This window comes from Paralcaligenes sp. KSB-10, assembly GCF_021266465.1.
Lineage (GTDB): Bacteria > Pseudomonadota > Gammaproteobacteria > Burkholderiales > Burkholderiaceae_B.
This window is the reverse complement of record NZ_CP089848.1, coordinates 519045-573980: the sequence shown is the minus strand read 5'-3', so window position 1 is coordinate 573980 and position 54936 is coordinate 519045. Positions and strand designations below refer to the sequence as shown.

Here is a 54936-nt window from a genome sequence, read left to right as displayed (position 1 = left end):
GTAGGAGGCGCAGTTCTGACCGGCGGCAGCACGCTGGGCACATTAGGTGGGGCGGCAATCGGCGGTGTGGTCGGCCACGAGGCCGGTAAGTAACAGATGCGCGTCGCTGGCCAGAGGCCAGTCACGCGCTTCGTACGGCGTGGCTCCGTCCTTGTTCCTCTGCTCGAAAAATGTTGCGAAGGAAAAGACTGATATGCTCTATACGATCGCAGTGATTCTTATTGTTTTGTGGCTGCTTGGGATCGTTACCTCGTACACGATTGGTGGTTTCATCCACATTCTTATCGTTGTCGCCATTGTTCTGGTCCTGGTGCGCCTGATTAGCGGCACAAGGTCATAAACTGTAATGCATTAGGCCACTTCCTTCCAAGTGGCCTAATCATGAACACTTTGCGCAAGATGCATCCAAGGCGATCGCCTGCATATCAACGCTCCATAGCTACAGTCTGTGTGAGTGAATGCTTCAGTGTAGTGAAAAGGGAGTTCGATAGCCTGCTGCCGGATCTGCATGCGGCAGCAGGCGACTACCTTCCCACCTGGTTTCCGACAATCCCGCCCACGGCAGCTCCACCAATTGTGCCTAATGGACTGCCGCCGGTCAGTACCGCACCCGCAACGCCACCCACTCCCGCGCCCACAACAGTGTCTGTGCCGCGCCTGGACATGCCGCCGCACCCAGCCATGCTCATGACGACAAGCACAGCCGCCACACCCACGATATATTTGCGAAAGTTACTCATGATGATACCTCTTGTTCGCCGCAAAGGACGATCTGGCGCGGTTGGCTCAAAGAGCCATTGATATAGATATATCGCATACCGCTGAATACTTTTCATGCTAAAGAAAGAATGGGCGATCGTCTGTTCGACAACGCACATTCAAAAGAGCCAGCTCGAGCGTGCGAGCAGCATTGTCATTGGGCTTAACAGCCATTGTTCTGTAGCGTACAGACGGGTATCTCATTTGGAGGGATGATGTCTTCGATTTAGATCGGAGAATGATATGCGTATTTTTATCTATACTTGCCTTGCTGTTCTTACGGCCGCGCTCTCGGGATGTGTATGGGGACCCGGTGGCGGCTACCGTGGAGACCGAAATGACGGCCATCGCGGCAATGGGGTGACTCAGGAACACAGGCCTGACGGCCATATGAACGATTCCCGACACTCTCATGACCAAGGGTGGCAGCAACATTGATTTTTACAATGTGCGACACACCAAAGAGGCTTACTATGTTTACCACCGTCCTTCCCGTTCATAAGGGATTCGAGATTCAGACATACATCTACGTCAGCAGAGATCAACACGGCATGCCGGCGTGGAAGGGCCAGGGATATGATGTCTCGGTAAGAATTTTCCGAGCGGGCAGCGAGCCCGACATGCTCAATAGCCGGATATTCCCGCTTCCCAGAAGTCTTTCATATGATGCACTGGGGGAGGCAAGGCGCGCTGGCGAGAAGCACGGAAGAGCCGTCATTGACGGCAGTATTCTCGGCCAGTCTGTATCCGACATGTAGTCACAGGGAAGAACTCGGCGGCGTCGAGCTTGGCGACGCCGCCTTTGGCTTTCTTTCGAAGCCAGCCGAAAAGATAAGGCAGCGGGGCATTGGAATCGGCTGGGTTATAAGCGCACGCTGATTAATCCGGCGATTGTCGCGGCCGACAACGCGAAAATCAATGTCCCGAGAGCTCGCTTGCGGCTGGTTTGCACCCACAGGATTACACCCGAAATCGACAGAAAAATCAGAGATCCCGCCAAGGTATCAACCAGCAAGATCCACGGGATGCTCATTCCCACGCCTTTATGCAGGTTCATGAGCGTGCCCAGAAAACTATTGTCGGTGCGACGCACGCTTACCGAACGGTTACCCGCCCAGGCATCTACAAGAGTCAGGGAATGCGGGCCGCCAAACCTGAAACTCCAGTGTTCCGGCTGCATGTGCATGGATGGCTGCGCGGAGCCGGCGGTTGCCGGTTCCGCCCATGCGACCCGACGGGCGGGTTCGACGCGTATCGAGGGTGGGCTGTCCAGATTCAATGCTCCCTGCAGCCAGAGGCCCATCTCTTTGGCATTGGGCGGAGCCGGGTCGGGGACGGCAATTTGCATGGTCGTGCGTTGCTGGGCTACCGCCGGCAGTTTCAGCACTGCCCGATGGTTGAGCCAGATGCCGCTGGTGCCGAACAGCAGCCCAAGAAGGGCTCCCCACAGCCCAATCCAGCCATGGGTCTTGCGTATCCAGCGTATAAATCCGGCGCGTCGGTTATGCTGTCGCGCACGTGACGCATGCGTGGTATTGCTGGTTTGAGTAGTATTCATCGTAATCCATTGGAAATAGGCATGCAGGTGCCAACCTTCAAGGCTGGCCCCATTGCCGCAATAAGTTGTGATAACAGCCGATCAGCGTGCGGCGCGCGGCGGCGTCCGCTCCCGTTTGGTTCAGGCGTTGGATGGCGTTGTCCATGTCGAAGAGCAGCGAACGCCGCCCGTCATCGGGCACGAGGCTCTGTACCCAGAAAAAACAGGCCACGCGCACACCGCGGGTAACCGGGGTAACCAGGTGAAGGCTGCTTGCTGGATAAATAACCATGTCGCCGGCCGCCAGCTTGACCGCATGTACGCCATATGTGTCTTCCATCTGCAGCTCGCCACCGTCGTAGTCTGAGGGGTTGCTGAGAAACAGGGTGGCGGAAACATCCGTGCGCAGTTTTTGCCCAGTGTGCGGATGGATACGAAAACTGCCGTCCACATGCGCTCCGAAATTCATGCCCTCGCCGTAACGGTTGAACATGGGGGGGTAGACCACATTGGGTAGCGCAGCGCTGATAAACAGCGGATGCCGCTCCAGTGCGCCCACAATGATTTTCTGGCAGGCTTGCGCCACGTCGGAGCGCTCGTCGATCTGCTGGTTGAATTTTACCGGCGCGCCTTGATAGCCGGCCGTTACGCGCCCATCGACCCAGGCGCTGCCGGCCTGGTCCAGATGATTGCGGACAGTTTTGACGTTTTCCGGATCAAGTACGTTTGGAACCGAGATCAGCATGATTATTGTTGTGTAGTTTCAAAGTGATTTACATGCGATAAGCCAGCGACAGCATGACAGTGCGGCCGGCAGCTTGTTCAATGATGTTTGATCAACGGTGAAAGCGTCGTTGGCAGTCACTCCGTGAACGGTTACGGTTTGCAAAGTTGCAATGCCGGCCGGCTGCTGATTGGAGGGCGGCTGCTGTGCGATGGCAGTGGGTGACGCAAATAGAGCAAATAGGGCCGTGCCGACAGGGGTGTAGCGATTCATGAGGGAAGTCTTCTCCGGGTAACTTCAGGTCGTGCTGTGTGGTTCAAGCACTTTTTATTAAATACAAATGATAATGGTTATTATTATAACTAATTCCTACGAAAAACTGTCGCGGCGAAACAATTTTTATAATTGCTGGCTCCGCGACAAACGCAGGCCTCTTTGGCTTGTCGGGCAGTTTGGCGCTGAGCTCCAACCCGTCCTGGATCCAATAAGATACTATCCAGTGTGGCTAAATGGAGAAGGCTCATGAAATGGCCTGGCCTACGTACTCTTTGCGCACCGATGGCCGTAGTCCTGCTGCTGTCTGGCTGCGCGCAATTGCCTTCTCTGAAAGGGCGGAGCCAGTCTGTGGCCGTTCAGAATACAGCCGATACATCCCTGGGCACTTTGCTTGAGCCGCTTGTGCTGGCGCATCCCGGAAAATCCGGAGTGATACCCTTGGCAAACGGCCCCCAAGCGTTGGCCACTCGAATTTTCCTGGCGAATGTGGCGCAGCGTTCTCTTGATGTCCAATACTACATCTGGCATAACGATATAGCGGGGACCTTGCTGTTTGAAGCACTGAGTCGCGCAGCCCGAAGAGGCGTCAGGGTTCGGCTGCTGCTTGATGACAATAACCGTGATATTGACGGCATCCTCAGGGCCCTGGACGCGCAGCCCAATATCGAGGTGCGCCTGTTCAATCCTTTTATGCATCGCAGTTGGCGGGTTCTGGACTATCTGGCCGATTTTCCCAGATTGAACCGCCGCATGCACAACAAATCGTTTACCAGCGACAATCAAGTCACTATCGTCGGTGGGCGCAATATAGGCGACGAGTACTTTGGCGCAGGTCAGGATTTCTTGTTTGTTGATCTGGATGTGCTGGCGGTTGGCCCGGTGGTGCAGGCGGTCTCGAAGGATTTTGATCGCTATTGGGCGAGCGGCTCATCCTATCCCGCCGACCGCATATTACCCAAGGTGGATCCGACTTCTATTTCAGATCTGTCGGCCGCCGCCACTGCAGCCCAACAAGAGCCGGTCGGGCATGCCTACGAACAGACGCTCGCCGCGCTGCCGTTTCAGAAACAGTTGCGCGAGGGCCATCTGCCCTTTGTGTGGGCTACCACTCATATGATTAGTGACGACCCGGCCAAAGGGCTGGGTCTCGCAACAGATAATGAATTGCTGCCCAAGAGGCTCGAGCGTATTTTTGGATCCCCTGAATACGAGTTGCAGATCGTGTCGCCGTACTTTGTGCCGACCTCGACAGGGGTTCGCTACCTTGCCGCCTTGGCAAAGAGTGGCGTAAAAATCACCATTCTTACCAATTCGCTGGAAGCCACCGACGTGGCCATCGTCCATGCGGGCTACGCGAAGCGGCGAAAACCGCTACTGCGCGCAGACATTGCCTTGTTCGAAATGAAGCGCCTGGAGCCGGGAAGGAGTTCCAGGAAACGAAACCTGACTGGGAGCTCGGGCTCCAGCCTGCATGCCAAGACAATTTCGATCGATCATTCGCGTATATTCATAGGATCGTTCAACTTCGATCCTCGCTCCGCACGCCTCAACACCGAAATGGGTTTTGTAATCGATAGCCCCCAAATGGCACGGGCAATTCCTCAAGCGATCGGTGGCAATGTTCTGAGCCGAGCCTACGAAATCCGCCTGAATCCGGCTGGTGAACTGCGATGGCTGGAACATAAGGACGGTAAGGTGATTGTGTACGATACCGATCCAGGCACAGGATTCTGGCTGCGGTTCGGCGTGTCCGTATTGTCGGAGCTGCCAATTGACTGGTTGCTGTAATCTTCTCTATGTATGACAGCGTACAGAAAAGGCTTTGCAATTCGACTACGCTGAGCCTGCTGTCTGAACTTGATGTTGCATGTACCGATTTTGCAGCGCGGCAAGGTTCGGCTTTCAACCATCAATCATCCTATGAGGCTATCGATGATAAGGCACCAATTGCAACAAAAAATGCTCGCCTGGGAGTCGCGCCAGGTACTGTTGGAGCCACCAGGCGCAGCTAAAGACTTTATAGAAAACTCTAACACTCAATACCAGGCGGCAGCGCGGCCAAAGCGGAGCAAGCCCACCAGGATTCCAGCCAGGATGGACTAAGGCCGGACACTCTGGGCTGGAGACTATCACGCAGATCGTCGCAGCTCTGCCGCCGGACGCTTGATCTGGGCGCGATACTTCGATACCGTTCTACGCGCGACGAGGACTCCCTCGTGAGCCAATTTGCGAGCGAGCACTACATCAGACAGCGGCTCTTTAGGATTTTCTTCCTCGATCATTTCCTGAATCAGCGCACGCACGGCCATAGCCGAGCATGACCCTCCTGATCGAGTTGCCAGTTTGCGCGAAAAAAAATGCTTGAATTCGAAGATTCCCGTTGGAGATGCCAGGTATTTATGGTTAGTTGCACGCGATATGGTGGATTCGTGCAAGCCGAGCTCATCGGCGATTTCGCTTAGCATCATGGGGCGTAGCGCCACTGCGCCATAGTCGAAAAACGTCTGTTGCCTAGCTACGATGGCTTGCGCCACGCGCTGTATGGTGGCATTGCGCTGCTCCAGGCTGCGCACCAGCCAGCGCGCTTCCTGCAAGGCGTTGGCCATCGGAGAACGGTCGCCACCATGGGATTCGCGAAATAATTTGGCATAGGTGTTGTTCAGGCGCACTTGCGGCGCCACATCCTGATTTGTCGTCGTCATCCATAATTTCCCCACCTTGCGCACAATTGCATCCGCAATGACATAACATGAGGGTTCGACCGGAGTAAAACAGGCGGCGGGGCGAGGGTTGAGGCGGCGGATCAACGCACACGCCTGCCTGGCCTGTTGTTCTGTGCAAGCCATAAGCCTGGCCAGCCCGCTGTAATCGCAACGCCCCAGTTGTTCGAGCGCATCGGCGGCAATGCGCAGGGCCAGTCCGCGGCCCACGGTATCATCGTGCAGGGCGTTCAGTTGCAAGCTCAGGCATTCAGACAGATCGCGCGCGCCCAGGCCTGGCGTGTCCAACTGCTGTACCAGCTTCAAGGCGGTGATCCATTCGCTATCGCTGACCGGTGGGCTGAACTGTTTGGCGCCGGCCAGATCGGAAAACGAAGTTCGCAAATAGCCGTCCGGATCAAGCGCTTCAATGATAAATTCGATCAGACATCGTTCTCGCGCGCTCAGTTCATAGCCGCACAGGCCGGCGCGCAACGAGTCCTGCAGGTTGATTGGGCTCTGCGCCCATAAGCCCACATCATTGTCTGCGTGACTGTGTGTGCCTGGATAGTCGCCCGAATAGCCGGATGCCGAATCGGCTACGTTGTATTCGAGGTGTTCAACGCCAGGGCCGTCCGCATCCGGTTCATGAGCGGCGGGCGGGCCTGAACTTGCGGGTTCTTGACTATGCGCTTCCGATGCTTCCTTGGTAACATCCATGGCCAAATCAGCCGCGCGCAAACCGCTGGCGTGCGCACCTTCCGCAGGGTCTTCCAAAAAGGGGTTGTTGGCAATTGCCTCGGCAACTTGCCGATTGAAATCCAGCGTAGACATTTGCAGCAGCTTGACTGACTGCTGCAGGCGCGGAGTGAGGCTGGTTTGCTGTCGCGCCTGTATATCATAAGTGAGCTGTACCAATTTGCACCTCGTTTGGAAACATGGGCTCCAGGGCCTATATCATGATTCAAGCAATAACTGTGCCAAGTATGGAAACGAGATGGCAGCCCTGTCCGCTGCATGCCAATATCACATCGCCACATCGAGAGAGTGTGATGCCCGAAACTATAAATTACCGATTTGGTGTAATAAGTACCGGCCCATCGACAGTTGGAACAAGGCAGGTGCGCTGGGCACACTCTATGCTATTTACCTTGGAATAGGTTTACCGGGAAAAAGCCATGGAAAATTCCGTAGAGGCGCGTACCACGATTTTGGTGCTGACAAGTAATCACTGTGCTCAATTACTGGACACTCTTGGGCTGATTTGCAAGTTGCCTGAACGCTGGCCGATCATTGTTGTTGACAACGGTTCGAACGACGGCACAGCGGCTGCAGTTACCGCGCGCTTTCCCGAAGTGTTGTTGATCTGCGCTGGACATAATCTGGGTGCGGCGGCGCGAAATATCGGCGTGGCCTACGTCCATACCCCTTACGTTGCTTTTTGCGATGATGATACGCACTGGGAGCCGGGCGCCTTGAATCGGGCGGTTCATCTGCTCGACACAGCGTCCGATGTGGCTGTACTGAGCGCTTGTGTAAAAGTGGGTGCCAAGCGCGAAACGGATCCGCTTTGCGTGTCCATGGGGCATAGCCCTTTAGCCAGAGAGCATTTGCCCGGCCCGCAACTACTGGGTTTTATGGCGGGTGCCTGCGTTATGCGCACGCGGGCCTTTTATGACGTGGGAGGCTACTGGCCGCCGTTTTTCCTGGGAGGGGAGGAGGTCCTGATGGCTTTGGACTTGGCTGAACGCGGCTGGCGCATGGTTTATGCGGACGATGTAGTGATTCGGCACTTCCCAGCCTCCAAGCTGGATTCTCGACAAATGCAACATCGTCTTATCCGCAATGCGATTTGGGTGGCATGGATGAGACGTCCTTTGCGCACGGCCTGGCGTGAAACATATTTTCAACTTGCGCAGGCCGGGCAATCTGACATGTTCTGGTGGATGGTGCTGCACGTACTATGGGGTTTGCCCCGCGCGTTGCGACAACGCAAAGTCATTTCTCCCGCTATAGAGGCGATGAGGGAATTGCTTGACCACGCACCAAGGCCCCCGATCATGAGCTCGGCGCGGTAATCCATATAGTCATATAGCCCATACTGAAGTCGGAACCGTAACCGATCTTGATCCTACTTTTAACTAATCAAGCAGGTCGCGCATTTCGTCGGCATGCTCCTCTTCTTTGGCCAGGATCCCTACCAGCATGAGCTTGGTCGTAGGATCGGTATCGCCTATTTTTTCAATGATCTGACGATACGACTCAACAGCAACACGCTCAGCAATAAGGTTGGCCCGAATCATGGCTTTAATATCGCTGGAGCTGTCATATTCAGCATGGCTGCGCTGGGTCAACGTGGCCGGATTTAAATCGGGCTGGCCGTTTAACTGAACAATGCGCTCGGCAATTTGATCAGCATGGCCTTGCTCATCTTGTGCATGTTCAAGGAATTCATTCTTGATCGGCGTATTCATCAATCCTGTTGCAGTGTAATAATGGCGCTTGTATCGCAATACACAGACAAGTTCGGTTGCCAAGGCGCTGTTAAGGAGGGCCAGAATTTTCTCACGATTACCTTGATAGCCTGCTGTAACGGCTCCATCATCCATATTCTTTGCCGCTTCCCGAATCGCGGAGGTGTCCAGCGGCGAGCGATAGGCCTCTCGAGGTTTGGATTTGTCTGATTTCATGGTTTTCCTTGTTCAAAAAATATTGCAGATGGCAATATTTCAAAGACCTTCATCGCCAATTTGCTATTGGGGCGCCCGTTCTGCGGCAAGTCAAAGGACGCAGGACGTGATTAGTTCCAACATCCTTTTTGTCATAAAACTAATGCGCCCGGGCCCGCAATCTCCATCCAGCGTCATGTCTTCATTGTATTCAAGGCTGTTTTTGATCTGCTCGCGTGTCAGCATAGGTTTACTCCTGGGTTTGTGACATCAATATGCAAGCAGCAATTGCCGTGCCTGCGTGAGCGATCCGCAGTCTTTTACCAGCACGGAGTGTGAGACGATTCCGATAACAGGCGCTTGCTCGTGAAGCATGGAGCTCAACGTCAAGATAGTGTCAATGTAATGAAATTCACGACATTAAAAGTGTAATAATAAGCTTCTTCATCCCTACCATTAGCATTCTGTTGCATTTTCTCTATTCGGGTCGGTGCAGCCTAATGTAAAACGAGATACGGTATTTTTAAAAAATATCGAAAGAACAAGCGGGAAATCGAAACGCAGAATATGAACTGATGTGCATTCGCACTGGAAGCCGTCTATGCAGCGGATTCCGGGCTGCCTGAAACCACTAATATCAAATCCATATGCCGCATCTATTAATCACCGACGATGAGCCTACCATCCGCGAATTGCTTGCCGAAATAGCAGAAGGCGAGGGTTACACTGTAGCGGTGGCGGCCAATATACGTCAGGCTCGCATTCAAATTGAACGTCAAAAGCCCGACATGATCCTGCTCGACATGATGTTGCCCGATGGCGACGGCATCGAGTTTTGGAAAGGCCTTGAACTGGTCGATACACAGGTTGTTTTTATTACCGGGCACTCAAGCATTGACAGTGCAATCAATGCCCTGCGCTGTGGGGCCGTTGATTATCTGCGCAAGCCTGTCAGCCTGCACCGAGTACGTGCTTTGCTGAGCGAGTTGAAGTCTTTGCTGCATGAGCCTCTCATTCCGGGTTCAAACGATTGCTTTATCAAAATGATAGGGAAGTCGCGCGCCATGCAACTGCTGTGCGCCCGTATTGAGAAAGTGGCGCCCACTCGGGCCACAGTGCTGCTCGTGGGAGAAAGCGGTACCGGCAAAGAGCTTGCCGCCGAAGCCATTCATTTGGCCAGCCCCCGGCACAACAAACCCTTCATGCCAGTCAATTGCGGCGCCATTTCGCCCAACTTGATCGAAAGCGAATTGTTCGGCCACGAAAAGGGTAGTTTCACCGGTGCCGATCGCCAGCATAAAGGGTATTTCGAGCGGGCTCAGGGCGGCACTTTACTGCTGGACGAAATCACCGAAATGTCAATGGAACTGCAGGTGCGGTTGCTTCGAGTTCTGGAAACGGGCTGTTTTATGCGCGTGGGTACGAATACCGAAATCCCTGTCGATGTACGAGTGATTGCCGCCACCAATTTCAATCCGGAGCAGGCAGTGAGCAACGGCACACTGCGCGAAGATTTGTACTATCGACTGTGCGTATTTCCTTTGGAACTCCCACCTTTGCGCGAGCGCGAAGGTGACGTTGTGCTGCTTGCCGAGCACTTTCTACAAGAGCTCAATGAAGAAGGCCACACCCGCAAGTCTTTTGCGCCCGATGCCATGAAAGCCATACAAGAATATTCATGGCCGGGCAATATACGGGAATTGCGAAATTATGTATACCGCAGCTATATTCTCGCCGACGAGGTGATTAAAGGTAATTTCACTTCTTTCGATCTGCAGTCACATTCGGCGGGGCGGGGCAGCGACATTTCGCTGCCGGTCGGGGTGCCGCTGGCCGACGCCAACCGGCAGCTCATCCTGGCGACCTTGAAGCAGTGCGGAGGGGTGAAGAAGGTGGCCGCTGAAAGGCTGGGCATAAGTCTTAAAACCTTATACAACCGGCTTGAAGAGTACGGCGCCGCGGCCGACAAAGATACATCGTCTTCCCTGCCTTCCAATTAACCTGACAGCAAACTATTATAAAACCGGGTCGCCCGCATGTGTCGTTACTTGCGTCGCAGACGACTGGTCAAGCTGACAACGAGAGAAGGCTAATAACTGCTGATTGAGCTTTGCGCCACGCTCTATGCCATGACGAGCGGCTGCAAAAAGACGGCCGGTGGTCTCGTCATGGGCGACTCGCTCGCTTAGCATTTCGAGACTTAAACCAATAGTCATGAAAATGTTGTTGAGTTCGTGTGCGATGATCTCAGCAGTTTTCTCGGTCTCTTCCATTTTGGCATTCGCCTTGCAGGTGTCGATTGTCCGAGGATGCGGATCGTCGGCCTGGAAACCACTCTATTCCAATGCATGACTGCTTGTCAAACAAAGTCGAGCCCACGGCTTGGTGCTGCGGTCAAGGGATTCAGAGATCCACGCCCTGGGCGCGGTACTTGCTGACTGATCCATATTCGATCGCTGCGGATCCCCATGACTATCGACGATCCTCCATTCAAATTAAAGATTCTCACTGTAAATGCACATAAGGGATTTACGGTTTTCAACAGCCGCTTCATTTTGCACGAACTGCGTGATGCGATCCGGGCAGCGGGGGCCGATATCGTCTTTTTGCAAGAAGTGCTGGGAGCCCATCAGGACCATGCGAGCCGTCTTGCGCGCTGGCCTGCCACCAGCCAATACGAATTCCTGGCCGATTCTATCTGGCCCGATTTTGCCTATGGCCGCAATGCCGTTTACCCGTATGACCATTATGGCAATGCCTTATTGTCCAAATACCCGATCACGCATTATGACAATCTAAATATTTCAGTAGGCAAGCACGAGAAGCGTGGCTTGCTGCATTGCGTGGTGAGACCGGTGACCCTTGACACGGACATACATGCTATTTGCGTCCATCTTGGATGGCGAGAGCAGCAGCGCAGCCTGCAATTATCTGATCTTTGCCGCCGCATCGATGATCATGTCCCCGCTGACGCGCCACTACTTGTAGCGGGCGATTTCAACGACTGGCGCTTGCGCGGACATCATTTGCTGATGCGTCGAAGCGGCTTGAAAGAAATTTTCAATGAAAGGCGAGGGCGGGTTGCCCGTAGCTTCCCGGCGTGCTTCCCATTTTTACGTCTCGATCGGATTTATGTGCGAAGCATCACACAATTCGAACCTGCCAGGCAGGTCGCGGACCCATGGAAACAATTGTCCAACCACGCGCCTCTGGCTGCGGAGATCGAGTTATGACGCTCAAACGGTCAATGGAAAATTTCCATGGAACCAGACTGTCGGCCGGCATGAAAATTGCTGGCATTGATACTCAAGAACAATAATTTGATTTGCCAGAGGCACCCATGGATGCAGATCGATCCGAAACAGTCTTGCGCGATGTGCTGACCACTAATGCAGAGAGTAGCCAGGGCATCGCTCCAGGCCCGGCCATTGCACTGGCCCATGCCACGCCGCCATCGGAACATCGCAAAGTGAATGTCAGTAGCGTTGCGTTGTCCATACTCACAGCCATCGCATTTGTTTTTGCGTTGCAATGGGCTCGCGGATTTTTCATCCCACTTGTTTTCGGCATTTTGATCTCCTACACGCTCAATCCCATGGTCGTTTGGCTGGAGCGCATTAAAGTGCCACGCGCTGTAGGCGTGGGTCTCATTATGCTCGGTCTTCTGGCCACGACAGCCGTAGTGGCGACCACGGTATACAGAGAGGCTCAAGCCATCATGGATGAAACGCCGATGGCGATCTATAAGCTCAACGCTGCACTCATAAGAACCAACGACGGCAAACTAGGAGCCTTGGATAGGCTTCGCAGCATGACCGATGCGCTTAAAAAGGCGGCTAGTTCGGCGACTGACACAGAGGCAAATAACGAAACCAAAGGCAGTAGGGCCAAAGGCAAGAATCAGGTAGCCGACGCAGCCGCGGCAAAGCCACCCGGATTCAACGTCAGTGGTTGGCTTTGGGCCGGGTCATTGAGCGCTGTCGGTTTGGTAGGGCAGTTGCTCATGGTCCTTTTTCTGGTTTTTTTCGCCTTGCTCTCGGGAGACACATTTAAGCGAAAACTGGTGAAACTTACCGGGCCCACGCTGACGAACAAGAAAATTACCGTTCATATTCTGGACGACATCAATACATCGATCCAGCGATATATGTTTATGCTTTTTGTGATGAACATATCTCTGGCCCTCATCACATGGCTGGTGCTGCACTGGATTGGACTTGGCAACCCGGGAGCGTGGGCAGTCGCGGCCGGCCTGCTTCATGTCATTCCCTATTTTGGACCATTGATCACCGCGGTTGCGATAGGCGTTGCCGCATTTTTGCAGTTTGAGTCGTTTTCGATGATGTTCCTGGTATTCGGTGCATTGCTGGTGATTTCAGCTGTGGTTGGGATGCTGATTACAACCTGGATGACGGGCCGGATTGCGAAAATGAATGCAACTGCCGTTTTCATTGGGCTGCTGTTTGGCGGATGGCTTTGGGGGCTGTGGGGCATGTTGCTTTGTGTTCCTCTTATTGTTGTTATAAAAGTCATTTCAGGACACATCGAGGGCATGCAGGCGATAGCGGAATTGTTGGGCGAATGACTTGTTTCTTTAGTTGGGCATGTTTCTTGCTGACTGGCAAATACAGCACTCCAACATCACAGAGGTTAATTATGAAACAAAAACTATCGATGTCTCGCAATAAAGGTCTAGCCATTCTGGCTGTAGCAGTGGCCAGCCTGGCATTTTCGGGCTGCACCACGACCGCGCCGAAGGATCAGGCGACCGCCAGCCAGCAGCGCAGCGACATTAACACGAGTGCGAATGCGACTCTGTCCCGGCTTTACAAGTCGGCGCCCGACTCGCGCGCCCTTGTCGAACGAGCCAAGGGAGTCTTAGTGTTCCCGACTGTTCTGAGCGCGGGCTTTGTGATCGCTGCCGAACACGGTAATGGTGTCTTGCGGGTGAATGGTCGCAATGATGGCTATTACAGCACTACGGCTGGTTCTATCGGCCTCCAGGCGGGCGCCCAATCCAAGGCAATAGTCTTGCTGTTCATGACCCAAGAGGCTTTAGATAAGTTTCGCAACAGCAATGGTTGGACGGTTGGCGCTGATGCAACGGTTGCCATTGCCAATATAGGCGCCAATGGCAAAATAGACACCAACACCGCGAAACAATCCGTTGTCGGTTTCGTGCTTACCAACGCGGGTCTGATGGCGGGCGTCTCGCTTGAAGGCGCCAAAGTGCAAAAGGTCGCGCTTTAGCGGATGGGGCACTTGGCATAATTTCATAATGTCCAAGTCGTTCATGCTCGGTGATAAGAGGAATAACGACAGTTTTACGATTCAACTGAATAGCCAGCGGCAATCCATGCGTGGATGCCGCCGGCCAATGGCCGTACGCGACTGTAGCCCAGCTTCATAAGGTGCTTGGCGACTTGGTCGGAAGAGGCTTCATTGGGACAAGCGCAATACACAATGACTTCACCGTCATGCGTCATATCCAGGTCAGAGGGGAGAGGCCCTTTTATTTGCATCGGAACAGCGCCCGGTATACGGCTTTCATCCTGTGAGAGCGCAGAGCGGACATCAATGATGGTGGGCGCCGTGCCTTGCTGCAATAATTGGTGGAGTTCGTCCATAGATATGCGCGCCATGCATAAGGACTTCAGGAACTGCTGGCGCTGCCACCATTTTCTTGCAATAAACGCGAACAACGCTGCTCCTATTAAGAACAGGCCCCACTTGCCCAGATGTTCAAGGACGTTCAGCAGGTCGCCGATAGTTGTGCTAAATAGCGAACCTAGATAAATGGCTGATCCGGCCCAAAGCGCGGCGCCCAAGCTATCGAAGAAAACAAACTTCAGGCGCCGGGTTCCCAGTGCGCCGGCCAATGCGCTGGCGATGGATGCGAAGCCAGGAATAAACTTTGCAACCATCAAGGATGGCACCCCCCAGCGCAAGTAAACCTGCTCAGTCTGCCTGACGCATGAATCAGGCGAGAATGAAATACGACAGAGCAAAGACATGACTTTGCGGCCATAGCGTTTTCCTACCTGGTACCACGCGACATCAGCAATTAATGCGGCAAGCACGGCGACGAACAGCAGCAAAGGCGCTGAATAGCTGCTGCGTACCAGCAATGCGCCGGTGATGACTAGTGTGGGATAGGACGGGGCAGTGGCGTACCCAATTGTTCAATGAGTACATTGAAAAAGACAAGGGTAAGGCCGTATTGTTCGATCAGATGTAAAAGATAGTCCATTGCAGCGCTAAAGACCTTGTTGGTTAAAAAAATCTGGGCATGGCAGACGGGTTCAATAGGCAGGCCAGATGACAAATTTGAACATCATAAGTTCGATATTATGAACAATTGGTCGTAGCAATGAAGGATTGAAATGGTCTTTTGATGTACTCGAGACTCAAGGACTTGTGGTTGATCGTGTTGATAAGAGACTTAATCATGAGTCGATAGGCTATACACGAGCGAGTCATGCAGATTTATCATCTCCGTGTTCAGAAATTCTGGCAGATGGGAAAGCGGCGCGGGCTTCGTTCCTGCATGAATGGCATCGGATAGCGTTGCCAGCGCTTGTCTGGCCTCCCTCTCGCCGTCGGGGCCGAACAGCGTGCGAGCCATTTCAGGGGCGGCGTCCGCTCCCGCAGACTCCAGCGACCAGCAGGCGGACAGCACGCGGTAGCCAAGCCGCTGCGCCGCGACGACCGCGGGCCATGACCGCTCGGCAACATCGCGATGCCACAGCGTGGCGCCGACGCTGACATCGTAGGCCTGGAGCAGGGCAATGATGTGATGTGAAGATCGCGGCGTGCCCGTCGGGCAGCGCCGGTCGTAACCTCTCCTTCGGCGGCATGGCCGAGCGTCGTCGTAAGCGCCGCCAGCGCATTGACGAGTTCCTGCGGAATGCGCTCCACTACGGTGCGCAGCGTCGTCATCGCCAAGATCGCAAGACCAGTCATGCAGCCGATAAAGGTATCGACGCCGCGCACCCAAAGCACGTGCCCTACATCCGGCACGGGATGCCCGCCCGATGCGATGGTCAGGGCCGCAGCGGTGATGAACACGACGGCCAGAGCATAGTTGCGAGTCACGGTCATCTCGATGATGAACTGGAGAAGCATGAGCGTCAGGACGAGCCACAGCCCTTGAGGATGCACTGCGAGAATGACCCCAGCCAGGATCAGACCGACCAAGGTGCCGTTCATCCTTTCGACGCCGCGTGGCACCCACAATGAACTACCATTCTGCTTATATAGGATCCTAAACCAGTAACGGATGTTCACCGAGAATTTCCGCTAAATTGCTCAACAATGGAGAACTGATCATGATGCTAGATTGGAATGAATATCGTAAACAAGTGGGTGCCGGCGTCAAAGAGGTCGCCCAACTTAGTCCTGACACCATCAAAGGGTATGTCGGCCTCAGTTCGGCTGGCCAGCAAAAGAATTTGCTTGGTGCAAAAGTGCGCGAGCTTATTGCCTTGGCGGTTGCCGTCACGGTGCGTTGCGACGGTTGCATTGCCGTCCATACCGAAGCCGCCATCCGTCAGGGGGCCAGCAAGGAAGAAATTGCGGAGGCGTTGGGCGTGGCCATCTCGGTCAATGCCGGTGCGGCGCTCGTATACTCGACGCGGGTGATGGATGCGGTCAAGGAGTATCCGGCCGTTCAATCATCGCATGTCTGAGTCAGGCACAGCCAAGCGCACTGGGAGTGCGGGATTATGGCAGCCACAAGGGCGGCGACCACAAGGGTCGCCCCTACGATGCAGCGGGTACGTTTTGCAGCGACACCCCGCGTGGGCACCATTTAAACGATTAATCCTTGTTGCGTAGACTTTTAAGGGCTTCGGTCCAGCGATAGAGCTCATTGAGCATGGTGGTCGCCGAATTGATGATGAGCTCATTCGCCTTGAAATTCTTGTTCTCATCAAGCAATGTGGCAACCATGGGAATGGCAACCCCTTCCACCATTGGCATCATTTTCAAGGTTGTGACGAGTTGCTTTTCAAGTTGTACCGCGCGCAAGCCGCCCGAGACGCCGCCATAGCTGACGAAGCCGCAAGGCTTATAGTTCCACTCCTTATAAACATAGTTCAATGCATTCACGAAGGAGGGCGGCGGGCCGTAATTGTATTCCGGCGTTACGAACACGTAAGCATCTGCAGCCGAGACACTTGCGCTCCAGGCCTTCGTGTGTTCCTTTTCATATTGGCGTAACGCCGGATGGTGAGGTTCGTCGTACAGCGGCAAATTGAAATCGGCTAAATCGACAAGAACGACCTCAAACTCGGAATGTTGGGCCGCGTAATCATTGAACCAATGAGCTACCGACGGGCCGACCCTACCGGGCCGGGTACTACAGATAATGACGTGAAGCTTAAGCACCATAATGAGGGTCCTTGATTGTAGTGTTGCCCGGCCTGGAGCCGGACAGAAAGCCTGCCTTACTTGCCTGATTTGAGGGCAGTATAACCACCTCTGGCCGGATCGCTCAGGCTAAACCATTGCTGCATGGTTTGTCAGTGATTTGTCCTGAATGGCCGGTGAGGCATCTATGCTCAGCAAGGCGTATCATTAACTTTACATAATATACATTATGCGTATATTATTGGAGCGCCTTCGCAGGCACATGAATAAGTAAGTATGCTTGTTCATGTGCTTTGCCTTAGCTACTTAAGTTGCGGCCATTCACCCGCAGGACACCATTACCATGTTCGCCAGCGATCACAAAGCCTGCGCTAAGTAAAGAGCCGCTGTCTGATGTAGTGCTCGCCCGCAAATTGGCTCGCGAGGGAGTTGTCGTCGCACGTAGAACGGTGTCGAAGTATCGCGCCCAGATCAAGTGTCCGACAGCAGAACTGAGAAAATCCATCTCAGTTCATAAGGACTGTGACTGACGCGCCTCCACGACTTGAGGGTCATTCAACAGAATCTCGGAGAACTGCCGGACTAGCGTGGATTGATCTCCTGTTTCGGCACGCAGCACCAAATGCAGCGTTCGTTCAGCCCAGACGTCTGTTATGGGTAGTGCAAGAAGTTGTCCCTGCCCGGTAGCCGGACCGGCAATGCTTGCAGGCACAATGGCGACGCCCACACCGGCTCCGACCATGTACAGCGCTGCGCTGAAATTGTGTACATGCACCCGGACTTTCATGGATTTTCCAGCCAGGCGTGCTTGGTTGGACAAGAACAGGAAGTTGCTGCTTGCGCGTTGCATGGACACCAGGTCGTGGTCCAGGATCTCTTCAAACACTGTGCGAGGCGCGCGTGCCAAGGGGTGGTCGGGAGGCATTACGCAGACCAGCCGGTCTTGCGCATAAAGCCGGCGCTCCAGGCTGGGCAAGGGGTCCAGATCTGAGCCAATTCCGATGTCGGCCACGCCCTCCTCGATTGCGCCACTGATTTTCAGGCTTTCCTGTTCTTTAAGATCAACATTGATTCCCGTATTGCCGGTAAGAAACCTGGCAAGACTGGGTATCAGGAAGCCATTGAGCGAACTGCTATTGGCCAGCACCCTGATGGAGCCGCGCAAATTGCCGGAATAGTCGCTGAGCTCTGTGTGCATGGTCTCAACGCTCGCCAGCAGTTTCTTGGCATGGCGGGCCAGAACCTCTCCCGCCGGTGTCGTCGTCATCCCTTTCGAGGTTCGCACGAATAGCCCGCTGCCCACCGTGTATTCAAGGTTTTTCAGTCGATAGCTGGCCGACGAGGCCGTCATGTGCATCGTGGCTGCCCCGGCCGAAAGGTTCTGAGCCTGGACGATGGCAAGAAAAAGCTTCAAGTCTTTTAGTTCGTAGCGCACAAAATAATGTCCCGTTGATCGTTACGCAAACAGCTTGGCCAATAATGATAGGCTTTTTTACCGCGCAAACGAAAAGCCCCCGGTTCTTGCATAAAGGAACCAGGGGCATTAAACGATGACGGTCGCGCCACTAAACGGACTTCTGTTTTGCCTTGATGAATTCGCCCATGTACTTCTGCGGCTCACCTGTATTGAATGCCTGCGCGAACTCGCGCACGCCATTCAAAATGGAGGTTTCAAGTGGTTCGTTCTCCCATTCGCGCAACAGTCTTTTCTGCTGAGCCAAGGCGGCTGGCCCCAAGCCAGTCATCATTCGGGCCACGCGCGTGACCTCTTCGTCCAAATCGGTCAGTGGTACCACGCTGTCAAGCAGCCCCCAGTTCAGGGCCTTGTCGGCGTCCACAATCTCGCCCGTCAACAGCATCCAGCTGGAACGCGCCGTGCCAATTAGTCTGGGAAGCAAAGCCGCCTGGATAATGGACGGAATGCCCACCTTGACCTCGGGCATACCCATTTTTGCCGCGTCCGCGCCAATGCGGAAATCGCACGCCAAGGCAAACTCCATACCGCCGCCCAGGCACCAGCCTGGAATGCGCGCGATCACCGGCTTGGGAAGCAGGCGTATCGCGTCGGAGAGTTTGCGAAGGCCATCGATGAAAGCTGCGGCGCGCTGCATGTCGAAGTGGGCCATTTCTTTGATGTCGGCGCCGGCAATGAATGCCCCATCACCCTCACCCCGCACGACCAGCACGCGGATGTCGTCGCGATCGGCAACATGGGCCAGTGCCTCGGTCAGTGCGCAAATGACCGGAGTGCTTAGGATATTCAGCTTTCCGGCATTCTGGATACGCAGTGTTCCAGTGCCGCTATCATCCACCGACAGATCGGCGTGTTCAGACCAAGTATTTTCGCTCATCGTTCACCTCAAAGCTTTTCAAAGCCAATGGCTTGCACGACGCCCTGCCATCTTTTGTTGGACTCTTCAATGATTTTCTTGAATTCCTCGGGGCTTGTATGATCCGGGACGGCGCCTTGCTTTTCGATCAGATCGATCACCTTGGGGTCGGCCAAAACCTTACCGACCGCTTTGTTAAGGGTTTCGAGCACGTCAGCGGGAAGCTTTGCCGGTGCCGCCATGCCAAACCACGAGGGAGTATTCAATTGTGGGTAGCCGACTTCCGCATAGGTGGGAACGTCGGGCATGCTCTTCACACGGCTAGGGGCCGCTACAGCAAGAGCGCGAAACGTGCCGGCGGCGATCTGGCCGGCGGATGACGGAAGGTTGTCGAATACCACATCGACCTGACCACCCAGAAGTCCGGCTAACGCTGGCCCCAGGCCGTTGTAGGGCACGTGGAGCATGTTGGTTTTCGTCACGCTCAGGAAACGTTCGCCGAACAGATGGCTATAGCCCCCAAGCCCGGATGAACCAAAGGCGAGCTTGCCTGGCTTCGCCTTCAACACATCGAGCAATTGCTGGAAGGTCTTGATGTTCGACTTGGCACTGACGTCCAGGACGCCCAGCACATTGGCCAGGTTGCTAATGGGAGTGAAATCGTTGATGGGATCGTATGGCGGCTTGCTTCGGACGCTGGGGTTGACGGCGTGCGAGCTCTCCACGGCCATGACCAGGGTGTATCCGTCGGGCTTTTGGCGTGCGGCATAAGCGCTGCCCACGGCACCACCAGCCCCAGGCTTATTGGCGACCACGACGGACTGCCCCAGGACATCGCCGAGCTTGGTCGCCACAATACGGGCAATCAGGTCTGTGGTCCCACCCGGTGCGTACGGAACAATGAATTCGATGGCCCGATCCGGATAGGCGGCGGCCGATATGGTTGAAAATGAAAACAGGCATGCGGCGATGCCGACTTTGATGTGTTTATGCATTCCTTATCTCTCAATATTTGTATTCAAGCATTCGAGTACCGACGCGGTATGCTCGCCCAGTAATGGAGGAGCCGCGGGATACGTGCCGTCTTCTTGGTTTCCGGCCAACATCGGATTTTTGACCAGCTTTATTTCACCCAGCTTGGGATGGATGATTTTTTGAAGCATTTGACGGTGCAGAACTTGCTCGTCCTGAAACACTTCTTCAAGCGAATTGACCGAACCCCAGGATATGCCCAGCTTATCGAGCTCTTCGGTCCAGTATTGTCGTGGTTTCGTTGCCAGTATTTCACTGAGAATGGTTCGCAATGCGGCCAGATGGTTGATTCGGCCGCTGTTCGTTTTGAAGCGGCCATCCTGGGCAAGCTCGGGCCGCTCACAAAAATCACAGAAACGCGCAAATTGCGTGTCATTGCCGATTGCCAGGATGAAAAAGCCGTCACTGGCCTGGAAAACCTCGTAGGGAGCCAAATTGGGGTGCGCATTACCGCTGCGCCGTGGGCTTGAGCCCGACACCAGAAAATTGGCGGCCTGGTTGGCATTCAAGGCGACGGCCACATCCAACAGTGCCAGATCCAGCCACGCGCCCTCGCCTGTTTGCGTGCGCTGAAACAGGGCGGCCAAGACTGCGGAAGTGGCATACATTCCGGTGGAGATGTCCACCACGGCGACACCGGTACGCAAGGGGCCGGCACCCGGCGCGCCATCGGCCGGGCCCGTGTAGCTCATCAAACCGCCAAGCCCCTGGAAAATGTAGTCATAGCCGGGACGATGCGCCTTGGGCCCGGTTTGGCCGTATCCCGTAATAGACGTGTAAATCAGCCGTGGATTCACCGCCTTGACGCTATCGTAATCCAGCCCGTACTTTCCCAACGTTCCGACACGGAAGTTTTCCACCAGCACGTCGGCATCACGAATCAGCGCCAACAACTGCTGCCTGTCGGCTTCTTGAGTGAAGTCCAGCGCAACGGACTTCTTGCCGCGATTGCAACAAGTAAAGTAGGCGGACAAGGTGTCGCCTTCCACGGATTCCAGATATGGCGGCCCCCAGCCGCGCGTATCGTCACCGCTGCCGGGTCTTTCGATCTTGATGACTTCCGCACCCAGGTCGGCAAGATTTTGGGTGCACCACGGGCCAGCCAATATGCGTGACAAATCAACTACTTTTACGCCCTTCAATGCCGTACCCAACATATGCCAGCCTCATTCAAATAGTGCCTGGAAGTCTAAGACGGAAGCAAATGTGTGGCCAGTTGAAGTTTTCGTTGGCGGCGTTCGAATTTATTCAACACCTTGCGAATCGACTGTGTTCATACGTTCGAATTACGCCATAAAGCCACGTGGGATTAAATCGCATGCCCTATGTTGCTGCCCCTTTCTCCTATCTAAGATGGGATCCATTAAAGGCAGTTTCAACATGTTTTTAAAAAGCGGTAGTTGTGAGCAATAGGCAGAAAAGCTTGGCCAGAATAAAACAATAAAGCAGGAAAAATCCCCACTAACCGTGTCGTGGTAAAGCCGGGATGAGCACTCAAGACAATGTGAATCTGCAATATGCCAGCCTGCCTTCGCCGAAGAGAAATAACCAGTCGTTCCACTCAGGAACAAGGTGGATCGCAAACGGTGAGGCTGTATCAGAACGCCAGCAATAACAACGCCACTATTACCCAGGACGGTTACGGAAACTCGGCTTTTGCAAGCCAGGATGGAAGCTTCAATGCTATGTCAGTCACTCAATATGCAGGAGCCCCGCCGCTCAAGGTTACTCAATACAACAGCGTCGGAGCCTATGCGAAAGTAATCCAGTGCTAAGACCGCTGGGTTAGGGTGTATTTCAGGTCTTAAATTTGAGGAGAATCACAATGAAAATCAGTCTTTCAGCACTTGCGTTGGGTCTGGCATTCGCATTCGGGGCGCCCGCCATGGCGTCGAACGGCGGCAGCATCTACCAAGCCGGCAGTGACAACGATGCAGCCATTACCCAGACCTACAACGACTACGCGCTATCGTCGATTGACCAGCGGGGCAGCGACAATACCGCCAAATCCGACCAGCACGACACCTTTGCCTACACGAAAAGCACTATTGGCCAGGCCGGCAGCAACAATTTCGCCAAGGTAGACCAGCATGACGGCGGCAATATGGTCTCTTATATTGCCCAGACGGGCGGCAACAATAACGCCAGGGTTACTCAAACCGGCTGGAATCAGACTGCCAGCATAATTCAGTCGGGCTGGGGCAATACGGCCAAAATCACACAGCACTGATATGTATCGACCTTGTCAATTACTTTATCCATTTTCCTCGAACGCGAGGCTCATTGATCGGCGAGCCGCGTTCGGGCGCCTTTAGCATAATGCGCTTTGACTTGCCTGCGATATTATGATTTCACAAAATCGACGAAATCATGCACGAACTGCTGTAATTGCGCCTTTACTTTCTGATCGATGAGATCGCCTGCATCGTTAAATACGCTTCCGGCGCGGGACACCAGCAGACGGCCGCCAAACCACGGGCGCACGCCCAAGGTCCGCAGCACAGGCAGCCAGGCCGCCTGAGATAGGACCGTGCCGAATCCGCCGGGCGACGCGCCCGTGATGGCAATGGGACGATTGCCAAACACGCGGGCAATGTCAGCCGAAGGCCGAGACAACCAGTCGATGGCATTTTTAAATACGCCAGGCATCGAATTATTGTATTCCGGCGTTACCAGCAGCACCCCGTCGCAAGCCATGATCTGGCTTTTCAAGACCTGCACTGCGGGGGGAATACCCTCTTTTTCCTCAATGTCGCCGTCATACAGCGGAATCCCTTTTATGGTCGCTATTTCCAAAGTGGAGCCATCGGGCATAACTCCGGCGGCCGCGCGCAACAGCGCCGCGTTAAACGAACCGGAACGTAAACTGCCTGCTATCCCAACGATTTTTGCCATCAGGCTCTCCCCTCTAGGCATACTTTGCTCAGGGCAAGGATTTATACCCGTGAGGTTTTTGAAGCTGGAACTAATTTGCCCATCGCACACGCACGTACATTATGCGATATCTAAGGTTTTTTGGATATTTGTTGAAACCCTTTTTCAACCGCGGCCGACAAACGGCATATTGCTCGCCATGACCGTCATATTGAGTACATTGGTCGTCAGAGGCATGGCGGCGACAAGGCGCACCGCGTCGGCAACGTATTTGACATCGAACATAGGCTCTGCTGCCGTTTGGCCGTTGGCTTGCCGCACGCCTTTGGACATACGAGCCGAAAGTTCTGTCAAGGCATTGCCGATGTCAACCTGGCTGCACACAATGTTGTACTCGCGGCCATCGAGCGCAATGCACTTTGTCAGGCCCAGCACTGCGTGCTTGCTGACGGTATAGGGAGTGCTGAGCGGACGCGGCGCATGGGCCGAGATGGATCCATTATTGATAATACGACCGCCCTGCGGCGTTTGTTTTTTCATTAATCCGAATGCCGCACGGGCACACAGGAACATGCCGGTAATGTTCGTATCGATGACATTGGTCCAGTTTTCAAGCGGTAGCTCATCGATGGTTAGCGCTGGAGCGTTGATCCCGGCATTGTTGAACAGTACATCGAGCCGCCCAAAGTTTTTTTCGATCTCGGCAAACAATGCTTTCACGCTCGCGGCATCGCGCACATCGGTGGGTACAGCCAGCGCGTGCTGCCCGGCGCCCTTCGCCGTTTCGGCCAGTTCGACAAGCGGCTCCGGCCGCCGTCCGGCAAGCACGACGGTAAAACCGTCCTGCAGCAGCGCTTGCGCCACTGCCCGGCCGACACCGCTGCCGGCTCCGGTGACAAGCGCGATTTTGGATACAGGGGAAGAAGTCATGAACAGTCTCGGAAAAAATGGAATAGGGAAAAACGCCAGATCAGGCAATGAGCAAATTCTTGGTCACGCTTAGTCGATCAGAGGGGCCGCTAGCACCGGTTTTTGCATGGACCGGGCAACATGCTCCGGCTCGGGTAATGCACCTGGCTCCAGAAGAACGCAATGTTCGGGATTGATGGACAGATAGGCGGTCGAACCCTGCGTCAGGGTCTCGGCCTTGGTTTGCCGGATCACAATTTCGCGGTTGCCCCAATCGACATGCACCTGTGTCAGATCGCCCAGAAATACGGCGCGCCTGACGACGACAGGCCAGACATTGATCTGGTCCGGTGGCGGCTCGGCACTTAGCTGCAGATGGACGGTGCGCACCGACATCATGGGGTCCGGTCCGGGCGAGCGGTTGCAGGCGGTGCCGTGCACGATATTGCCGCCGTCGGCTTCCAGTGCGATCAGCCCATCCTGGGCCAGATCGTGGCGCAGCCGGCCACTGATCAGATTGGCGGAACCGACGAAATCCGCAACGAATGCGGTGCGGGGATAATTGTAGATCTCGCCGGGGGATCCAGCCTGTTCGATGTGGCCGCCACGCATGACAATGATATTGTCCGACATGGCCAGCGCCTCTTCAAGATCGTGCGTAACGTAAACCGATGTGACACCCAGGCTATGTTGCAGTTCCCGCAGTTCGATGCGCATTTCCGAGCGCAGCTTCGCGTCCAGGTTGGACAGTGGTTCGTCGAACAGCAGTACTTGGGGTGAAAAGGCGCACGCCCGGGCCAATGCCACGCGTTGCTGCTGCCCGCCGGACAGTTGTGAAGCGTTACGGCTTGCATAGGCCTCCATCTTCACCAAGGCCAGCGCCTGGCCGACTTTTTCCTTGATTTCGGCCGCGCTCTTGCGCCTTACCCTCAGGCCGTAGGCCACGTTCTCGAATACAGTCATGTGCGGCCAGATCGCGTAAGACTGGAATACCATCGACAGTCCGCGCCGCTCCGCCGGCAGGTTGATGCCCTGCGCGGCATCGTACATGGTGCGGCCGCCGATGTGGATCGCCCCCCCGCTGGGCCGTTCCAACCCGGCAATCGCCCGCAATGTCGTGGTCTTTCCGCAGCCGGACGGCCCAAGCAGCGTTAGTTGCTCGCCCTGCTTGACCGAGAAACTCACTGGACCAACTGCAAGCGTGGAACCATAGTGGATCGTTAGATTTTCGACCTCGATTTCCGGCCGTTCGGCTTTCTCTTGTTGCAACATCATGCCCCTCCATACTGCGAAGCCCGGCGCGTGATCAGTGTGAACACGACCATCACCACGCCCACAACGACTGTCTGTATTAGCGCCATCGCCGCCGTCAGCTCGGAACTGCTCGAGAAAAAGGCTTCAACGATGGCAGGTGTCATTACCTTGGAATTCGGCCCCATCAGAAGAATGGACGCTCCGAGTTCGCGTACACTTGCCACGAACATCAATAGCCACGCGGCAAGAATCCCGGGCCGCAGCAGCGGAGCGGTAATGGTACGCATACGATAGCTCCACGATGCGCCACTGACCTGGCCGCATTCGTCGAGGCTCTTGTCGAGCTGCACGATCACGCTCGAAATTGTACGCACTCCCAGTGGCAGGAATACAGTCAGATAGGCAATCAGCAGGATCCAGAAGGTACCGTAGATCGGGATCGGAAACACCAGCCAGGCCCACATCATGCCGAACGCGAAGACCAGCCGCGGAACGGCCTGGGGAAACATGACTATGTATTCAAGCGCCCCGCGCCCCGGCATGTTGCTGCGCTGAATGATCCACGACAGCAGTCCGGTTATGGCGACCCCTATCGTTGCGGTCAGCAACCCGAGCAGAAGGCTGTTCCACAGCGCCGAGCGAACAGCGTTCAGGGAAAAAGCGGTGCGATAATTTTCCAGCGTGAAGTTGTCAATTTTTGGAAAGGCTACGGCCAGCTTCTGCACCGAAGCATATACCAGCGTCGCCACTGGCAATATCACCGACAGGAACACGTAGGCCATGCAGATGGCGAACAGCGCCCAGCGCAGCCAGCCCACGTCCATGATACGGGGACGGAACGCCTTGCCGCTGACGGTGACGTAGCTGCGATTGGCGATGATGCGCCGATAAAGGGTAAGCATCAGGAACATTGCGGCGAACAGCGAAACCCCCATGGCGGCGGCCAGCGGCGTGCGCGGCGGGTATTGCAGCACAAACTGATAGATGGCGGTTGTAATGACATAGAATCGCGAAGGTGTACCAAGGACCAATGCTGCCGAGAACGAACCCAGCATCTCGGCAAACACGAAAATCGTCGCACCCAGAACCCCGGGCGCGACCAGCGGCAACGTCACCTTCAACATTGTGCGCAAACGGCCCGCTCCAATGATCTGCGAGGCCTCTTCGAGCGACGGGTCCATCGACTTCATTACGGCGCCGATCATGACGAACGCGACCGACCCCTCGAACAGGGCCATCACCCAGGCGATACCGACCGCCGAGTTGATGTTGATCAGTGCACCCTGCCCGCCCATGCTGCGCCAGAGTTGATTGATGAAGCCGCTTTCCGGAGCCCCCAGAAGATTCCAGGCCAGTGCCCCCAGCAATGGCGTGACATAGTACGGCACGACCATCATCTGTTCCAGCGTTCGCCGGAACGGCACATTGGTGCGAGTCAGTATCCAGGCGATCAGAAAGCCGAAAAACAGCGCCACGGCCGTCGCCATGAAAGTCACGCTCAGTGTGTTGAGCATGATTCCCCAGTAATCCGACATTGCGGCAAAATTGTCGAATCCATAGGCGGTCGGCGGCCGGACGCTTGAGTCGCCCACATCGAGCGATGCCTGCACCAGATAATAGATGGGATATAGAACAAAAATGGCTACCACGGCGACAACCATTGCCATGGGGGCCATTTGGCCGGACAGCACCCGGCGAGGTGCGAAGCGTATTTGCGCTGCGAACATGGGCCGAGCTCCTACAGTCCGAGCATGGAGTTCCATTCCTTCATGAACTGGCCGTGACTGGCTGTGAAATTGGCCATGTCGGTCGGAACCAGTAGTTTGAAATCGCGCAATCGTTCGCCGCCAGGCATGGGTGGCGCGTCTTTACGCACTGAACCGTAATAAAGGTATTTATTGTTCTGGTAATGCGTCTGCCCGCGGATCGACATCAGCCAATCAACGAAGAGTCGAGCGGCTTCGGGGTGCGGCGCCTTGTCGACAATCCCGTTGAGCATTGGTGCGGCGGGAAGCCCATCGCTCGGTGCCACGAAGGTAACGGGTGCGCCCTTGTCCTTGACAAGCATATAGCCGGCGTATTCGGCCAGCACGCAAAGCTTGTCGTCGCCCTTGGATAGACGGTCGAACACCTGCGCGCGGGAATCGAAGCCGCGTGGTCGAAGCTTGGCAAATTGCTTCCAGAAGTCGTCGCCGTAAAGGCGGCGCAGCTCGTACCATTCGGCGAACTGCATGCCCGAGGTGGATTGCTTGGCGCTGACGGAGTTCTTCCATATCGGATTGAGGACGTCTTTCCAGGTTTTGGGAGCATCAGCCGCCTTCACCAGATTGCTGTTATAGGCAAGGCCGGCGAAACCCACAGCGACCCAGAAATAGTCACCGGCGGGCGAGCTGAGATGCCCTGGATCGTACGCATCGGCTTGTGGCGAAAGGTATCGCTGATAGCCGCCGCGCTTCTGGAAATCGAGCGCGGTCGAAGGTTCGGAGAACTGGATGACATCGGCGTCGTAGCGCCCGGCCGAGCGCTCAGCCAGTATTTTGCTGAACAGTGCGCCGTTCTGCGCGCGCACATACTTGCCTTTGATTTTGGGGAAGTCTTTGGTGAAGGCTTCGATGATACCGGCGGCGGCGGGCTCGCTGTCGTGAGTGTAAAAAAGGAATTCGCCCTCCTTCTCTGCCTTCGCGATGTCGGCGCCCGTAGTGAAATTGAGCACCTTGGTTACTGGGCGGGTCTGCGCCACTGCGTTCTTTGGCAGCAAGCTGCTTAAAGGGAGCGCGGCAAGGGCCAGGCCGGCCTGCAGTGCGTCGCGTCGTGTAATGTGTCTTGTTTCTTTGTTTGTTGACATTTGTTCCACTCCTCCTTGAGGTCCTTGTCAGACCGGGTTTTTACCTACTGAACCAAACGGTATTTCCTTCCAGATATGCGCGCATTACTCTCACGGCGTACTCTCCCGCGGCACTGAAGAGTACGTAACACTGGACAAAATCCGTTGTAAACCATTGCCCTGCTTATGTTTTCAGCTTAGAACAAGATGTATGATGTCATCTTGAAATACTAATATATCACGTCTATTGCCCGTGGCAATAACTATTTTTTTACCCCAGTTCGCCGCTCTTTTTTTACGGTGGCACGCGGTCGATTTCTAGTCGTCCTTGGCAAACCGGGGAAGATTCCAGTGAAAGCGCAGCGACAGGTAGCGAATTACAAAACACAAGACTATTCCCGCCCAGGGAACCCAGCGCAAGGACCAGCCCAAGACTTCGCCGCCGGTCTGAAATACCGCCGCAATGAGCGCCGCCGAGGCGTAGATTTCCTTTTGCAGGATGATCGGCGTGCGATTCAGAAATAGATCACGCAATGCGCCGCCACCCACCGCCGATATCATGCCAAGAATGACGGCCGCTTCCATGCTGTGACCATAAGCCAGGGTTTTGTGGGCGCCAAAAACGGCAAAAAAACCCAGCCCCACGGCATCGAACAGAAGTACCGGGTGGGAGAGTTTTTGCACCAGTTGGCCGCAGCCTATGACCACGCCTGCCGCGACGACAGACAAGGCAAGATAACGCCAATCCGACAAACCCGCGGGCGGCAGCGCGCCTATGCATACATCCCTGATAATGCCCCCGCCGCAGGCAGCCGTGTAGGCCAAGGTGATGATGCCGAATAAATCCAGCTTTTTTTGATGCGCGGCAACGGCCCCGCTGATGGCGAAAGCGAATGTGCCTATCAGATCGAGCGAGGTAAACAAGGCATATATGCTCACTCCTTTTGCCCCTTCCCGCACAGCCAGGCCGATGTGGCCGTCAGCATCGCTTGCAGCCCGGCTTTCAATGTGGGGTTGAGTGCCGGAGCGAATCTGGGTGAATGATTGCTGGGAATGGCATTCAGTTGCTTCGCTTCCCTGGCCTTGATGTAGGTTTGGGCGTCGGTGCCTCCCACAAACCAGAAAACATAAGGCACTTTCCAGGTGCGCCCGAAAACGCTGAAGTCTTCGCTGGCGCCGGCAGGCTTGGTTTCATATGCGCGCTCGCCGAATTGCGCCTTGAATGCCTGGGCTACTTTTTCGGTCGCCTCCACATCGTTTCGGGTCAGGGGGTAAGAGCTGAGCGTGGTGAATTCGGGTTCCCGCGGGGCGTTCGACGCGGCGCATTCCGCACAGCAGATCCGCTTGATGGCGGAAAGCATGGTGTCGCGCACGTCTTCGTCATAGGTACGTATGTTCAGCTTGAGCGTGGCTTCGTCCGGAATGATGTTTTCCTTGGTCCCGGCCTGCAAGGACCCAATCGTCAATACCGCGCTGTCTATCGGAGCGATTTCGCGTGACACGATCGTTTGCAACCGCATTGTGGTCGATGCCGCCATGATGACCGGGTCGATGGATGTTTGCGGCTGCGAGCCATGCGAGCCGCGACCAAAAAGCCTGACCTTCATGCTGTCGCCCGCGGACAGGATGACACCACTGCGATAGCCTATGGTGCCGGCTTCCCCTACCATAACGTGCTGGCCCAGAATGATGTCCGGTTTGGGAAAGCGTTCGAGCATCCCATCGTCGATCATGCCTTGCGCCCCGCGCCCGACTTCCTCGCCGGGCTGGAAAACCGCCAATACAGTACCCTTCCACACATTGCGGTGCCGCGACAAAAGCCGTGCCGCACCCATCAGCCAGGTGACGTGCATATCATGGCCACAGGCGTGAGACACGTCGACCTCGATGCCGTCTTCGTCCTTGGCTTTGACGGTACTGGCATACGGCAAGCCAGTCGCTTCGGCGACAGGAAGCGCATCCATGTCGGCACGCAGCATGACCGTGGGGCCTGCGCCATTTTTCAAGACGCCGACCACCCCTGTCAGGCCAATCCGGCGCGATACCTCGAAACCCTGGGCAGCCAGATAGTCGGCCGCAATACCCGCAGTGCGGACCTCCTGCATGGAAAGCTCAGGGTTGCGGTGCAAGTCTTTATAAATGGCTTCCAGTTCGGGAAGCAATTCCTGGGCGCCTATGTCCAAAGCCGAGGTCAATGCATTCATGACATTCTCCCTTCCTGTTGTTTGAAATGGATCAGGCTGCCCACCGTTGGAGTGCTGCGCGGTAGTGCAAATCATACGCTCAGCCCGGATGGAACTCCACGCGCCCTGCCCATAGACCCACAGCGCGGAAAACTCCAGCATCCTACGTACCCGGACGTCGTAGAAGTTTGTCCTGATCCTTCTGAATTGCCAGTATTTTTCTTGATAAATATGCGAGAGAAAGCCCTGATGAAATGAGTCGCTTTCAAGTCAAAAATGTATACTGTATTCTTATAAATCAATTCGTTACGATAATATTCTTATTTAAATTCTAAATTCATGACTGAACTTCACACCCTGGCTCTTGAACAGACTGCCGATGCCGTCATCGTTATCGATACTCAGGGAATCATTCGTATCTGGAACCAGGCTGCTGAACACTTGTTCGAGTTCAGCGCCGCCGAGACCATTGGCATGAGTGTCGATCTGATTATCCCCGAGCGTTTGCGGGAAGCTCATTGGCGAGGTTTTTCCCTGGCGATGGCCACCGGCAAGACTCGACTGGGCGGTGCCCCCACCCGGACGCGCGCCTTGTGCAAATCGGGCAACAGGCTTTACGTGCAAATGAGCTTTGCCGTCATTCGCGACGCGTCGGGGCAATCCGTCGGCTCGGTTGCCATGGCGCGGCGGATGGATTCCTGATCAATAACCCACAGTGAAACGCCGGCGCGAATGGGCTGGCTTTTCGAGTTCGTCCATCATCGCCACCGCATAGTCCTGCAGGGAGATTTTGCTATCGCCCTGCGCGTGACCACTGAAGGCGCTGATAACGGCATCATGGCCTCGCAACTGAGTGGCCAGCGTCGCTTCGTTGAGAACATCGGTTTGTACCGCCCTCAGGTTCGCATGTGCATTTACTTTGTCGGGATGGGAAACGAGTGCGGTCACCTATCCGGCAACACCCGTGTGTGCAGTCATGCCGCTCAGTATCAGCTAAGTCTGGCCCTGTACTGTGCCGCATATGGAAAAACTCAATATTGCGCTGTTTCTGCTGATCAATGCGCCACAGCACCCTCATGCGGCATTGCTTGCGATTGCACAGGCGCTGGCCAACTACGTCATCTGGATCGTGCCGGCCGTCTTGGTGCTTGGCTGGCTCAAGGGGAACGATAGCGTACGCAAGATGATGTTCGAAGCGGCCGCTTCAGGTTTGGCGGGGCTGCTTGCCAATCAGGCGATTGGGCTGGCGTGGCAACATCCCCGTCCCTTCATGATTGGACTGGGCCACACATTCATCGCACATGCCCCCGACTCCTCATTTCCAAGCGATCATCTAACCCTGCTTTGGGCTGTTTCATTCAGCTTTTTAATGCATCCCCGTTTACGTGCTGGCGGAGCGGCCTTGGCCATTCTGGGCTTGCCCGTTGCCTGGGCGCGCATTTACCTGGGGGTGCACTTTCCCCTGGATATGGCTGGAGCGGCAGTGGTCGCGGCTTGCAGCGCAGGGTTGTGCTGGCGGGCTGGATGCCGCGTCATGGAGCCTGCCTTTCGTTGGGCCGTGGCGATATACCGCATCGCGTTCGCGCCGCTGATCCGGCGGGGCTGGGTGAAATGGTAGCGCCCTGCCCGGCACCCGGGTTTTCTCAGCCAGGTCGGCAACCGTCGTTGCCCATTAATTTCCTACCTTGTTTAAGCGAGCTATTATGAATACGCCCACGAACCAAGATATACGGACGATGCTGAACAAAGTTCCGGAAGTCACAATTTTCTTCTGGGTCATCAAGATCATGGCGACTACGGTCGGAGAAACGGCCGCCGATTTTCTCAACGTCAATATGCACCTGGGCTTGACCGGGACGTCCATTGTCATGGGGGTGGTTCTGCTGGGTTTTCTCCTTGTCCAGCTTCGGGCCGGCAAATACATTCCCTGGATCTACTGGGCTACCGTAGTCCTGCTCAGCATTTTCGGCACGCTTCTTACCGATAATCTGGTCGATAATTTCGGTGTGTCGCTGCAGGCCACCACGGCAGTGTTCAGCGCAGCACTGGCAGCAACATTCGTCAGTTGGTATATCAGCGAAAAAACGCTTTCGATCCACACTATTTGCACCACCAGGCGCGAGCTTTTTTATTGGGCGGCAATCCTCTTTACGTTTGCTCTGGGCACTGCGGCCGGGGATTTGGCCGCGGAAGGCCTGCAGCTTGGCTATGCGGCATCGGCGCTGATCTTTGGCGCGCTGATCGGCCTGGTTGCCCTTGCACACTATGCCTTTGGGGCCAATGCAATAGCGGCATTCTGGATAGCCTACATTCTTACCCGCCCCTTCGGCGCATCGTGCGGCGACTTTCTTTCTCAATCGCCCGATAGTGGCGGACTTGGCCTGGGCACGGTCGGAACCAGCGCCCTGTTTCTTGGAACGATCTTTGCGCTGGTGTCGTATTTGACGGTCAAGCGCAATAAAGTCTCAGTGCCGCAGGAAGAGGTATGAGCAAGCGGCCTCGCCATAAATAGCAATCTGCTGGCTTGTGAATCGAGCCTATCGCACGCCCATTATTAATCGTCGTCGTCCTCTTCTTGGTGATGGCGGCTCCATTTTCTATTCCAATCCCTATCTCGCCAATGACGATCTTCCCGCTCCTCATAGCCCGGGTATCCATACACAACGGGCGGCCCATAAACTACGGGCGGCTCCCTATACACTACGGGAGGCGGCTCGCGGTAGACGACCACCGGGGGCTGGATCACAGGAAGGGGAATACCGAGAAATACATCAAGGTCGACATGGGCGGCAGCAGCGCTGGACACGCTTGCCGCTGCAATTCCAGTCAGTATCAAAATGCCGAATCGTTTCATTTTTTTTGCTCCAGTCCCAAGTTCATGCAGCGTGGCCAACTTCTTGGACAATGAGGAAAGTCTACTCATTAATAGTCCAGGGCTGTGAAACCGCCACGTGATATTTGTACTTGTCTGTAACTGCCCCCTTCAATAGGCCGTGCATTTTCGCCAGTCGCTCGCGAATGGTCACATTGAGATATTATTTTGCCTGACAAGGCTCATTTTTCTTTCAGACCAACCCTAGCCCAGAAAGGCCCGACCGTGCCAACACCAGAACAACGCGACATTATTGCCGAACTTTGTGTAAGCAGCGCCTTTGACGCGGAGCGGGAAATCGAGCGCCGCGTAAAGTTTCTCGCCGATTATCTGCTGTCCACCCGTCTTCACGCCTTGGTCCTGGGCATCAGCGGAGGCGTGGACTCCCTGGTGGGCGGATGCCTGTCGCAACGAGCGGTGGAACAAGCCCGTCATCGCGGGCATGCGGCAACTTTTGTGGCAATGCGCCTGCCTTACGGCGAGCAGCACGACGATCACGACGCGCGAGCTTCTTTGGATGTGATCAAACCGGACAAGACTGTCACAGTCAATATCAAGCCGGCCAGCGATGCCATGTTGGGCGCTTTGCTGGATGCGGAAGTGGAGTTTCGCGATGCCGCGCAGCAGGATTTTTTGTTGGGAAATATCAAGGCGCGCCAACGCATGATTGCTCAATATGCGGTGGCTGGAGCCCATGGAGGACTGGTCGTCGGCACCGACCATGCCGCGGAGGCGCTGATGGGTTTCTTTACCAAATTCGGCGACGGCGCGGCCGACCTTACTCCACTGACAGGGCTATCCAAACGGCGCGTGCGGGCACTGGCCCGGAAAATGGGCGCACCCGATTCCCTGGTTTTCAAGGTGCCCACGGCGGATCTTGAATCGCTCTCTCCCTTGAAGCCGGACGAAGACGCTTTCGGCGTTACGTATAACGAAATTGACGATTTTCTTGAGGGCAAGGACGTCTCGGCGCACGCCTATGACATCATCCTGCGCACTTACCGAAATTCCGCGCACAAAAGAGCTCTGCCGGCGATCCCGGAGCCGGTTATTTAAGGTACGAGCGCAGGGTACGCACTACCTGCTCCACATCGGCCTGGCGCTGCCGGGGCGGCACCTTATCCGCCCCCAGGTGCTCGCGGATGTGCCCTTCCAGGACCTCAGTCATCAAGCCATTGACGGCTCCCCGGATAGCGGCGATTTGCTGAAGCACTGCGGAGCATTCCGCTTCTTCAGCGATTACTTTTTCCAATGCTTCCGCTTGCCCTTTAATACGCCGGATTCGAGTTAATAGCCGTTTCTTGTCCCGTAGGGTATGTGACATATTTTTCCTATTCTTATATCTATACTGGGGTATAGTATAAATCATTTGTTTGGCAAGGCGGCACGCAATGGAGCAACCATTAGTCGAAGACAACGGGCATCACTCTCACGTTTTCAACGAGGGCAATCCCCTGTCTCAAAAGAACACCGCATGGGCGGCCGCGCTCACCGCGCTGATGATGGTAGTGGAGATTGCGGGAGGCTACACACTTAATTCGATGGCGTTACTGGCCGATGGCTGGCACATGAGCTCCCACGCGCTGGCCCTGGGCCTGTCCGTGCTGGCGTATACCTTTGCCACGCGATTTGCGAAAGATGCCCGATTTGCCTTCGGGACATGGAAAATCGAGGTTTTGGCCGGCTACACGAGCGCCCTTCTGCTCGTCCTGGTGGCTGGCTCGATGTTGTTCCAGTCCGTTGAGCGGCTATTGTCGCCCGGCCCGATTTTCTACAACGAGGCTATTGTCCTTGCCGCGGCAGGGCTGTTGGTCAATCTCGCCTGCGCCTGGTTGCTCAGGGGCGGGCATAGCCACGACCATCATGATCATATCGGCCATGAGCATCATCACCAAGATCTGAATTTACGTGCGGCTTATGTGCACGTTATCGCCGATGCGGCAACCTCTGTGCTGGCCATTGTTGCCTTGATTGCCGGAAAGTTCTGGGGCGCCAGCTGGCTTGACCCCGCAATGGGTATTGCCGGAGCAGGATTGGTCGCTGTGTGGGCATACGGCCTGTTGCGCGATTCGGGGCGAGCTCTCCTGGATGCCGAGATGAACGCACCCGTGGTGGGGGAAATTCGGGATGCAATCGAAGCAAGCCCCGTCAAGGCAACTATCAGCGATTTGCATGTCTGGCGGGTTGGCAAAGACAAATATGCCTGTATTGTCGGCCTAATGACCGACGCCGACGCCTCGCCCGATTATTTCCGGCGTCAATTGAGCATCCATGAAGAACTCGTGCATATCACCGTGGAAATAAACAGAGTGGCGCAATAAAATTGCGAAAGGCATCGCATTCATCCATAAAAGGAAAATAGCATGAGCGGGTTTATTCTTGAAAGTGTCCTGACCTGCCCGGAATGCGGACACACCAAGGCGGAAACAATGCCGACCGACTCCTGCCAGTGGTTCTATCAATGCGAACACTGCCATGCGGTGCTCAAGCCCAGAGCCGGCGACTGCTGTGTTTACTGCTCATACGGTTCCGTGCCTTGCCCGCCGGTTCAGGAGCACGGGAAAAAGCACCATTGCTGTGATTGACCCGATATTTGCACTGAGCCGATTAGCGGAAAATACCGATACGCCGTGCCACGGCAGTCGCTGCGGCTACACCTGACTTCTTTCTCTGTTTTCAGGCATGGGCCCAGTTCTCAATGGACTATTGGATTTTGATCTTTCCGATCATGCCCGCTTCCATATGTCCTGGAACCAGGCAGGCAAAATCAACGATTCCTGTTTGTGGGAATTGCCAAATCATATCGCCTTTTTGCCCGGGATCAAGCGTAATCACGTTGGGCTCGGCATGATTCATTCCAGGCATATTGCGCATCATGGCGGCATGTTCCTTCAGCTCCGCCGTCGAACCTATCATCATTTCATGAGGAATTTTTCCGGCATTTTTAAGCAAAAACCGGACAGTCTCGCCTGGCCTGACCTGGATTTGCCCTGGATGGAAGCGCATTGTGTCGTCCATGACAATGTCAACTGTGCGGCTTACATTGACCGCATCGCCGGGCCGCCCCGTGGCCGATCCGTTTTCGATGCCGGACATGCCCTGACCCGGCATGGATTTCATATCGTGGCCGTCGATATGGCCGCCCGCGGCCAGAACCAAGGCGGGCATGGCGCCCAATAGCAATAGCAATAGCAACAAAGTTTTCTTCATGGCAACTCCTTATTCGGGCCGATGGATCAGAGGTCAAATACTCTTGGATAAAATAATAGTGTTTGAAGTAATACTTCCTACCCCAATGTTACCGAAACTTGATAAGCATGCACTTTTCAGTCATTACAGACTTGGCGGATGATGTCTATGGAAATTGAAGGTGCTCAGCGCGAGCGGGCATGGTCCATATTTCTGATCTTCTTGCGCTTGGGGCTGACCTCTTTTGGGGGGCCTGTGGCGCATTTAGGCTACTTCAGGGCTGAGTTCGTCACGCGTCGGCGCTGGCTTAGCGAACATAGCTATGCAGACCTTGTTGCTTTGTGCCAGTTCCTGCCGGGGCCAGCCAGCAGCCAGGTTGGCATGGCGCTCGGCTTGTCACGTGCCGGATTTTCGGGAGCGCTGGCCGCCTGGGCGGGATTCACTCTGCCATCGGCAATCATGTTGGTTCTGTTCGGGCTGGGTATGTCTGTATGGGGTACGGCGTTTCCCCTGGGAGTGCTGCATGGACTGAAGGTGGTCGCTGTTGCTGTGGTCGCGCAGGCCGTGTGGGGCATGGCCAGTAAGTTGTGTACGGACCGGGCACGGATTTCCATTGCCGTCGCATCAACCTGCGTTGTCCTTTCGTGGCCCAATGCATGGGGGCAAGTCGGCGTGATTGCCGCTGCCGCGGTGGCGGGATTCATGCTTTTCAAGCCGGCTCAAGATGCCATCCATGATCCGCTTCCCATCACAGTCAGTCCGCGCGTTGGCATTGTATCGCTGGGCCTGTTTTTTTGTTTTCTGTTTGGCCTGCCTATCGCTGTGGAAGCCTGGCCCGGTCAGGCACTGGCGATGGCCAGCGCCTTTTACCGCGCCGGATCCTTGGTCTTTGGCGGTGGCCACGTTGTACTGCCGCTGCTGCAATCCGCGGTCGTACCAGGCGGCTGGGTGACAAATGAAACCTTTTTGGCGGGTTATGGCGCAGCGCAGGCGGTCCCGGGCCCGCTTTTCACGTTTTCAGCCTTTCTGGGAGCCTCGATGAGCCTCCCTCCCAACGGATGGATCGGTGCTGCGATTTGTCTGGGTGCCATCTTCGCACCCTCTTTTCTGCTGGTGATTGGTGCATTGCCGTTCTGGGTGCGATTACGCCGCAGCGCGCGCGCCCGGGCGGCGCTCGCCGGGGTGAATGCGGCTGTTGTCGGCCTGTTGCTGGCGGCGCTCTACCAGCCGGTGTGGGTCAGCGCCATTTTCAAGAAGGAGGACTTCGGGTTGGCGCTCATTGCATTGGCTGGCCTGATGTTCTGGAAGCTGCCGCCCTGGCTGGTCGTTTTCGGCTGCGGGGTGGGTGGATGGCTATTAAGCATCATTTCATAAAAATGGACCATCGCGAATGTCGCTGGCTCTGCCTCTTCGCATTCGACGCTCTTGCTACGGCGTTTTCACCAGCACCGGGTCATTCCGGTAGCGATCCGGAAACAAGCGCTTGAGCTGCGCAATCTTGGGAAGGTCGTTGATAACGATGTATGGATAATTGGGGTGCATCGTCAGGAAATTCTGATGATAGGCCTCGGCAGGATAGAAGCCCGTGTATTTTTCGATGCGAGTGACCAGCGGGCGGCTGAACAGATGCGCGGCATCGAGCTGAGCGATGTACGCTTGCGCAACCTGCTGCTGCAGGGCGCTTGTAGGAAAAAGCGCCGAACGGTACTGCGTGCCGGTATCGGGGCCCTGACGGTTCAGTTCCGTTGGATTATGCGCGACGGAAAAGAAAATTTGCAGGAGCTTGCCATACGTCACTGTGGCGGGATCGAAGGTGACTTGCACGGATTCCGCATGGCCGGTGCTGCCGCCGCTGACGGTTTCATAGTGCGCAGTGCCCGCCACACCGCCGGCGTAGCCGGATACGGCTTGCTGTACACCCTGTACATGCTGGAACACGCCTTGAACGCCCCAGAAGCAGCCGCCTGCGAAGACGGCTGTCTCGGTATGCGCGCCGCCGGCCGGCTCATTATGCGCAGGGGGAGGAATGGCCGTCGCGGTTTCCGCTGTGCCGAACGAATAGGCTGTGCATTGCCAGGCCAGCAAGCCGGCGGCAATAGCCATTGCAGCGGCGCCCCTCTGCATGAATTGTCGTCGTGTAGCCATCGTATGGGTGATTCCTTAGTAGCCGCCGCCACCGTTGCCGGTATCGTTCGTCATTGGAGAGGTGCCGCTGTTATAAGTTCCGTCACCCGCGGCGCACCCGGACAGAACAGCCGCAATGACTACCAGAAATACCAGCAAGAGCTTGTTCGCTTTCATAATGTAACCCCCAGGTATGCAATAAGTGCTGCCCACCTAGGTAAACGTTCCTATCGACCGCTTTATTCCAACTCCGCCGCGAATGTTTCCATTCTCCGGCTAACGATACTCGCTGAATATTCGAAGTTATCGTGCGATGGCCGTGCCGGCGCCGCGCAATCTGCCGCCGGCTGGAACAGCGTCGGCACCTAGAACCTTGCCATTGATCGTCTGGCCGTACAGGTCGGAATCCGAATCGTGGTATTTTTTGCGGGTTGCCTCCAATGAGCCCTCGAATCGAGGGTCTTGCGGCCTGTCATGGGCATTCATGAAATAAGCCACATCCCAGGCTTGCTGATCGGTCAAGGAATAGCCTTTGCTCAAAGGCATGTTGGCCTTGATGAAAGCCGCCGCCGTTGCAACACTGTGCATGCCCGCGCCCCAGTTATACGAGTCGTCGCCCCATAGTGCCGGGAAGACCATGCGGCCTTCGACGCTTTGGCCCTGGCCGTTGGCAGCGTGACACAGAATGCAGTTTTCCTGGAAAACCTTCTGGCCACGGGTGTAGTCGGCTTTTTGCGTCGGCGGCGGCAAGCTCTTGAACCCCTGCCCCGCAAGTTTCACGCCAGTGGGCGCGCCTTTTGCGAGCCAATACATGTAAGACTCGAGGGCTACAATGGTTTCACTGTCGGCGGGCGGCATGGCGCCGTTCATGCTGTAGCGGAAGCAGCCCTGAAGGCGCTCCGCCAGGGTATTGACGTGGCCATTTTTGGCCCGGTAAGCAGGATACAAAACATAGGCGGCCCAGAGCGGCGATGCATTCTTGCGGCGGCCTGCGTCCATATGGCAACTGGCGCAGTTCATGTTGTTGCCCACGTACTGGCCCGCTTGTTCCGGAGTTTTCAGGAAAATATCCTGCCCTTTGCGCACCATTTTCCCAAACTCGCCATCCGGGATAGCATCGGCCGCAGGCGGTGTGAATTGCGGCTCTGCGGCCGCAACGGATATCGTGGCGGTCTTCGTGTCGGGATTGGCTGTTTGCGCTCCCGCAGGAAAGGCTAAACTTAACAGCGACAATGCAACAGCGCCATGGGCAAAACGAATGCGTGTAGAAATCATTGCCTTGCTCCTTTTGTCTCAACGGCGTCGAGCCCCGATCCAGGCAGCTTCGACAAATAATCCGCAACCGCCGAAATCTGGGCTTTACTCATGCGGCCTGCAATGTCGCCCATCAGGGCCTGAGGGCCTGGAGCGCGCTTCTTTTCCTGCCAGCCGGTCAGTTGCTCCTGGATGTATTTGGCGGACAAACCGGCAAGCGCGGGAAAATGCTCGCCGACACCCACTGCGCCCGGCCCGTGGCACTGAAAACAGGCGGGTATATCGTGATCCCAATCGCCGCGACTGGCCAGCCATGCGCCGACCGCGTTTTTTTGAGGGTACGTATCGATGAGCCGGCTCAAGGCTTTCGTGTCGAACGGCGCAGGCAGCTTTGAGTAATAGCCTGCAACGGCTTTTATCTGCTCGGCGTTCAGCCCCTTGGCAATCGGCGCCATGATCGGATTGCTCCGTTCCCCGCTGGCAAAATCCTGCAATTGCGATGCCAGGTAAGAGGCGCCCTGCCCGGCCAGATACGGGAAACCGGCTGCCGCCATGCCTTGTCCCTTTGCACCGTGGCAACTGGCGCAGGCGGGAACCCCCGAGGCTCCGGACGCCGCTATGGTCTGGCCCATATCTTTTGCCGATTCCGCCCAGGTTGCAGGCATGAAGGCTAAAAGCCCTGTCGCCAGCACACAGCATGCCCCGCGTAGGGGGAAGCCAGACTTGTTGAGCATGTATGTCTCCTTTTGAGAGCGCCTGCGATCACTCTCGCCGATCCGCCCGCGCATGCGAGATTATTCAGCATATCGCGGGATCAATACAGATAATTTTTCCCTGTGCTGGGGATTGGGGTGAAATATGCGGACTGCGGGTTTGCTCGGATGCTTATATCTTGAAACCATTCTTCTGAACGGCTACCATTCCTGAGCGCTATATGTATTTCGTAGCAGCACCATTTCAAATTTAAAAAAAAGGGGCAGGTGCAATGAACGCCATCGATCGTCGAATTTTTCTGAAACTGGCCGGCGCAGCCGGCCTGGCTGGAATCTCAGGTGCGCTGCCGTCCGCCTATGCCGCGGACGAAACTGCACTATCCAAGGCCAAGGCCGAAGGCAAGGCCGTGTTTTACGCCAATATTACGTCGGTCAAGGCGATCATGAAGGCCTTCAATGCAGATACCGGCATCGATGGCATATATACACGCCTCTCCAGCTCGAAGTTCTTGCCAACCATACTCACCGAATCCGGCGCCGGCAAGTTGCTGGCTGATGTGGTGCAGGCTCCCAGGCCCATGCTGGAGCTGCTGAACGAAAAAAAGGTGCTGGCGCCCTATCACTCTCCTGCTGCCGCCGGATACCCGGACTGGGCGACAAAAGACGCGGGGATCACGCTTTTCGGTATCGAGTACGTGTCCTATCTGTATAACAAAGATCATGTCAAGGAAACCGACGCGCCAAAGCGCTATGAAGATCTGGCCGATCCAAAATGGAAGGGCAAGATCGTAATGGCCAATCCAGCTACCCATTCTTCGACTATCTCGTGGCTGGTCGGGCTCAAGGAGTTCGTTTTCAAATCCGAGGCCGACTGGATGCAGTATCTGAAAGGGCTGGCGGCCAACCAGCCTATGTTCGTGGATTCGTTCGGCCCTACGCCCGCCCCGGTTGAAAGCGGCGAGAAGCTGATTGGCATCTCCATGCCCAAATACATCATTACCAAGGCGCCCGCCCCTCTGGCCTGGGGGCCGCGCGGGGGGCAGCCGCTGCTCGGTACGCCACGCGCGATTGGCGTGGCGGCCCATGCGCCGCACCCGAATGCGGCGCGCGCGTTCATGGACTTCTGGCTTTCCAAGAAAGCCATGAGCCTGTTGGCCAAGGATGTGGGTGAATACGTGCTGGCGCCTGGTGTCTTTCCGCCTATTGACGGTATAGATAAAGTGAAGGTGATGCCGGTGCGCGACCTGTCCGACAGCGAGATTCAAAAATGGGGGCACGAGTTCGGTCAAATCTTCGCGGCCAAGTAAAGCATGGAAATCAAGATCGAAGGGCTGTCCAAAAGCTATGTGTCCGAAGGCAAGACGGTCAAGGCTCTCGACAACATCGACCTGACCATCCCGGCCAACGAGATTTTCACCTTGCTGGGGCCCAGCGGCTGCGGCAAGACCACCCTGTTGCGCTGCATTGTTGGCCTTGAAACACCCGACGAGGGTGAAATCCACATCGGCGGCGAGCTTGTGTGGTCGAAGAAAAAAGGTATTGCCATTCCTCCCGAAAAGCGTGGCTTGGGCATGGTATTTCAAACGTATGCCATCTGGCCGCACATGAATGTCTTCGACAATGTGGCCTACCCGCTGCAAATCCGGGGAGAGAGCAAAAAGGCTATTGCCGAAAAGGTAGCCAGGGTACTGCACTTCGTGCAGCTCGAAGGCGTTGAAAAACGTTCCGCGACCCGGCTCTCAGGCGGCCAGCAGCAGCGTGTCGCATTGGCTCGGGCCCTGGTTGCCGAACCCAAGGTAATTCTCTTCGACGAACCCTTGAGCAACCTGGATGCCAAGCTCAGGGAAGAAACACGCAAGGAACTCAGAACCTTTCTGGGAGCTCTCAAAATCACGGCAATCTATGTCACACACGATCGCGTCGAAGCCCTGGCATTGTCCGATTCCATTGCCGTCATGCGGTCGGGAAAAATCATCGAAATCGGCACTCCGCAGAAAATCTACTTCAATGCGGATCACCGTTTCGTGGCCGACTTCATTGGACGCGCCAACCTGATCAATGCCACAGTGCGCAGCGTGGAAGGCAATCTGACCCGAGTCGAGTCGGGGCTGGGCCTTATCGACTGCCAGCATCGCGACCTCCCGGCCGGCAGTGAAGCAACCTTGTGCATACGGCCGGAATTCATCCGCATTGGCGACAACAATCGGGAAACAGGGCAGAACATTATTGGCGGTCATATCGAGTCCCTGGAATTCGTCGGCGAAGTCTATGAGGCGGAGATCCGTGTGGGCAATGAACATCTGCTGGCCAGGATAGATCCTGGTATTACCATGAGGGAAGGCGATCAGGTTAGCTTCTACCTGGATCCCGCCCACTGCCTCCTCGTATCGGCCTGACATGGCAGGCATGAATCCGTCACGACCCAAGCTAACGTGGCTGCTGATCGCCATTGTCGGGTTTCTGACCCTTTGTCCGGTGGCGATGCTTTTTATAGGCAGCTTTTCCCAGGGGCTGACGGCATTCGGAAAGTTCACTCTCGACAAGTACCTTGCAGCGTATACCGACCCGGTATTGCTTGATGTCACCATCAATACCATTGTTTTCGTGCTGGGCTCGTCAATACTGGCCACTGGGCTGGCGCTCTTTCTCGCCTATCTGAACACTCGAACCAATATACCGTTCAAACCGTTGTTCACGGTGCTGTCGATTGTTCCGATGATGATCCCGCATTTGCTGTTTTCGGTCAGTTGGGCGCTGCTGCTGAATCCCTCCAACGGCCTGATCAATAGCTTTCTGAAAGAAGTCTTTTCGCTGCAAAGCGCGCCGTTCAATATTTACTCCCTGCCTGGCATGATTTTGGTTGAGGGGCTGTTGAATATGCCCATCGCGTATCTCATCATTGCGCCGGCCATGGCTTCCTTCGATGTGTCCCTTGAAGAATCGTCAAGGGTATTCGGAGCCAGCGTTTGGCGCACATTGGTACGAGTGACCTTGCCTGTGCTGCGGCCGGCCATTCTTGCGGCGTTTGTACTGGGCATGGTACGCAGCCTTGCGTCATACGCGGTTCCCCGGGTTCTCGGCACACCCGGCCGGGTAGACGTGCTGGCCACGTATTTATATCAGATGGTCGCGACCGGTTTTTCGCCGGATTACGGCAAGGCCGCCGCACTGGGCATGAGCGTGCTGGCGGCATCCATTGGATTGATTGTGCTGTACCGCGCCCTGACCTCCGAAAGCGGCAAATACGTGACTATCTCGGGCCGCGGCTACCGTCCGACCACAATTGAGCTCAAGCGCGCAAGAATGCCGCTTTTTACCCTGGTGGCCCTGCTTTCCTTTGTCATGGCCGTACTTCCGGTAGCGGTGCTGTTCTACACATCGCTGGTGCCGTACTCGATGGTTCCGAGCGCGCGGGCTTTTTCACTGATGGGCTGGAAAAACTGGATCGACGTACTGCAAGACCCCGCATCGCTGCTCTCGCTGAAGAACAGCTTGTTCCTGGCTGTGGTCGGAGCCTCGCTTGGCGTACTGCTCTCGATATTCGTGGCCTATGTTATCGTCAAGATACGAACACGCGCTTCGGGGCTGCTCGAGTCGCTCAGCTTTCTGTCGTTTTCCTTCCCGGGCATCGTCATTGGCATTGGATTCATGTGGTTTTTCGTGCAGACACCGTTGTACGCAACGCTGACGGCCCTGCTTGTTGCTTACATCGCCACCTATCTGCCCTACGGCGTCCGGCCTTTGGCAAGCGCCTTCGTCCAGGTGCATGCCCATCTTGAAGAATCGTCGCTGGTCTGCGGGGCAAGCGCGCTGACGACCATGCGCCGCGTCATTGTGCCATTGCTTATCCCCGGCATTGTCTCGGCCTGGATACTCATGGCGACAATGTTTGTGCGCGAACTGACCGTGTCGGTGGTGCTTTCGCGGCCAGGAAGCGAAGTGCTGGCGGTCCAGATTCTCAGCTTCGCCGACGACGGGCTGTGGGGCAAGTTGTCCGCGCTGGGAATCATCATGATATTGATCTCGACCACCCTCGTGCTGCTGGCCATGTACGCCGGCAAGAAATTCAGGGCCGCACAAGGCGCATGATTCCATTGCTCCCCGGATCGCCCTGCTTATCGACCTGAATCGGCATAGTGGGAAGCGCATTGCGAAGCATTGGGATTTCACCGCCTACAATGCTGACATTGCCATCCACAAGATAGCCATGACACGCTTTTCCTTTTTGCTGCGCCTGCCGATTATTCTGCTTCTGGCCGACATCTATGTCGCCCTGCGATTGACAATCGCGGCTCCTCCCGGCATCACCCGATGGCTGGCGCCAACCGCGCTGCTGCTGATCTATCTGCTGATCCTGGCCGGTTTCTTTACACGCCGGGCGGTAGGAAAGCCGGCCATCGACGCGATTGCCTGGGCTGGCTTTCTGTCTCTGGGCCTGTTTTCCTGGCTGTTTGTGTTGACTTTGCTGCGCGATGCCTTGCTGATAGCGATAAAGGCCGCGACGATGGCCGACGGCGGAATTTTCAGCGATTCCGCCATAAGTCTGTTGCATGCGGCAAGCGCCCTGGCCGTACTGGTTGTAAGCCTGCTTGCGGTTCTGTTGGGCCTGGTCAGTGCCCGGCGTCTTGCGCGAGTGGTGGATATCGAGGTGCGACTGCCCGATCTTGCCCCCGCCCTGCGGGGATTCACCATCGTACAAGTCTCCGATCTGCATGTCGGCCCAACCATCAAGCGCCGCTACGTGAGCGCAGTGGTGCACGCCGTTAATGAGCTTTCGCCCGATATCATCGCCCTTACCGGGGATCTGGTCGATGGCAGCGTGGCCAGCCTTTCCGAACACATCCAGCCTTTGGCCGGGCTCAAGGCGCGCCATGGTGTCTATGCAGTTACAGGCAATCATGAATACTACTCCGGGGCGGCACAATGGGTGGCCGAGTTCCGGCGGCTGGGGTTCCAGGTACTTATGAATCAGCACCGGGTCCTGGTCCGCCAAGACGCCACGCTGGTAGTGGCCGGCGTGACCGACTTTAGCGCCCGGAACTTCGATGCCGAGCAGGCCAGCGATCCTCTGCTCGCCTTGCACGGCGCGCCCGCCAATGCCGCGGCCAGGATATTGCTGGCGCATCAGCCGCGCAGCGCCCGTGCCGCGGAAGCGGCGGGTTACGACCTGCAGTTGTCGGGCCATACTCACGGTGGACAATTCTGGCCTTGGAAATACTTTGTGCCCCTGCAGCAACCTTTCGTGGACGGCTTGCATCGATACGGCCGCATGCAGGTGTATGTCAGCCGCGGCACAGGCTATTGGGGACCGCCAATGCGCCTGGGCGCGCGCTCGGAAATAACCCGGATTCGCCTGGCCGGCTAGAACTTCCTTCCAGAATTCCCGCAGCCCGAAGCTTCGGGGCATCTCCGATACGTGAAAACCCGCATTTAAAAATCGGCACAAATTGAGCCACCTATTCTATAATGTATTAATACAACCTAGAACATTATGGCCAAGTCAAAATCTCTCAAGAAAAGCCCCTCATCGCAAGCGCTGCTGGATCCGCTTTGTGAAGAGCCTCTCTATATCCAAATCGCCAACCGTCTGGCTACGGAAATCTCCAGCGCCCGACTGGCCCCCGGCATGCGTGTACCCAGCGAAGCCGAGCTGATGACCATTTATGGGGTAAGCCGCATTACCGTACGGCAGGCCATTGCGCTGCTTGCCCGCAATGGGCAGGTTGTGGCGCGCCGCGGCAAGGGTACATTTGTATCGCGACCACCGCTGCATCAAGACCTGAGCATGTTTCAAGGATTCCAGGATGCCTTGCGCAATCAGGGAGTCGAGCCTCAGACCGAACTGCTTGAATTTTCAAGCTCGGCCGGCCGCATCGACCGCAGCCTGCCCGAAGGGCTGGACCTGCCGGTGCGCATGCGGCGCCGCTATTGTGTAGACGATCAACCCTTTGCCGTGGTGGAGGCGTTCTTGCCGGCATCGGCCGCCGCCGTGGGCGAGCGCCGCGCGCGCGATTTGATGGTCTATGAAATTCTGCAGCAATTTCTCGGCCTGCGCATCGATCGTGCCGATGTCGTCATTCGCTGTGCACAGCCTACCGCCGCGGTGAGCCGCGAATTGGCGATCGATGCGCGGGCCAACGTACTTGTCATGGAAAGAACCTCGCGGACGGCGGCCGGGGCAATTTGCGAATTCATGCGCATCTATATTGTTCCGGAACGCTATGCGTTCCGTCTCAGCATGCCCGGGCCGCTCGAGATTGCGAGCGCTTTGCGTCCGGTCGAACGCGGAAAGAAGCTTAAACAGCAGTAAATCCAGCAGGCCTGATCACCCACCCCCAGGAGCGAGTGCCATGTCATTTTCGAATCACCGTCGTCAATTGATGCTTACGCCGCTAATTGCCGGACTATCCGGCATTTTCCAATCGACGCGTGCGTTGGCGCAAACGTATCCGTCCAGCAAAGTACGCATGATCGTGCCATTTCCACCCGGAGGCCCGACAGACATTGTTGCCAGGCCTCTGGCGAAATTGCTTGGCGACATCCTGAAGCAGCAGGTCTATATTGACAATCGGGGCGGCGCGGGCGGATCCATAGGCGCAGAAGCGGTCGCCACGGCATCGCCAGATGGCTATACCTTATTGATGGCGACTGTCGGAACCAATGCCATCAACACCACACTCTACAAAAAACTGCCCTACGATGTCATTGCCAGTTTTACGCCTATATCCACCATAGCCAGCGCGCCGATCGGCGTCGTCGTCAACCCCAAGGCCGGATTCAAATCGCTGGCAGACCTCGTAACTCAGGCTCGAGCGCGGCCTGGCCTGATCAACTATGGCTCGGCAGGCAATGGAACGCCGGGGCATCTGGCCGGCGCCATGTTCTGCAAGGCGGCCGGCATTACGCTGACGCATGTGCCGTACAAAGGCAGTTCACCGGCAATCACGGATCTGATTGGCGGCCAGATTCCTTTGATGTTCGATCCGGTGCAGTCCATATTGCCGCATGTACTTAGCGGCAAGTTGATTGCCCTGGCCGTGACCAGCCGAACGCGATCGAGTGTGTTGTCGAATGTGCCTACGGTATCCGAGTCGGGATACGAAGGGTTCGAAGCAACAGCCTGGTGGGCTGTATTTGCCCCTGCGAAATTACCTCCCAATATAAAACACATTTTGACTACTGCGCTTGAAAGCATAGTCCGTTCCGAAAGCTATGCCAAAAGGCTCAATAGCATAGGCGTGCAGCCGCTTGATGTTCCGTTGGCCGCGTTCCAGAAAAAGGAAATTGCCAAATGGGGCGCGGCAGTTCGCGAAACCGGCCTTTCCCTGGATTGAAACCATGAATTTAAACGATGAAGAAAAAGCCATGCTTGCCGGAGAATTCGGCAAAGTGGCGGAAATTGCAATCAGGCATCAGGTCTCTGTCGGGGATTTTTTTGGGGCCAGGGATTTCGTTCCCATTACGCAGGCCCATATCATGGCAGACACCGAAAGCCTGGGGCAAGCCGGAGTGTTGTGGCTCGAAGGGCTGGCGGAAGCCAAAGACGGCCGCCATCAGGTCCGGGTGCCGACCATCACCGATCCCCGCGGCACCGATTTTTCGAAATCGGATGTAATTGGCCAGGCCGACTGGATGCTGCATCTGGAAAGGCGCGCCATCGATGCATTCGTGAAGCTGGGTGTGAGCATGACCGACACCTGCATCAACTACCAGACTGTGCTTGCCGCCACTCGGGGCGAGCATGTTGCGTTCGGCGATACCGGCGTGGTGATCTATTCCAATTCGGTCAATGGCGCACGGTCCAATTTCGAAGGCGGCCCTTCCGCCCTCTCTGCCGGCCTGACAGGCCGCACACCGCGCTACGGTTTTCATCTTGACGAGCACCGGCAAGCCACGCTGCGCGTGCGTGTGGAATGGACCCCGAACACTCTGAACGAATGGGGAGCGCTGGGCGGGGTCATCGGCCGTCTGGCGGGAAATTATTGGCAAGTCCCCGTTATAGAGGGGATAGACAGAGCGCCAAGTTCCGACGAACTCAAGCATTTCGGAGCGGCAATGGCCAGTTTCGGATCGACGGCCCTCTACCACCTGGTCGGAATCACACCTGAAGCGTCGCGCCTTGACGATGTCGGCGGCGATGTCCTGCCAGTGCAACATCATATAAAAAAGAGCGACCTTGACGCTTTGCGGGACAGCTATGCCGTCGACAATAAAGTCGATGTCGTTGTGTTTTCCGCGCCGCAGCTCAGTCTGTATGAACTGCGATCTATTGCTGCGCTAAGCAAGGGACGGCGCTTTAAAGTTCCGTTACTGGCAATTACCAGCCCCCAAGTCAAGCCTGATGCCGACAGATTCGGATATACCCAGGACATAGAATCCGCGGGCGGTACGGTGATGTCGGGCATGTGCTTCTATCAATCTTATGCACGCGAGATTGCCGAAGCCAAAGGCTGGAAGCACTTGGCAACCAATAGCGCAAAACTGGTCAATATCCTGGGCGGCTATGGCTATGTGCCAAAACTTGCTTCGATGGAAGCCTGCATTGCAGCGGCTGAAAAAGGAGAACTTCAATGAACACGCTGCTATTTCACGCGCGCCACGCAATGGGGCGCAAAGTCTCGGGTAAAGCCCTCGTCGCCCATGACGGACTTTCGGCGCGCTACGACCTGGACCGGCTTCGAGGTGTGTTTTCACGCCCCACGCATAAACTGGCCGGCCAATCCTACGTCGACTGCATACTGGTGCTGGATACCGCCAAGGGGGGAGTTGCCAGCGCATGGATGCTGCATGAAATGCGCTCCCGCAACATGGCGCCGCTGGCCATTGTCTTCAATACGGTCAATACCATTCTTGTGCAAGGCGCCGCGCTGGGCGACATTACCATGCTTGCCGGATTCGATGAAGATGTAACTGCCCTGGTGCCGCATGGTTCGCAGATTGAACTCGACCCGCAGGCAAAAACATTGCGCGTCATCGATCAATTTGGCCAGGCGATTGCCGATTCGGGGCAAACATCTGGCAGTTCTCCGTTAAGGCCCATGCATAGGCGCAGCTGATTAGCGCTCGTCGATAGCCGTCGGCTCGCTGTGTATGATGGCCGGCTTTCGACACTACAATTTATCCATGCCTGGACTGTGGATTTTGTATACGCAGCAATTATTTTTCTTCAAATCAAAAGGACCTTCTTCCATGACAGGTTGGCGCGCACGACTGGGGTTTCTTATCCCACCCGGCAGTCCCACGACAGAGCCGGAAATCTGCAAGATGACGCCACCGGGCGTATCGGCTCATTTCACGCGCATGGTCGCACACGGCATCGCGGGAAGCCTTGAGGGGCAAGAAGAACGCAACAGAACGCAAATAGCGCATCTCGACGAGAATATTGCGCTTTTGTCCATGGTGAAGCCTTCGGTAATCACCCTGGCACACACGGCCACCAGCTATACCCTGGGCCGGGCTGCCGAACAAGATCTCGTGCAACGCATCGAAAGCACCACAGGCATCCCCTTCATCACCGCTTTTGGAAGCGTCGTTGCCGCTCTCAAGCATCTGGGCATCAGCCGTGTAGCGGTTGGAACTCCCTATAGCGAAGCCTCCACGCTTCAATGCAAGGCCAATCTTCAAGCGCATGGCTTCGAAGTCGTCAGTTGCGCGCGCCTTGAAGGCGTGACGAATATCTACGACGAAACTGCGGAACGGGCGTATCGGCTCGCCCGGCAGGTAGATGTCGTCGGTGCCCAAGCCGTATTTCTCAGCGGCGTCGGCATGCCGACGATCGATATACTGGAAGTGCTGGAACGCGACATTGGAAAGCCGGCCATATCCAGCGCATCGGCCATGATGTGGAATGCATTGCGGGTCGCCGGCGTCAATGCCTCTGTAGCGGGATATGGCCAGCTTTTACAAGGCTTGCAGGGCTGACCCACGCGACGATTTGTTTATCCGAACCCGCCCCGGGTTCGTAAAGGAGCCATAATGAATTGCCATATAAAGTGTGTCGTTGCAATGATTGGGCTAATGTTATCGATGCAGGTTGCCGCCCAATCGATGTGCCGCCCAGTCTTGTGCGCCTTGCGACATCAAGGAAAAATCATGAAACTTCGCTTTGATCCAGTCAAATTTGCCGGATACGGGGCATGCGCCCTGCTCTGCTCCATGCCGCTTTCGAGCCAGGCCGCGCTGGCGGCGGGAAATCCGGCGCCAAGCTTTACCGTAGAAGCAACCCTGGGTGGCAATGCTTTCGGTTTCTCCCTGGATGAGGCCCTTAAAAAAGGCCCGGTTGTGCTCTATTTTTATCCTGCCGCCTTTACAAAAGGCTGTACGATCGAGGCGCATGATTTTGCCGAAGCGACCGACGAATACAAAAAATACGGTGCGACGGTATTAGGCGTTTCGGCCGACAAGCTAGACAAACTCAAGAAATTCTCTGTAAGCGAGTGCAGGAGCAAATTTGCGGTTGGGGCCGATCCCGATTCAAAAATAATCAGGGCATACGATGCCAAGATGGCGTTTATGCCGAACATGGCCAACCGCATCTCCTATGTAATCACCCCCGACCATAAAATTTACTATGAATACAGCAGTATGGATCCGGATGGCCACGTAAAAAACACCATGGCGGCGGTCAGGAAATGGGCTGACGAGCATCGGTGACCCGGCCGGCGACCGCTGTGTGCATAATCCAATTCAATGCAGTTAGTCATCGGCGGGCTTATTCAGCCAATTGTGCCAGCCATCGTGGCCGAGGCGACGGAGCGTTTCCTGGTTGCGTTCGTAGATTGTGCTCGTATCGGAAAACCCTGCCAGCGCACGCTCAATACTGGCTTCGCGCAGCAACTGAAAAATCGGATATGGAGCCCGGTTAGTGTAGTTTTCAATGTCGTCGGTACCCCTGTCGGCGAACTGATAGCGCGGATGAAAGCTTGCAATCTGCAATACTCCGGTCAAACGCATACGCTTGAGCAAGCGCTGGGCTCGATTCAAAAAATTGTTGTAGTCAAGAAAGTCGCTCAAGATATCGGGCACGATCAACAGGCTTGTATCGACCTGGGCCGGATCGGCATCAGCCAAATAAATCATTTCGGCCTCGAGCGCCGCCAAAACGTCTTGATCGGATATCGAGCGATCAATCACGTACCGGATCTGCTTTTTTATATAGACGCTTTTGGCAAATGGACATAAATTGAGCCCGATAACGGCGCGAACAAGCCAATGCTGTGTCGCCGCCAAAATCGATGCATCGTTTTCAACTTTATTCATTTGATCCCTTGCGGCGGTTCGCGACCGGCCGTATCAGTATGGCGATTTTCGGCCTTTTTAGCCGACTGGCCTGCTCAGCCGTGGGGGTCGTCTATTTTGGCGCGCAAGCGTTTGACTTCGCCATGCAGGGTTTTGCGCAAAACCCGCCGGCGTTGCGATGCGCGCGTCGGGCGGGTCGGTTTGCGCAACGTGGGCTGGTGCACGGCGGCGCGAATTAAGGTCAATAGCCGCTCGATGGCATCGGCGCGATTCTTTTCCTGGCTGCGAAAAGATTGCGCCTTGATCACAATGATCCCGTCCTTCGATACGCGGCGATCACCCAACGCATGCAAGGCGGCCTTGCACTCTTCAGGCAAGGTCGATTGGGAAATATCGAAACGCAGGTGAATGGCGCTGGATACCTTGTTCACATTCTGGCCGCCCGCGCCTTGGGCGCGAATCATGGTGAATTCGATTTCGCGTTCGTCGAGGAAAAGATTGGCATGTACATGGAGCATAGGCAGCGATAGTACTGCATTAAGCCATCACGGCTTGCGTGGACAGCTTGCCGGGATCGATTCGCCAAACAGAACGGCTTGCCCGCACGCAGAAGTAAACATGCGCCGGGCGTCATGCCCCACCCCGGGCACTTCAACGAGGGATTGCTTCAGATGGGATGGATGGCGGTGTTGCATGTAGCTGAAATAGGCCAGCCCTCGAGCCAATCGATATGGGCCCTGGGCCATTCCCGCGCACGAGCGGTCGATAAAATGGGTGTACGGATTGGTGTCGGCCGTACCCAGCAAATACACAACCTCGCGCATGGCATAACGGGCCTCGAGTCCGGCTTCGTTCTGTTTTGCAACATAAGGGGGAGCGTCTTTCAGCCCATATTTCCATTCGATGGCCTTGGGACACGATGCGATATCGGCGGGCTGGAACGAACCCTGCGGCGCAGGCCTGTCGTTGCTGAAATACAAATAGCTTGATGGATTTGCCACGATGTAGCGAACGTCAATGCCCGCCTTGCGCGGGATTGCTTCGCCCCGGCCTGCTACCGCATAACGTTGAACAACCTGAGCGCCGGCCGAATGCCCCACCACAACAAGCTGCGTCAGGGCCGGATATAGCGTGCGATCGGCAAAATGCCCGAGCAGCGCATCCAATGCAGAAAAAGAACTGATCGGAGCCGGAACGCGTGCCGGTTCACCGCCTTTCCAACCCCCGGAACTCCATGCCAGCGTGTCGGGTGGAAGCTTGAATGCACGCAGATCCTGGAGAGCCAGGAACTGCGGCGCAACTACCATAGTGCCTGCGCCTTTCTTTCCGGCGTCCTGCACAGTCTCCTGGCCACTGGCAAAGTAAGTATCCGCGTTTCGCAGCGTACCGTGAACAATGATCAGCACTCTTTTTATATCGGGCGCCGCAACGTCAATCTTGCGGCTGGCATAAAGCGGCAAGATTCCAGTTCCGTCCTGCGTGGTAACGACGAGGTGCTGGTTGGCGATTTCCTTGACGGGCGCCTTCTGGCCCGATACTGTTTTTTTGGGCTCGGCATTGCAATTCAATGCTCCAAGAGCGATAAAAACCGTAAAGAGAAAGCGCATTGCCAAACTTGCGGGCATGGAGGGCTCACTTTTGTGTTGAAAAGGAAAATTTCCGGTGATTTGTGTACGCAGCACGTATCAGTCAGGCCTATCCAGTCATAAAGGCGGCACTAGGCCGTTCAATCCGACCGTGACTCGTGCCGTACTGATAGAGCCATCCGCTTGTTTTGTTGCGCGGATCGATACGTGTTCCCCTGGCGTGAGTGCGCTGCGATCGCTTGGGGACAACATTACAATCGGTACGCCATCCGGTATTTGAACCTGTTGCTCTCCACCTTTGTAATGCAGAGTCAATATACGGCCATGCACAGCAGTCACCACGTTTTCCACGGTTGCGTTGGTCATGGTGTTTTCATTATCCATGGGGCGATGGCCCTCGCCGGTCCCGCGCATGCTCTCGGGGAAAATATGCACTTCAAGCGCCACCAATTGGCCATTGGACCCTGGGCGGGCGGCTGTGCCGACAAATTTTCCGGTGCTGATGTCCGCCAAGCTGGCGGCCGCCATGGCTGTGACCTTGGCGGTGTCCTCGAGCTTGATATGAAAAACGGTTGCATCCTTGGTTTTTATGGTCAGGATGGAATTATCGAGTTTTTCGATTTCTCCGCGTACTCGCGCGGACTGCGCAAACGAGGAAACCGAAATAGCGGACAGCAATAGCGCCGCAAGGATACGACTAAGCTTCATGATGTGTGTTCCGGCAGTCGATAATTTCCGATGGCCCTGAAAGCCCCGGTTTCAGACACTAGGTGTTTTTCGAGTGTAATCCTAAAGGACGGATATGGGGTCAATCCGCATATTTGCCGTTCATGCCAGCCGCTTTGCGGGAATGCCTATTGCGGCTCTTTTTCCTGTTTCGATCGCTTCTTCTGCTACCTCAAGCAACTGCCCTCGCAGCCACAAGCTGGCCGGATCAACGTGATTCCTGGGATGCCAGGCCGCCGACAAAGTGAACCCTTGCACTTCGAATGGCAATTCGAACAGATCCAGTTGATCGCTGAAGCGCGCGGCCAACTGGCGCGGTAAAGTGCACACGTAATCGGTAGCGAGCAGAATCGCTGGCATCAGGGTGAAGTGCTGCACGGACAATAGGACCTTTCTACGACGCCCGAGCCTGGCCAGTTGCTCATCCAGATAACCATGCAGGCTGCCGCCGCTGGTTGAGACCAGGGCGTGATCCAGCGCGCAATAGATATCCATGTCCAGAGGGTCTGGTCCGCGAGGATGGCGCTTGCGCTGTGCCATGACGAAACCGTCAGGCAACAAGGGCCTGCCGCGCATTGTGTCCGGGACAGCACGTTCAGAGCCAATCAGCAGGTCGACAGTGCCGTCGCTCAATTCGGCCGCAATCCGGCTGGAAACGACATTACGCAGCGTCAATTGAACGCCGGGCCCTGCTTGGGCAGCCACCCGTGCAATCAGCGGCAAACCCAGACTCAGGACCGCGTTGTCAGATGTCGCTATGGCAAAGGTTCGTTGTGCCGTGGCCGGATCAAATG

General features: G+C 55.8%; 63 protein-coding genes and 1 pseudogene (2 of these 64 running past the window's edge). 30 read left to right on the top strand and 34 right to left on the bottom strand.

Translation table 11 applies throughout. The features are described 5' to 3' along the window. Together LSG25_RS02675 and LSG25_RS02670 are read left to right on the top strand one after the other, a co-directional pair. A protein-coding gene (locus tag LSG25_RS02675; protein ID WP_232743177.1) for a glycine zipper 2TM domain-containing protein crosses the window boundary here: on the top strand, positions 1-93 show its 3' portion. The gene continues 123 nt to the left of window position 1, outside the view; the window shows 93 of its 216 coding nt (coding positions 124-216); the start codon falls outside the window, past its left edge; the stop codon is at positions 91-93. Between the two features lie 100 nt (positions 94-193). After that, positions 194-340, top strand: a complete 147-nt coding sequence (locus LSG25_RS02670) for a lmo0937 family membrane protein (RefSeq protein WP_232743176.1) — start codon at positions 194-196, stop codon at positions 338-340. A gap of 184 nt (positions 341-524) precedes the next feature. Here LSG25_RS02670 and LSG25_RS02665 read toward each other — a convergent pair whose 3' ends face one another. Then, entirely contained in the window at positions 525-689 is a 165-nt protein-coding gene (locus tag LSG25_RS02665; protein WP_370635988.1) for a glycine zipper 2TM domain-containing protein, read from the bottom strand. 543 nt (positions 690-1232) lie between these two features. On the opposite strand from LSG25_RS02665, the gene LSG25_RS02660 reads away from it, so the two are divergent. Further along, on the top strand, positions 1233-1517 hold the full coding sequence (locus tag LSG25_RS02660) for a hypothetical protein (RefSeq protein WP_232743174.1): 285 nt from the start codon (positions 1233-1235) through the stop codon (positions 1515-1517). 104 nt (positions 1518-1621) lie between these two features. Here LSG25_RS02660 and LSG25_RS02655 read toward each other — a convergent pair whose 3' ends face one another. Genes LSG25_RS02655 through LSG25_RS02645 form a run of 3 tightly spaced genes read right to left on the bottom strand, consistent with a single transcriptional unit; the run spans position 1622 to position 3293 of the window. Next, on the bottom strand, positions 1622-2317 hold the full coding sequence (locus tag LSG25_RS02655; RefSeq protein ID WP_232743173.1) for a PepSY-associated TM helix domain-containing protein: 696 nt from the start codon (positions 2315-2317) through the stop codon (positions 1622-1624). A 37-nt stretch (positions 2318-2354) separates the two neighbouring features. Further along, entirely contained in the window at positions 2355-3041 is a 687-nt protein-coding gene (locus LSG25_RS02650) for a Fe2+-dependent dioxygenase (RefSeq protein WP_232743172.1), read from the bottom strand. Positions 3042-3059: 18 nt separating this feature from the next. Beyond that, positions 3060-3293 (bottom strand): hypothetical protein, encoded by a 234-nt coding sequence (locus LSG25_RS02645; protein WP_232743171.1) that lies wholly within the window; start codon positions 3291-3293, stop codon positions 3060-3062. A 249-nt stretch (positions 3294-3542) separates the two neighbouring features. On the opposite strand from LSG25_RS02645, the gene LSG25_RS02640 reads away from it, so the two are divergent. After that, complete coding sequence (locus LSG25_RS02640) at positions 3543-5084, top strand: phospholipase D family protein (protein WP_232743170.1); 1542 nt, start codon at positions 3543-3545, stop codon at positions 5082-5084. A 341-nt stretch (positions 5085-5425) separates the two neighbouring features. Here the strand turns inward: LSG25_RS02640 and rpoN are convergent, their stop codons facing one another. After that, entirely contained in the window at positions 5426-6913 is a 1488-nt protein-coding gene (rpoN, locus tag LSG25_RS02635; RefSeq protein ID WP_232743169.1) for an RNA polymerase factor sigma-54, read from the bottom strand. A 260-nt stretch (positions 6914-7173) separates the two neighbouring features. On the opposite strand from rpoN, the gene LSG25_RS02630 reads away from it, so the two are divergent. Next, a complete protein-coding gene (locus tag LSG25_RS02630) occupies positions 7174-8073 on the top strand; it encodes a glycosyltransferase family 2 protein (RefSeq protein WP_232743168.1) in 900 nt (299 codons plus the stop codon). Positions 8074-8136: 63 nt separating this feature from the next. Here LSG25_RS02630 and LSG25_RS02625 read toward each other — a convergent pair whose 3' ends face one another. Next, complete coding sequence (locus tag LSG25_RS02625; RefSeq protein ID WP_232743167.1) at positions 8137-8685, bottom strand: ferritin-like domain-containing protein; 549 nt, start codon at positions 8683-8685, stop codon at positions 8137-8139. 626 nt (positions 8686-9311) lie between these two features. Here LSG25_RS02625 and LSG25_RS02620 point away from each other — a divergent pair. After that, positions 9312-10664 (top strand): sigma-54 dependent transcriptional regulator, encoded by a 1353-nt coding sequence (locus tag LSG25_RS02620; RefSeq protein WP_232743166.1) that lies wholly within the window; start codon positions 9312-9314, stop codon positions 10662-10664. Between the two features lie 15 nt (positions 10665-10679). On the opposite strand, the gene LSG25_RS02615 is transcribed toward LSG25_RS02620, so the two are convergent. Then, complete coding sequence (locus LSG25_RS02615; protein ID WP_232743165.1) at positions 10680-10937, bottom strand: histidine kinase dimerization/phospho-acceptor domain-containing protein; 258 nt, start codon at positions 10935-10937, stop codon at positions 10680-10682. A 201-nt stretch (positions 10938-11138) separates the two neighbouring features. Between LSG25_RS02615 and LSG25_RS02610 the strand changes: the two genes are divergently transcribed. The 3 genes from LSG25_RS02610 to LSG25_RS02600 all read left to right on the top strand — a co-directional run bounded on the left by LSG25_RS02610 (position 11139) and on the right by LSG25_RS02600 (position 13914). After that, complete coding sequence (locus LSG25_RS02610) at positions 11139-11897, top strand: endonuclease/exonuclease/phosphatase family protein (RefSeq protein ID WP_232744540.1); 759 nt, start codon at positions 11139-11141, stop codon at positions 11895-11897. A 107-nt stretch (positions 11898-12004) separates the two neighbouring features. Beyond that, positions 12005-13249: an AI-2E family transporter gene (locus LSG25_RS02605; protein ID WP_232743164.1), complete on the top strand. Its 1245-nt coding sequence runs from the start codon at positions 12005-12007 to the stop codon at positions 13247-13249. Between the two features lie 71 nt (positions 13250-13320). Then, positions 13321-13914, top strand: a complete 594-nt coding sequence (locus tag LSG25_RS02600) for a YSC84-related protein (RefSeq protein ID WP_232743163.1) — start codon at positions 13321-13323, stop codon at positions 13912-13914. A gap of 74 nt (positions 13915-13988) precedes the next feature. Here LSG25_RS02600 and LSG25_RS02595 read toward each other — a convergent pair. Together LSG25_RS02595 and LSG25_RS02590 are read right to left on the bottom strand one after the other, a co-directional pair. Then, positions 13989-14914: pseudogene (locus LSG25_RS02595) on the bottom strand (rhodanese-like domain-containing protein). A 251-nt stretch (positions 14915-15165) separates the two neighbouring features. Then, positions 15166-15894 (bottom strand): FUSC family protein, encoded by a 729-nt coding sequence (locus LSG25_RS02590; RefSeq protein ID WP_255696736.1) that lies wholly within the window; start codon positions 15892-15894, stop codon positions 15166-15168. A 101-nt stretch (positions 15895-15995) separates the two neighbouring features. Between LSG25_RS02590 and LSG25_RS02585 the strand changes: the two genes are divergently transcribed. Next, positions 15996-16352, top strand: coding sequence for a carboxymuconolactone decarboxylase family protein (locus LSG25_RS02585; protein ID WP_232744539.1), 357 nt, complete (start codon positions 15996-15998; stop codon positions 16350-16352). Between the two features lie 130 nt (positions 16353-16482). Here the strand turns inward: LSG25_RS02585 and LSG25_RS02580 are convergent, their stop codons facing one another. Next, the gene (locus LSG25_RS02580; RefSeq protein WP_232743161.1) at positions 16483-17055 is read right to left on the bottom strand and encodes an NADPH-dependent FMN reductase; all 573 of its coding nucleotides are present in this window, start codon (positions 17053-17055) and stop codon (positions 16483-16485) included. A gap of 290 nt (positions 17056-17345) precedes the next feature. On the opposite strand from LSG25_RS02580, the gene LSG25_RS20420 reads away from it, so the two are divergent. Beyond that, positions 17346-17564, top strand: a complete 219-nt coding sequence (locus LSG25_RS20420) for a hypothetical protein (protein WP_255696620.1) — start codon at positions 17346-17348, stop codon at positions 17562-17564. Here LSG25_RS20420 and LSG25_RS02570 read toward each other — a convergent pair. The 4 genes from LSG25_RS02570 to LSG25_RS02555 all read right to left on the bottom strand — a co-directional run bounded on the left by LSG25_RS02570 (position 17546) and on the right by LSG25_RS02555 (position 21553). After that, positions 17546-18469: a LysR family transcriptional regulator gene (locus LSG25_RS02570; protein WP_232743159.1), complete on the bottom strand. Its 924-nt coding sequence runs from the start codon at positions 18467-18469 to the stop codon at positions 17546-17548. The two genes, LSG25_RS20420 and LSG25_RS02570, sit on opposite strands and share 19 nt — an antisense overlap. 130 nt (positions 18470-18599) lie before the next feature. After that, complete coding sequence (locus LSG25_RS02565) at positions 18600-19385, bottom strand: enoyl-CoA hydratase (RefSeq protein ID WP_232743158.1); 786 nt, start codon at positions 19383-19385, stop codon at positions 18600-18602. Positions 19386-19393: 8 nt separating this feature from the next. Continuing rightward, complete coding sequence (locus tag LSG25_RS02560; protein ID WP_232743157.1) at positions 19394-20359, bottom strand: tripartite tricarboxylate transporter substrate binding protein; 966 nt, start codon at positions 20357-20359, stop codon at positions 19394-19396. 3 nt (positions 20360-20362) lie between these two features. Next, positions 20363-21553 (bottom strand): CaiB/BaiF CoA-transferase family protein, encoded by a 1191-nt coding sequence (locus tag LSG25_RS02555; protein ID WP_232743156.1) that lies wholly within the window; start codon positions 21551-21553, stop codon positions 20363-20365. 360 nt (positions 21554-21913) lie between these two features. Here LSG25_RS02555 and LSG25_RS20475 point away from each other — a divergent pair, with 360 nt between their 5' ends. Together LSG25_RS20475 and LSG25_RS02550 are read left to right on the top strand one after the other, a co-directional pair. Next, entirely contained in the window at positions 21914-22171 is a 258-nt protein-coding gene (locus LSG25_RS20475) for a curlin repeat-containing protein (RefSeq protein ID WP_370635939.1), read from the top strand. Positions 22172-22221: 50 nt separating this feature from the next. Next, complete coding sequence (locus LSG25_RS02550; protein WP_232743155.1) at positions 22222-22626, top strand: hypothetical protein; 405 nt, start codon at positions 22222-22224, stop codon at positions 22624-22626. A 113-nt stretch (positions 22627-22739) separates the two neighbouring features. Here the strand turns inward: LSG25_RS02550 and LSG25_RS02545 are convergent, their stop codons facing one another. The 7 genes from LSG25_RS02545 to LSG25_RS02515 all read right to left on the bottom strand — a co-directional run bounded on the left by LSG25_RS02545 (position 22740) and on the right by LSG25_RS02515 (position 30461). Next, positions 22740-23291: an NADPH-dependent FMN reductase gene (locus LSG25_RS02545; protein ID WP_232744538.1), complete on the bottom strand. Its 552-nt coding sequence runs from the start codon at positions 23289-23291 to the stop codon at positions 22740-22742. Positions 23292-23435: 144 nt separating this feature from the next. Further along, positions 23436-24200 (bottom strand): SDR family oxidoreductase, encoded by a 765-nt coding sequence (locus tag LSG25_RS02540; RefSeq protein ID WP_232743154.1) that lies wholly within the window; start codon positions 24198-24200, stop codon positions 23436-23438. Positions 24201-24269: 69 nt separating this feature from the next. Beyond that, positions 24270-25454 carry an ABC transporter ATP-binding protein gene (locus LSG25_RS02535; RefSeq protein ID WP_232743153.1) on the bottom strand — a complete coding sequence of 395 codons (1185 nt, stop codon included), beginning with the start codon at positions 25452-25454 and terminating at the stop codon, positions 24270-24272. Then, positions 25451-27160, bottom strand: coding sequence for an iron ABC transporter permease (locus LSG25_RS02530; protein ID WP_232743152.1), 1710 nt, complete (start codon positions 27158-27160; stop codon positions 25451-25453). Before LSG25_RS02530 ends, LSG25_RS02535 begins: the two co-directional genes overlap by 4 nt. A gap of 11 nt (positions 27161-27171) precedes the next feature. Then, positions 27172-28278: an ABC transporter substrate-binding protein gene (locus LSG25_RS02525; RefSeq protein ID WP_232743151.1), complete on the bottom strand. Its 1107-nt coding sequence runs from the start codon at positions 28276-28278 to the stop codon at positions 27172-27174. Positions 28279-28575: 297 nt separating this feature from the next. After that, positions 28576-29196 (bottom strand): trimeric intracellular cation channel family protein, encoded by a 621-nt coding sequence (locus tag LSG25_RS02520; protein WP_232743150.1) that lies wholly within the window; start codon positions 29194-29196, stop codon positions 28576-28578. Next, positions 29193-30461, bottom strand: a complete 1269-nt coding sequence (locus tag LSG25_RS02515; protein ID WP_232743149.1) for a M20 family metallopeptidase — start codon at positions 30459-30461, stop codon at positions 29193-29195. Before LSG25_RS02515 ends, LSG25_RS02520 begins: the two co-directional genes overlap by 4 nt. 318 nt (positions 30462-30779) lie before the next feature. On the opposite strand from LSG25_RS02515, the gene LSG25_RS02510 reads away from it, so the two are divergent. Next, positions 30780-31142: a PAS domain S-box protein gene (locus LSG25_RS02510; protein ID WP_232743148.1), complete on the top strand. Its 363-nt coding sequence runs from the start codon at positions 30780-30782 to the stop codon at positions 31140-31142. Here LSG25_RS02510 and LSG25_RS02505 read toward each other — a convergent pair whose 3' ends face one another. Further along, positions 31143-31388 carry an NAD(P)H-binding protein gene (locus LSG25_RS02505; protein ID WP_232743147.1) on the bottom strand — a complete coding sequence of 82 codons (246 nt, stop codon included), beginning with the start codon at positions 31386-31388 and terminating at the stop codon, positions 31143-31145. A gap of 73 nt (positions 31389-31461) precedes the next feature. On the opposite strand from LSG25_RS02505, the gene LSG25_RS02500 reads away from it, so the two are divergent. Both LSG25_RS02500 and LSG25_RS02495 read left to right on the top strand, forming a co-directional pair. After that, positions 31462-32058 (top strand): undecaprenyl-diphosphatase, encoded by a 597-nt coding sequence (locus LSG25_RS02500; RefSeq protein ID WP_232743146.1) that lies wholly within the window; start codon positions 31462-31464, stop codon positions 32056-32058. Positions 32059-32176: 118 nt separating this feature from the next. Beyond that, on the top strand, positions 32177-32929 hold the full coding sequence (locus tag LSG25_RS02495) for a hypothetical protein (RefSeq protein ID WP_232743145.1): 753 nt from the start codon (positions 32177-32179) through the stop codon (positions 32927-32929). A 65-nt stretch (positions 32930-32994) separates the two neighbouring features. Here the strand turns inward: LSG25_RS02495 and LSG25_RS02490 are convergent, their stop codons facing one another. After that, positions 32995-33363, bottom strand: coding sequence for a hypothetical protein (locus tag LSG25_RS02490; RefSeq protein WP_370635938.1), 369 nt, complete (start codon positions 33361-33363; stop codon positions 32995-32997). 174 nt (positions 33364-33537) lie between these two features. Between LSG25_RS02490 and nadE the strand changes: the two genes are divergently transcribed. Beyond that, complete coding sequence (nadE, locus tag LSG25_RS02485) at positions 33538-34368, top strand: ammonia-dependent NAD(+) synthetase (RefSeq protein ID WP_232743144.1); 831 nt, start codon at positions 33538-33540, stop codon at positions 34366-34368. Here nadE and LSG25_RS02480 read toward each other — a convergent pair. Beyond that, entirely contained in the window at positions 34361-34636 is a 276-nt protein-coding gene (locus LSG25_RS02480; protein WP_232743143.1) for a metal/formaldehyde-sensitive transcriptional repressor, read from the bottom strand. The two genes, nadE and LSG25_RS02480, sit on opposite strands and share 8 nt — an antisense overlap. A 67-nt stretch (positions 34637-34703) precedes the next feature. On the opposite strand from LSG25_RS02480, the gene dmeF reads away from it, so the two are divergent. Then, complete coding sequence (gene dmeF / locus LSG25_RS02475) at positions 34704-35633, top strand: CDF family Co(II)/Ni(II) efflux transporter DmeF (RefSeq protein ID WP_232743142.1); 930 nt, start codon at positions 34704-34706, stop codon at positions 35631-35633. A gap of 42 nt (positions 35634-35675) precedes the next feature. Beyond that, complete coding sequence (locus tag LSG25_RS02470; RefSeq protein ID WP_232743141.1) at positions 35676-35897, top strand: GDCCVxC domain-containing (seleno)protein; 222 nt, start codon at positions 35676-35678, stop codon at positions 35895-35897. A 118-nt stretch (positions 35898-36015) separates the two neighbouring features. Here the strand turns inward: LSG25_RS02470 and LSG25_RS02465 are convergent, their stop codons facing one another. Next, on the bottom strand, positions 36016-36522 hold the full coding sequence (locus tag LSG25_RS02465) for a plastocyanin/azurin family copper-binding protein (RefSeq protein ID WP_232743140.1): 507 nt from the start codon (positions 36520-36522) through the stop codon (positions 36016-36018). 147 nt (positions 36523-36669) lie between these two features. Between LSG25_RS02465 and chrA the strand changes: the two genes are divergently transcribed. Continuing rightward, entirely contained in the window at positions 36670-37875 is a 1206-nt protein-coding gene (gene chrA / locus LSG25_RS02460; RefSeq protein WP_232743139.1) for a chromate efflux transporter, read from the top strand. Positions 37876-37929: 54 nt separating this feature from the next. Here the strand turns inward: chrA and msrA are convergent, their stop codons facing one another. The 4 genes from msrA to LSG25_RS02440 all read right to left on the bottom strand — a co-directional run bounded on the left by msrA (position 37930) and on the right by LSG25_RS02440 (position 40613). Further along, positions 37930-38646: a peptide-methionine (S)-S-oxide reductase MsrA gene (gene msrA / locus LSG25_RS02455; protein ID WP_232743138.1), complete on the bottom strand. Its 717-nt coding sequence runs from the start codon at positions 38644-38646 to the stop codon at positions 37930-37932. 15 nt (positions 38647-38661) lie between these two features. Further along, the gene (locus LSG25_RS02450) at positions 38662-38802 is read right to left on the bottom strand and encodes a hypothetical protein (protein ID WP_232743137.1); all 141 of its coding nucleotides are present in this window, start codon (positions 38800-38802) and stop codon (positions 38662-38664) included. A gap of 126 nt (positions 38803-38928) precedes the next feature. Beyond that, positions 38929-39900 carry a c-type cytochrome gene (locus LSG25_RS02445; RefSeq protein WP_232743136.1) on the bottom strand — a complete coding sequence of 324 codons (972 nt, stop codon included), beginning with the start codon at positions 39898-39900 and terminating at the stop codon, positions 38929-38931. Beyond that, complete coding sequence (locus LSG25_RS02440; protein ID WP_232743135.1) at positions 39897-40613, bottom strand: cytochrome c; 717 nt, start codon at positions 40611-40613, stop codon at positions 39897-39899. Before LSG25_RS02440 ends, LSG25_RS02445 begins: the two co-directional genes overlap by 4 nt. 251 nt (positions 40614-40864) lie before the next feature. On the opposite strand from LSG25_RS02440, the gene LSG25_RS02435 reads away from it, so the two are divergent. The 10 genes from LSG25_RS02435 (at position 40865) to LSG25_RS02390 (ending at position 51245) form a co-directional block, all read left to right on the top strand. Beyond that, on the top strand, positions 40865-41899 hold the full coding sequence (locus LSG25_RS02435; RefSeq protein ID WP_232743134.1) for an ABC transporter substrate-binding protein: 1035 nt from the start codon (positions 40865-40867) through the stop codon (positions 41897-41899). A 3-nt stretch (positions 41900-41902) separates the two neighbouring features. After that, positions 41903-42988, top strand: a complete 1086-nt coding sequence (locus tag LSG25_RS02430) for an ABC transporter ATP-binding protein (RefSeq protein ID WP_232743133.1) — start codon at positions 41903-41905, stop codon at positions 42986-42988. Positions 42989-42998: 10 nt separating this feature from the next. Further along, complete coding sequence (locus LSG25_RS02425; RefSeq protein WP_232743132.1) at positions 42999-44681, top strand: iron ABC transporter permease; 1683 nt, start codon at positions 42999-43001, stop codon at positions 44679-44681. Positions 44682-44793: 112 nt separating this feature from the next. Continuing rightward, positions 44794-45957 carry a metallophosphoesterase gene (locus LSG25_RS02420; protein WP_232744536.1) on the top strand — a complete coding sequence of 388 codons (1164 nt, stop codon included), beginning with the start codon at positions 44794-44796 and terminating at the stop codon, positions 45955-45957. A 126-nt stretch (positions 45958-46083) separates the two neighbouring features. After that, on the top strand, positions 46084-46902 hold the full coding sequence (locus tag LSG25_RS02415; RefSeq protein WP_232743131.1) for a GntR family transcriptional regulator: 819 nt from the start codon (positions 46084-46086) through the stop codon (positions 46900-46902). A gap of 40 nt (positions 46903-46942) precedes the next feature. After that, the gene (locus LSG25_RS02410) at positions 46943-47926 is read left to right on the top strand and encodes a tripartite tricarboxylate transporter substrate binding protein (RefSeq protein ID WP_232743130.1); all 984 of its coding nucleotides are present in this window, start codon (positions 46943-46945) and stop codon (positions 47924-47926) included. Positions 47927-47930: 4 nt separating this feature from the next. After that, the gene (locus LSG25_RS02405; protein ID WP_232743129.1) at positions 47931-49166 is read left to right on the top strand and encodes an aconitase X catalytic domain-containing protein; all 1236 of its coding nucleotides are present in this window, start codon (positions 47931-47933) and stop codon (positions 49164-49166) included. After that, complete coding sequence (locus LSG25_RS02400) at positions 49163-49648, top strand: aconitase X swivel domain-containing protein (protein ID WP_232743128.1); 486 nt, start codon at positions 49163-49165, stop codon at positions 49646-49648. The genes LSG25_RS02405 and LSG25_RS02400 overlap by 4 nt, the downstream gene beginning before the upstream one ends. A 133-nt stretch (positions 49649-49781) precedes the next feature. Then, entirely contained in the window at positions 49782-50513 is a 732-nt protein-coding gene (locus tag LSG25_RS02395) for an aspartate/glutamate racemase family protein (protein ID WP_232743127.1), read from the top strand. Between the two features lie 171 nt (positions 50514-50684). Further along, positions 50685-51245 carry a peroxiredoxin gene (locus tag LSG25_RS02390; protein ID WP_370635937.1) on the top strand — a complete coding sequence of 187 codons (561 nt, stop codon included), beginning with the start codon at positions 50685-50687 and terminating at the stop codon, positions 51243-51245. A 42-nt stretch (positions 51246-51287) separates the two neighbouring features. On the opposite strand, the gene LSG25_RS02385 is transcribed toward LSG25_RS02390, so the two are convergent. The 5 genes from LSG25_RS02385 to LSG25_RS02365 all read right to left on the bottom strand — a co-directional run. Further along, entirely contained in the window at positions 51288-51851 is a 564-nt protein-coding gene (locus LSG25_RS02385; RefSeq protein ID WP_232743126.1) for a DUF1415 domain-containing protein, read from the bottom strand. A 74-nt stretch (positions 51852-51925) separates the two neighbouring features. Further along, complete coding sequence (gene arfB, locus LSG25_RS02380; protein WP_232743125.1) at positions 51926-52348, bottom strand: alternative ribosome rescue aminoacyl-tRNA hydrolase ArfB; 423 nt, start codon at positions 52346-52348, stop codon at positions 51926-51928. 27 nt (positions 52349-52375) lie between these two features. Next, positions 52376-53455 (bottom strand): alpha/beta hydrolase, encoded by a 1080-nt coding sequence (locus LSG25_RS02375; RefSeq protein ID WP_232743124.1) that lies wholly within the window; start codon positions 53453-53455, stop codon positions 52376-52378. Positions 53456-53533: 78 nt separating this feature from the next. Beyond that, positions 53534-54124: a hypothetical protein gene (locus LSG25_RS02370; protein ID WP_232743123.1), complete on the bottom strand. Its 591-nt coding sequence runs from the start codon at positions 54122-54124 to the stop codon at positions 53534-53536. Positions 54125-54244: 120 nt separating this feature from the next. Then, positions 54245-54936, bottom strand: partial view of a LysR family transcriptional regulator gene (locus LSG25_RS02365; protein WP_232743122.1) — the 3' portion only. The gene runs 274 nt beyond the window's last position; only the last 692 of its 966 coding nucleotides appear in the window; the start codon falls outside the window, past its right edge; the stop codon is at positions 54245-54247.

Coding starts and splice junctions, on each gene's coding strand:
- LSG25_RS02670 (WP_232743176.1), top strand. CDS start 194: ATGCTCTATACGATCGCAGTGATTCTTATTGTTTTGTGGCTGCTTGGG.
- LSG25_RS02665 (WP_370635988.1), bottom strand. CDS start 689: ATGAGCATGGCTGGGTGCGGCGGCATGTCCAGGCGCGGCACAGACACT.
- LSG25_RS02660 (WP_232743174.1), top strand. CDS start 1,233: ATGTTTACCACCGTCCTTCCCGTTCATAAGGGATTCGAGATTCAGACA.
- LSG25_RS02655 (WP_232743173.1), bottom strand. CDS start 2,317: ATGAATACTACTCAAACCAGCAATACCACGCATGCGTCACGTGCGCGA.
- LSG25_RS02650 (WP_232743172.1), bottom strand. CDS start 3,041: ATGCTGATCTCGGTTCCAAACGTACTTGATCCGGAAAACGTCAAAACT.
- LSG25_RS02645 (WP_232743171.1), bottom strand. CDS start 3,293: ATGAATCGCTACACCCCTGTCGGCACGGCCCTATTTGCTCTATTTGCG.
- LSG25_RS02640 (WP_232743170.1), top strand. CDS start 3,543: ATGAAATGGCCTGGCCTACGTACTCTTTGCGCACCGATGGCCGTAGTC.
- LSG25_RS02630 (WP_232743168.1), top strand. CDS start 7,174: ATGGAAAATTCCGTAGAGGCGCGTACCACGATTTTGGTGCTGACAAGT.
- LSG25_RS02625 (WP_232743167.1), bottom strand. CDS start 8,685: ATGAAATCAGACAAATCCAAACCTCGAGAGGCCTATCGCTCGCCGCTG.
- LSG25_RS02620 (WP_232743166.1), top strand. CDS start 9,312: ATGCCGCATCTATTAATCACCGACGATGAGCCTACCATCCGCGAATTG.
- LSG25_RS02615 (WP_232743165.1), bottom strand. CDS start 10,937: ATGGAAGAGACCGAGAAAACTGCTGAGATCATCGCACACGAACTCAAC.
- LSG25_RS02605 (WP_232743164.1), top strand. CDS start 12,005: ATGGATGCAGATCGATCCGAAACAGTCTTGCGCGATGTGCTGACCACT.
- LSG25_RS02600 (WP_232743163.1), top strand. CDS start 13,321: ATGAAACAAAAACTATCGATGTCTCGCAATAAAGGTCTAGCCATTCTG.
- LSG25_RS02585 (WP_232744539.1), top strand. CDS start 15,996: ATGCTAGATTGGAATGAATATCGTAAACAAGTGGGTGCCGGCGTCAAA.
- LSG25_RS02580 (WP_232743161.1), bottom strand. CDS start 17,055: ATGGTGCTTAAGCTTCACGTCATTATCTGTAGTACCCGGCCCGGTAGG.
- LSG25_RS02565 (WP_232743158.1), bottom strand. CDS start 19,385: ATGAGCGAAAATACTTGGTCTGAACACGCCGATCTGTCGGTGGATGAT.
- LSG25_RS02560 (WP_232743157.1), bottom strand. CDS start 20,359: ATGCATAAACACATCAAAGTCGGCATCGCCGCATGCCTGTTTTCATTT.
- LSG25_RS02555 (WP_232743156.1), bottom strand. CDS start 21,553: ATGTTGGGTACGGCATTGAAGGGCGTAAAAGTAGTTGATTTGTCACGC.
- LSG25_RS20475 (WP_370635939.1), top strand. CDS start 21,914: ATGCCAGCCTGCCTTCGCCGAAGAGAAATAACCAGTCGTTCCACTCAG.
- LSG25_RS02550 (WP_232743155.1), top strand. CDS start 22,222: ATGAAAATCAGTCTTTCAGCACTTGCGTTGGGTCTGGCATTCGCATTC.
- LSG25_RS02545 (WP_232744538.1), bottom strand. CDS start 23,291: ATGGCAAAAATCGTTGGGATAGCAGGCAGTTTACGTTCCGGTTCGTTT.
- LSG25_RS02540 (WP_232743154.1), bottom strand. CDS start 24,200: ATGACTTCTTCCCCTGTATCCAAAATCGCGCTTGTCACCGGAGCCGGC.
- LSG25_RS02535 (WP_232743153.1), bottom strand. CDS start 25,454: ATGATGTTGCAACAAGAGAAAGCCGAACGGCCGGAAATCGAGGTCGAA.
- LSG25_RS02530 (WP_232743152.1), bottom strand. CDS start 27,160: ATGTTCGCAGCGCAAATACGCTTCGCACCTCGCCGGGTGCTGTCCGGC.
- LSG25_RS02525 (WP_232743151.1), bottom strand. CDS start 28,278: ATGTCAACAAACAAAGAAACAAGACACATTACACGACGCGACGCACTG.
- LSG25_RS02515 (WP_232743149.1), bottom strand. CDS start 30,461: ATGAATGCATTGACCTCGGCTTTGGACATAGGCGCCCAGGAATTGCTT.
- LSG25_RS02510 (WP_232743148.1), top strand. CDS start 30,780: ATGACTGAACTTCACACCCTGGCTCTTGAACAGACTGCCGATGCCGTC.
- LSG25_RS02500 (WP_232743146.1), top strand. CDS start 31,462: ATGGAAAAACTCAATATTGCGCTGTTTCTGCTGATCAATGCGCCACAG.
- LSG25_RS02495 (WP_232743145.1), top strand. CDS start 32,177: ATGCTGAACAAAGTTCCGGAAGTCACAATTTTCTTCTGGGTCATCAAG.
- LSG25_RS02490 (WP_370635938.1), bottom strand. CDS start 33,363: ATGAGTAGACTTTCCTCATTGTCCAAGAAGTTGGCCACGCTGCATGAA.
- LSG25_RS02480 (WP_232743143.1), bottom strand. CDS start 34,636: ATGTCACATACCCTACGGGACAAGAAACGGCTATTAACTCGAATCCGG.
- dmeF (WP_232743142.1), top strand. CDS start 34,704: ATGGAGCAACCATTAGTCGAAGACAACGGGCATCACTCTCACGTTTTC.
- LSG25_RS02470 (WP_232743141.1), top strand. CDS start 35,676: ATGAGCGGGTTTATTCTTGAAAGTGTCCTGACCTGCCCGGAATGCGGA.
- LSG25_RS02465 (WP_232743140.1), bottom strand. CDS start 36,522: ATGAAGAAAACTTTGTTGCTATTGCTATTGCTATTGGGCGCCATGCCC.
- chrA (WP_232743139.1), top strand. CDS start 36,670: ATGGAAATTGAAGGTGCTCAGCGCGAGCGGGCATGGTCCATATTTCTG.
- msrA (WP_232743138.1), bottom strand. CDS start 38,646: ATGGCTACACGACGACAATTCATGCAGAGGGGCGCCGCTGCAATGGCT.
- LSG25_RS02450 (WP_232743137.1), bottom strand. CDS start 38,802: ATGAAAGCGAACAAGCTCTTGCTGGTATTTCTGGTAGTCATTGCGGCT.
- LSG25_RS02445 (WP_232743136.1), bottom strand. CDS start 39,900: ATGATTTCTACACGCATTCGTTTTGCCCATGGCGCTGTTGCATTGTCG.
- LSG25_RS02440 (WP_232743135.1), bottom strand. CDS start 40,613: ATGCTCAACAAGTCTGGCTTCCCCCTACGCGGGGCATGCTGTGTGCTG.
- LSG25_RS02435 (WP_232743134.1), top strand. CDS start 40,865: ATGAACGCCATCGATCGTCGAATTTTTCTGAAACTGGCCGGCGCAGCC.
- LSG25_RS02430 (WP_232743133.1), top strand. CDS start 41,903: ATGGAAATCAAGATCGAAGGGCTGTCCAAAAGCTATGTGTCCGAAGGC.
- LSG25_RS02425 (WP_232743132.1), top strand. CDS start 42,999: ATGAATCCGTCACGACCCAAGCTAACGTGGCTGCTGATCGCCATTGTC.
- LSG25_RS02415 (WP_232743131.1), top strand. CDS start 46,084: ATGGCCAAGTCAAAATCTCTCAAGAAAAGCCCCTCATCGCAAGCGCTG.
- LSG25_RS02410 (WP_232743130.1), top strand. CDS start 46,943: ATGTCATTTTCGAATCACCGTCGTCAATTGATGCTTACGCCGCTAATT.
- LSG25_RS02405 (WP_232743129.1), top strand. CDS start 47,931: ATGAATTTAAACGATGAAGAAAAAGCCATGCTTGCCGGAGAATTCGGC.
- LSG25_RS02400 (WP_232743128.1), top strand. CDS start 49,163: ATGAACACGCTGCTATTTCACGCGCGCCACGCAATGGGGCGCAAAGTC.
- LSG25_RS02395 (WP_232743127.1), top strand. CDS start 49,782: ATGACAGGTTGGCGCGCACGACTGGGGTTTCTTATCCCACCCGGCAGT.
- LSG25_RS02390 (WP_370635937.1), top strand. CDS start 50,685: ATGAAACTTCGCTTTGATCCAGTCAAATTTGCCGGATACGGGGCATGC.
- LSG25_RS02385 (WP_232743126.1), bottom strand. CDS start 51,851: ATGAATAAAGTTGAAAACGATGCATCGATTTTGGCGGCGACACAGCAT.
- arfB (WP_232743125.1), bottom strand. CDS start 52,348: ATGCTCCATGTACATGCCAATCTTTTCCTCGACGAACGCGAAATCGAA.
- LSG25_RS02375 (WP_232743124.1), bottom strand. CDS start 53,455: ATGCCCGCAAGTTTGGCAATGCGCTTTCTCTTTACGGTTTTTATCGCT.
- LSG25_RS02370 (WP_232743123.1), bottom strand. CDS start 54,124: ATGAAGCTTAGTCGTATCCTTGCGGCGCTATTGCTGTCCGCTATTTCG.